Raw genomic sequence first — 56,788 nt, forward strand, 5'->3', positions numbered from 1 at the left:
GGTTTTTTACTGGGGGCCCCCGGGGGGGGGTCAAACTTTAAACCGCACACGGGCCTTGGGCCGCCGACCCATGGGCCCCCCCCCTTGCCCGCCGCGCTCCTATGAACCCATTCAGTCAGGGACACGTCAAGGCATCGAGCAGGGTTGGTCCGACCCCCGGACGGTGGTCAGGGAACGAGGACCAGCCGTCCGCGCAGTCCGCCCTCGGCCAGCCGGCGGTGGGCCCGCGCCGCCTCGTGCAGGGGCATGGTGTCCGCGACGCGCAGGGTCAGCCGGCCGGCGTCGGCGAGGGCGGCGAGCCGGGTGAGGGCTGCGCTGTCCGCGGCCACCCACTGTTCGTACACCCTGATTCCCCGCAGCGGGACGGGCGCGGTGCCGCCGACGACGGAGACGAGGGCGCCTCGGTTGCGTACGGCCCCCAGCGCCGGCAACCCCGTAACGGCTGCGTCCAGGGCGGCGTCCACGCCGCCGGGAACCACTGCGCGGACGGCCTCGGGGAGATCGGCCGACCGTGGAACGAACCACCGCGCGCCCGCCGTTCGGACGAACGCCTCGTCCGCCTCCGCGGCACATGCAACCACCCGCACCCCGCGCAGGGCGGCCAGTTCCACCGCGTATCCGCCGACGGCCCCGGCCGCTCCCGTCACCAGGAGCGTCGTATCCGGCTCCGGGGCGAGCAGGTCCAGGGCCTGGAGGGCGGTGAGCCCGTTGAGCGGCAGGGTCGCGGCCTCGACGGCGGTGAGATGGGAGGGGGCGGCGACGACCGCGGCGGAGTCCAGCACGACGAACTCGGCGTAGGTGCCCAGCGGGAGATCCAGCCTGTCCCGCACCCCCGATCACTCGGTCACCCGGCGCGAACTCTCCCGCACCCGCTCCGACTTCGTCGACCCGGCCGGCGACGTCCCACCCCACACCGATGACTTCCCGGGGTGCCATCAGCCCGGCGGAGACGAGATCCCCCGAGCGGGTCGCGAGATCGACGGGGTTCACGGCGGCTGCCTCGACACGTATGCGCACCTGTCCGGTGCCGGGCACCGGCACCGGAACGTCCACCACTTCCAGGGCGTCCGGCCCGCCCACCGCTCGCACCACGACCGCGCGCATGCCCGGCACCTTCCGTTCGGTTCGCTGATGTTCACGACCTTATGGAGAGCTACTCTCCATAAGGAAGAGGGCACTTCAAGGTGCCTACCGCACGGGAAGGTGAGCCATGACGACCACGCGACCGGAGGCCCGCGCCGCCTACGACGCCTACCTCGCCCAGTGCCCCGCAAGGCATCTGCTGGACCGGATCAGCGACAAGTGGGTCAGCCTGATCATCAACGCACTCGCCGACGGACCGCAGCGCTACACGGATCTGTCCCGGACCCTCGTGAGTGTCAGTCAGAAGATGCTCACGCAGAGCCTGCGCGCCCTCGAACGCGACGGCCTCGTCACACGGACCGTCACCCCGTCGGTCCCGGTCCGCGTGGACTACGACCTGACACCCCTCGGCGAGAGCCTGGTCCCGGTGATGCGGACGATCAAGGCATGGGCGGAACAGAACATGGACGAGGTCCTGGCGGCCCGGTCCGCGTACGACGCGAAGCCCGGGGTGTGACGAGGCCCGCTCCGGCGAGTCCCCACCGCCACGGCTGCCCGCACCGGGACGATCCCCCTCCCGCCCAGCGGACGGGCCCTCTCCTCGCTTCCCCGGAACACTCCCGTCACCGCACCGAATGCGTTCTCACCTGGCGATTTCGACGACTTCATCGAGGCGTGTCAGCTTCCGCGGGTTCCGTACCACGTAGATCCGGGTGATCCTTCCGTCCTCCACCACGAGGCTCACCGCGGCGGGATCTCCGTCGAACTCGATCCGGCCCGCAGGTGCGCCATTGAGCCAGACGGTCGCCGTCTCCAGCGTGGCCACCTTCCGGTTCGCGCCCGCGAGCACCCGTGCCACCACATCCGCCCCGTGGACCGGAGCGGGCGCGGCTGCCACGACCCCGCCGCCATCGGCGACCATGACCACGTCCGGCGCCATCACCTTCAGCAGCTCCTGCAACTGCCCCGTGCGCAGCGCGAGCAGGAAACGCTCCACCACGGCCTGCTGCTCCGCCCGGCCCACCTGTACGCGCGGCCGCCGGGTCGCCACGTGCTCGCGGGCCCGGCGCGCGATCTGGCGCACCGTGGCCGCGGACTTCCCGATGGCCTCGGCGATCTCCCCGTACGGCATCTCGAAGACCTCGCGGAGCACGAACACCGCCCGCTCGGTCGGTCCGAGCGTTTCGAGGACGGTCAGCATCGCGATCGAGACGCTCTCGGCGAGTTCGACGTCCTCGGCGACGTCGGGGCTGGTCAGCAGCGGTTCCGGGAGCCACTCGCCCACGTAGTCCTCCCGGCTGCGCGACAGGGACCGCAGACGGTTGAGAGCCTGCCTGGTGACGGTTCTGACGAGGTACGCCCGCGGCTCGCGCACCTGCGACCGGTCGACATCGGCCCACCGCAGCCAGGACTCCTGGAGCACGTCCTCCGCGTCGGCCGCCGACCCGAGCATCTCGTACGCGACGGTGAACAGCAGACCGCGATGGGCGACGAACGGGTCCTCGGCCGTCATGATGTCGATGCCACGCCGGAGTCCTGGGGGCGCGCGGCCAGGGGGATCTCACAGGCGTCGGAGAACCCCTGGGACGAGACGCCGTTCGCGTTGTTGTTCCTGGTCGCCATGTTCACGAAGGCGATGTACGCGGTGAGCTCGACCATCGCCGCAGCACCGAGCCGGTCCAGCAGGCCCGCGTACAGCTCGTCCGTGACGGTCGGCGGCGTGTTCGTCATGGCTTCGGCGTACCCCAGGACGTCCCGCTCCAACGGCGTGAACACCTCCGATTCCCGCCAGCGGGGCACCTGGCTCGCCTTGGACAGGTCCAGCTTCTGGTTCTGAGCCTGGAAGTAGCCGACGTCGAGGCACCAGCCGCAGCCGACCTGGGAGGCGACGGCCATGTGCGCGAACGACTTGAGGCTCGCGTCGGCCGCGTCCCACTCGGCCAGCCTGGCCGAGAACTCCAGGTTGGCGGTGGCGACTTCGGGGTTGTGCCACACCACCTCGACGGGCTCGGCGACGGCACCGAGCTGCCTGATCATGCTCTCGCTCATCTCGGTGCTGAGCTCGGCCTTCGGAATGCGGAGTGCCATCGTCTTCTCCTCAGTGGGTTCGTGCGCCTGGCTGTTCGGCATGAAGACACCGGCGGGCCCGCGAACGTGACACTTTCCGCAGGTGTCCGGGCACGGCCGGCCCGTACGTCTTGCTGGTCGCTGGTCGCTGGTCGCGGGCGCGGGTCGCGGGGTCGCAGGGTGCAGGTCCCGTGCAGCTCGTACGTCGCCTGCGACCCGGCTGGTCCGGCTCCGCAGGGGCGCCCATGCAAAAGCGCCCTGCCCCCGTGGTTCCGGGGACAGGACGCTTCGGTTCGAGAGGGCGGCTCCGAGCCGGTGGCGCGGAGCCGATCGTGCCGGTCGCGTGGCCGGAGGGTCAGTAGTGCCACCGGTTCGCGTTCGACTTGAAGCCGCACGTGATCGCACGCCCGGCCGCGTCCGTGGTCGTCGCGCCCACGTCGGCGTTGCGGCAGAACTGCCCTGCGCGGTAGCAGTTGCCGGCGTTGGACCGGATACTGCACACCTTCGTCTTGGTGGAGCTGCCACCGGTCGACGTACTCCCACCCGAGGTGGAGCCGGAGCTGCCGGCCGAGGACGATCCGCCACCGCCGGACGTACTTGACGTACTGCCGGACGAGGCGCGCGGCGGGTTCGCGCATGACTCGTCGGCCTCGACTATTTTGAGCGCGAGTTCGGTGCTGGTGCTGTAGGTGCCGGCGGACGGCCTCTGCGAGCACACCTTCCAGTTGTAGGTGTGCACCACGGAACGCCCCAGCTCGCTCGCGTCCGCGTACGAGACCGTCTTGACGTGGTGACTGCGCGCGTCGGCCACGGCCTTCTGGAGGTTCCAGCCGGTGTAGCTGCTCACCGTCTCCTTGACGACCGGCTTCTTCGAGGGGCTCGCGGAGGGGGATGCCGAGGAGGCGGCGATGACGGCCGGGGATGCCGAGGCCGTGGCGGACGGTGTCTCCGAGGCCGTGACGGAGGCCGAAGCCGATGTGCTCGCCGAAGCCGAAGATGTGGTCTGGTCCCCGTCGGAGCACGCCGAGAGGCTGACGGAGAGGGCGACGAGCCCGACCAACAGCCCCCCGTAGCCCCTGCGGCCCCTCCCTCTGTACTTCGCGCCCTGGACGCCGCTGGACCTTGCAGACCTCAGCGCATACCGAAGAGACATGCCACCCCCTGGTTCTTGTTCTCGACACCTGGGTGTGCGCCACCTCAGGGGTCAGATCAGATCAGGGGAGATCTTATGACTAATGTGAGGATCGTGTGTGGGTTGTCTCGGTCTTTCATGACAACTGGTGCCGGTGCCAATGCTGGTGATTTGGCTTTGGCTTTGGCTCGGCTGTGGTTTCGGCTACTCAAGCCGTTGGGATACGGAGGTGGCCGAGCCTGTCCGTGGACGCGCTGCGATCGACTACTCGCCGGTGACGCCGTCGATGGCCTCGCGGAGCAGATCGGCATGGCCGACGTGGCGGGCGTACTCCTCGATCACGTGCTCCAGGATGAACCGCACATCGGTGTCGCCGAATTCCGGGTTCGGCACGCGGCGCGAGAGGTCGGCGGTCACCGTTTCGAATACCTGCCGTGACTCCTCGCATGCCTTGAGGTAGTCCTCGTAGACGCCCTCGGCCGGTGTGGCGTCCGACTCGTCGTACCACTCGCCACCGTCGGCCGTGACGTAGGTCCGATAGGAGAAGAAGTCAGGTGCCGTACCGGCCAACGCCCCCTGGAACCAGGCACGTTCAACACCCTGTAGATGGCGCATGAGCCCCAGCAGCGTCAACGCCGATGACTGCACGGGACGCAGCCGCAGTTGTGCGTCCGAGAGACCCTCGCACTTCCACAGGAAGGTCGCGCGGTGGTAGTCGAGATTCGACGCGATCACCTCCAGCCATGAGCCCGACAGTGCACGCTCAGGCCGGACGATCTTCTGGACCACGATGTCGCTCACGTTGGCATCTCCTTACGGGGCATCAGGCTCGGTCGAGTGCGTACGTGCCCCGAGTCGGGGCCGGGCGGCGCCACCACCACTGGCACTCCGTGAGCACGTCCCCCAAGGAGACCCTTCTTCCTGCCGGAACTCATCGCTTGGTCCCGCCTCGACCTCGGCGAGGCGGGACCTATGCCGTGCCGGGGCCTATTCCTGTGCCTGGGTTGCCTGGGTGCGGCGGGGCTGCCAGTAGGTCAACCGATGCGCCCCAGGTGCCTTCGTTTCCGGTTGGCGCGGCCGCTCAGGGACATACGACACGCAGGAGAACCTCCTGGGATGAATCGAGGACCTCATGCACGGATGCCGCCGCCGTACCTCGCACTTCACGCACATGAACGTTCCCGCCGGGCCTGCCCCTGTACGCCAGGGGACTGATGCTGCGAGCAGCGCAGGCATCGCCAGGAGGGCGAGCAGGTGAGCGGGGGCATACCACCGCTGCGGGACAGGCGCCTTGCTGCGGGGTTCATCGTCGTCATGTACCTGCTGGTCGGAGCCACCTTGGCCGGCCTGCTCGTCGCGGGTCTCTCGCACAGCGACGTGGGGGGAGGGGTGGCTGCTCTCGTGGGCGGGGTCCTCGGGGCCGCTTTCGCCGCGTGGCGCATACGACGTACCCCTGAGGACGAGCGCGCGGACGACGGCGGCTACTAGGTGTCTTGACCCGCAGCGTTGCCGCGGGCAGGCGGGCAGGCCTGGAGGCGAGCGGCGGTCGGGCGGGCGGCGGCCGGGCCTGAGGGTCCCGACCGCGTGCACGCCGGAACGGTGTGTCAGACCACGGCGAGCCGGTCCACCAGCAGTTCCACCCTCACCCCGGCGTCCTCGGGCAGCAGGCGGCCCGCTCGCGTCAGGGTCGCGAGGCCGTGCAGGGATGCCCAGAACACCTCGGTGAACAGCGCCGGGTGGACGCCGTCGCCGGCGGCATCGGTGAGGCTTTCGAGCAGCGCGGCGAAGGCGTCCTTCAGCGGCTCGGGGGTGTCCTCCTGTGCGTACGCCAGGCCACCGTCGAGCTGGAACAAGGCGTCGTAGACGGCCGGGTTGTGCTCGGCGAAGTGGAGGTACGCGCGGGCGAGGGCGGCGACCCGCTCACGCGGCCCGTTCGCTCCGGAGGCCGCGGCACGCACCTCCGCGGCCAGCTCGGCGGCGCCCTCCAGGGCGACGGCGCCGATGATCTCGCGCTTGCCGCGGAAGTGGCTGTAGAGGACGGGCTGGCTGTATTCGATGCGCTCGGCGAGCCGACGGGTGGTGACCGCGTCCCAGCCCTGCTGCTCGGCGAGTTCGCGGGCTGTCGACACGATGAGGCGCTCGCGCTCCGCCCGTTCGCGCTCCTTGCGTTCCTTTACCGACATGCATCGATCCTAGCACCGCTAGACAATCGAGCGAAAGTAGTACTAGCGTTGCCTCATCACCTGTCAGCGCTAGATGTCGGGGGGCATCATGTTCAACGCACTCGAGGTAGTCACCACCGTGATCGTCGGCGTGATGGTGGGGGTGGAGTTCTCCGTCCTCTTCGTCGTGAACCGGATCCTCAACGCACTCCCCGAAGACAGCGGTCAACTCGGCCATGCCCACGGGGGACGGATGCTCGGCGCCGTGATGCCGTTCTGGTACATCGGCTCGCTCGTCCTCGTCGTGCTCTGGGCCATCGCCGGATGGCACCACCGCGGCAACGGGCTCACCGTCACCGCCGGCGTGCTGCTGATGCTCAGCGTGGTCATGTCGATCCTGCTGCTCGTCCCGATCAACAACCTGAACAAGACGTGGACCCCTGAGAACCGGCCCGCCGACTGGAAGCAGCAGTTGCGCCGTTGGGAACGCTTCCACTACGTCCGCGTCGCCGTCATCATCGCCGCCTTCACCTTGCTCGTAGCCGCCCTCGTCTGAGCCCGCGGGCCGACCCCGCGGGGCCGACCCCGCGCCGGCGTCCCACGGTCCTAGCTCCCCGGGCGACGTCGGGCCACCGAGCTCCCGACGCCCGGGAATGCGGCTGCCGCCCGGATCCCACGACTGCGATCCCGGCAAGCCGCGTCCCTCGACCGGCCGCGTCCACGCGGCCTGATCGGGCCCCAAACGAATCGGCAAGGCCCACGCGGCCCACAAGCCGACGAAGACTCGCATGGAGAAGAACAATGTCATTGAGGAAGATCAACACAGTCCTGGCCGCCGCCTTCATCCTCTTCATCCTCTGGTTCGGGACGGAGTACATCGTGAGCCCGGAGACGACGGCTCCGGGCTTCGGCCTGCCGACCTGGCCGTCCGGCGACGGCGAGGGCTTCCTGGTCATCAAGGGCATCCGCGACGTCGTCCTGGCCCTGGTTCTGGGCATCCTGCTGGTGACGGGTCACCGCCGGGCGCTGGGCTGGGTGCTGCTGGTGGAAGCACTCGCCGCGTACGGCGACATGACCAACGTGCTGGCCCACCACGGCTCCGTGGCCACCGCGCTCGGCGTCCACGGCCTGACCGCGACGCTGATGGTGGTCAACGGCTTGCTGATCATGCGCGAGACCCGCAACGTCGCGGCCGCCCCGGAAACAGCAGCCCCGGAAACAGCCGCCTCGGAAACAGCCGCCTCGGGACCGTCCGGCCCGGAAACGTCCGCCCCGCAGCCCGCCTAGCGTCCTGCGGACGATCCCGTGATGTGGCGCGGGTCACGGGAACCCCCCGGTCCGGCCGGAGAGGTACGGGGTGTGAGGTGTACTGAACAGGGAGATCGGGAGCGCATGCGTGCACGAATCAGGGCGGGTGACCGCGAGGCGTTCGCCGCGCTCTACGAGGAGTACGCGCGGGCGGTCTACAACCACGCCTACCGGCTGACGGGCAACTGGTCGACGGCCGAGGAGGTTCTCTCCGAGACCTTCCTGGCCGCCTGGCGCACCCGTCGGGCCGTCGAGCCGGAGGGCGACTCGCTGCGGCCATGGCTGCTCGGCATCGCCACGAACAAGGCACGCAACGCAAACCGAGGTACCGGGCGGCGCCTGGCCTTCCTGGCCCGCCGCCCCGACCCGGAACCGGTGGCGGACATCGCGGACGCCACGGCCGGACGCATCGACGACACACGACGGCTCGACGCGGTCCGACAGGCGATGACGGGACTCCGCCGGCAGGAACGCGAGGTGCTGGCCCTCTGCGTCTGGTCCGGGCTGGACTATGCCGAGGCCGCCGAGGCCCTGGGCGTCCCGGTGGGCACCGTACGGTCGCGGCTGTCCCGCGCCCGTAACCGGCTGCGACGGCTCACCGACGAGCAGCTGCGCCGCACACCGGCCGGGTCCGGGCCCGAAGCGCGACCAGAGGAGACGGTCAGGTCCGGGACGGAACCCCGCCCCCGCCGCGGAGAGGTAGAGAGCAGGGCCGCGTTCGTGGCCCTGCCCATCCAGGAGGAAGCCCGATGAACGACCGAACCTCCGGCCCCGAGCAGGCCGAACACGAGGAACTGGCCCGGCTGTTGCCGGCCCCGGCCGAACGGGACCTGCCCCCGGGCCGTCATCTCCACCACAAGGACACCCTGATGCATCTGATCGACCAGGACGGCGACCGCGCAACCGCCCGCCCGCGCCCCCGCCTCCTGCGCCCCGCCGTCCTGTTGCCCGCCGCCGGGCTGGCCCTGGGCGGGGTGCTGCTGACCACGCTCGCGGCGACCGGCCAGGACAGCACTCCGGCACCGTCCGCCGCGAGCACGGCCACCGAGGCCGCGGCCCCGCGTGGCGCCGCCGTGCTGCTCGACCGGATCGCCTCGGTCGCCGAGAAGAGCGACGAACAGACGGTCACCGGCGACCAGTTCGTGTACGTCAGGACACTGCAGGCCGGGAACGAGGGCGAATACGGCGGCCCGGCGAAGCTGGGCAAACCCGGGGAGCGCGAGGTCTGGATGTCGCAGCAGCCGGGGCCGGTGGTCGATGAGGGCCTGATCCACCAGGACGGCAGGTACTACCCGATCACCGTCGGGGTCCCGGACGGTGAGACCCCTGTCGGCTATCCGGAGGGCCTCAACCGGCCGACGTACGCCTGGCTGGCCAAGCTGCCCACCGACCCCGACGTCCTGCTCCGGCGGCTCACCAGCGAGATCACCCGGGACCAGGACGCGCGCGACACCCCTGCCGGGGAGCGTGACCAGGCCCAGGACGCCTTCGACGCCATCGGTGAGCTGCTGATGGAGACGGTGATGCCGCCGAAGACCGCGGCCGCGCTCTACAAGGCTGCGGCGAAGATCCCCGGTGTGAGCGTGGACTCCGACGCGGTGGACGCGGCAGGTCGGCACGGGATCGGCGTGGCCCGGGACGACGCCCGGACCGGTTGGCGCGCCGCCTGGATCTTCGACTCGACCACCCTGGAGTACCAGGGGGCCCGGACCTATCTCTTCAAGGACACCGACATGGGCAAGAAGGGCAGCCTGCTCAGCAAGTCGGCGGTCCTGGAGCGTGCGGTTGTCGATGCCCTCCGCGAAAGGCCCTCGACCGGGAAGAAGCCGAAGAAGTCGACGACGACCTGACCCCGTCAGGAAGCTGCCGGGGCGCCTCTACGCGCCCCGGCACCGGCCGCTCGCCACCCTCGTGGGGCAAGCCGAGCGGCCACGGAAGGTCATCGCGGTGGGTTCCAGCCGAGGAGGGCCATGACCGACCACGGCAGGCACGACGCTCCCACAGTACGTACGGAGAGATGGGCTCCCTCGCACAGGGGACATGGCGGAGGGCGAATCCCCTTTCGCCCTTGACGGCAACCGAGATCACACCTGGTACAACGTCGGGCAGCGACTTCCGTCCATCCGAACGCAACGACTTGTCCTCTTGAAACTACCGGACGGTCAGGCGGATGGCCGAGTCGGCTCGGCAACTGCATCAGCGTCTCGTTCCTCGCGGAGACCCGGTCCGGCAAGTTCACGCAGCAGCACCGTGGTGATTGCCTCGACGGCTCCTGCGTTCAGGATTCCGAGGTAGACGTACGGTCTACCCGTTGAGGTCATCGCCGGTCGGATGCTGCGGTAGTTGTGTTCTGGGATGCCCATCCTTGCGAGCGCTGTCCTTAGCCCTTCACTTGCCACCAGGGCGGCAGCGTAGTTGTCTCGCCACTGGGGGAGGCCGAGGGCGGTCACTGGACCCCTCGGGGCGCGTGAGGGTGCCTGCGGATCCCTACGGAAGCGTCGGTAGCGCGCGAGTAGTCGCCCGTGCTTCTGGCAGCTCGACGTTGCTCGGCCAGGTCGGTGCAGATGCTGCAGTCGCGGGTCGGTGCAGGTGGTGCGGGTGGGATGGCGAGGTCGAAGGTTTGGGCGATTGCCGACGTTGGGGTCTTCATGGTGGCAAGGGTGATCGCCCCTATGGGACGTATCTCTGCGAAGTGCAGCGACAGTTGGGCGCACTGTCGCTACGGTCCAAGAAGGCCCAAACGTCGCAGGGAGAAGTCTTGAACGCCGCACTACGATCGGCTATGTCGGATGCGCGGTTCTCGCCGCGCAGGCTTGCTGCTCGCATCGGAGTAGCGCCGAAGACTGTAGAACGATGGCTGGCTGACGCCGAGTTGGTACCCCACGCAAGGAACCGTACTGACGCCTGTCAGGCACTGAAGGTGGATGAACAGATGATCTGGCCGAAGGCTGTGCAGGAGCGGGTGAAATCGGGCCATGACCGGGAGCTTGTTCAGTCCTATCCTTACCGATCCGCGTGTCCTTCGACCGTGTGGGGTGATTTGGTCGAAGGGGCTACGGAGCAGATCTACCTGGCCGGATACACGAACTACTTCCTCTGGCTTGAGCAGCCTGCCTTCGTTGAGACCCTTCGCAGAAAAATCGACACTGGTTGCCGCGTCCGGTTCCTGCTGGGTGATCCGGACGGTGCGGTAACCCGCCAGCGCGAGATAGTCGAAGACGTCGCCCTGAGCGTCTCCACACGCGTCCGGATCACCCTCGAGCACTTGGGTCGTCTGGGAGCTGTCAGCGGCGTGGAGGCCCGTTTTAGCAGCCATGAGGACGCTGCCAATCACGTGTCTCTGTCGGTCTTCCGCTTCGACCAGCAGGCGATGGTCACTCCGCACCTTGCGCGGCTTGTCGGGCACGATTCACCGTTGCTCCACCTTCGACGACAGGGGGATGGCGGGATGTTTGACCGGTTCTCCGAACATGCGGAGGAGCTATGGAGTCGTGGGGTCCCAGTGTCTGCCTGAAGCCGGTTGGTGCGCGGCCTGCCTAATTTCGCGGCTAACCGTCCACCACCTCGCCAGCGGTCGCCCGGCGGCATGTCCGGGTCCAACTTTGTCGTTTGAGTGTCGGGTGGCAGCACAGAGTTGAGAGTGATCTGTACGCGCGCTCGCGCCCGAAGCAGCGCCCATCGCGTCCACTTCACTCTCAACTTCCTAAGGGCTGTCCCGTAATCCCTGGCGTCCTGCGTCCGCTAGGGATTACGGGACAGCCCTTAGCTCCGCCGCCTTAGCGATGGCGCGGACTGGGGCGATCCGGACAGTCCCAACGTCGTGCCCGACACAGCGAAGTGATCGCTTACACCACGTCACAGGACACGACCAGTTCAAGATTTGCCCAACGCGCTCAAAATCGATGCGTTGCCTAAGTCCAATGTTTTCCACTAGGCCAAATAGGCAATGCGAGGTCCGCTAGATCCCTTTGCCTCTCGGTGATCCCTTCGACTCGCCACCAATCCATTTCGGGGCTCCAAATTCGAGACGTCCCTGTTTCCGCCGTTACGAGCAGGACGGATTCATCGTATATGGAGGATTTTTGAGAATAGGGAAGGTTCGATATTGGCTGGTTTTTTCTTCCGTTCAGGAGGGTCAAATTTCCGATTCGATTTACCCAAGTGTCGTGTTCGTCGATTCGCCATTCCGCACTGGGTTTCTGAGGGTAGATGTGCTCTACGTGCACTATAGATGAATTGGCAACGACTACTTCGTCGACGCCGGCAGCACTTCGCAAAGACGCTTCAATCTTTCCGAGCAGGTACCTTGATTGCGAGGATTTCGGGGTGGAAGCTTCCATGAAGTCGGCATGGAAAGCTTCATCATCTGGAATCCAGTCGCATATTTGACGAGTGGCGGAACTTATCTGCGTGCCAGCGGTTAGGCCTTTGGCTACGCCAAAAATATTCTCTTCGAGGAGGGTGGATTCGCGACGACCCACGACAGTCCAGCGAACGTAGTAGCTTATCGAGGCGTCAATCAGGTCCTGCAATTGCGTGTAACTCGTTTTTTCTGATGCGGCGAGCAGTAGTGGGTAGAGGGCGTCTGCGTTGAGGCTTCTGATTTCAGACAGTGAAACGTCGAAATCGACGTCCCCTGTGTTGCAATTAATGAGGTCTATGTAGCGATTGGAGGCGGATTCAAGTTCAGCGGCGAAAGATCCCACCCCGTATATTTGGGGGATCCTATTAAAATGGTGGCTCAGATTCTGCCTAATGGTCGAATATAGGCTGTGAGATTTCACGTCTCCGTGTCGGGATACCCAAAAATGACGCAAAAATCTTTCGATCTCTTCGCGCTTCTCGAAGCCGTCCAGGATTACCCGCCATGCATCATTTACCCGCTGCTTCTCGATGTCACTATTGCTCTTCTCCATCAAGAAATTGCGTACGAGATCAACAGTAGAGAGATCTTTTCCGCGTGAATTAATGGTCTCGAAAACCTCGTTGGCATCGCTGGAGGTCGGAGTCTGAATCTCCACGAACACTAGGCCATTTATTAGGCATTCTCGAAGGCCATCGAGCCAGTCGAGTTTCTCTTCTTCATCAGAACAGGAAGAGAGCTCTGCTGAGATTTTGCTCGCAAAGTTAGTGTAGGCTTCGCTGATCAATTTATGTGATGGCCGAGTGGCTCGCTCGATCCCCGCGCACCTTCCTGTCGACTCGTTCCAGTCTTGGATGTAGTCGCGAAAAAAGTCCCGGTCGAACAGCGAAAGAACCAGAAAATATTCCATTGGCTCGCGGCGCCCGGCTTTTCGGGCGATATAGTCGCGATGCAAGTTATTCGCAGTTGAGGGGCCCTCCACTGAACCCATATTCCACAGTGCGTCGCGAATCGCAGCGATAAGAATCGTGGAGGTCGTTAGGCGTTGCTGTCCATCGAGGAGCGATCTTGTGCTGACTTTTTTGTCAGTAATCGTTACGATTGGTCCGATGAAGTACTCTGAGGCGGAGTCTTTTCCGCTATCCCGAGCTGCTTTGAACTTTTTGATATCTGACCAATAGATGTCCACCTCCTTTTTCGTCCACGCGTACTGCCTCTGGCTGTCATCGGGAACGGTTACGGCGGGATTGTTTGCCCCGATGAGTTGTCCGAGAGTCTGCCGAGCTGCTTGCTTGATGATTGCCATGAATGCCCCCTCATGAGCCAACGCCTTCGCCCGACGATAGCTTTGATGCGGAGGTGCGTCGACAGAGGGGCCAATCCGCGGGTGGGCGGCCAGGTGTGACCGTCTGGATTCGTGTACAGACATCCCATTTTGCGGAGAAGTGCTTCGGTGGTAGAGCCCAGATGCTAGGTTTTGGATTGGCTTGGGCCCCAGCCCTCTCCTGACGCGAACGGACAACGGTGGATTCCTATGATCCAGAACACAGCCCCACATCATCTGCACGCCATATTGACCCGAGTTCGTGATTCAGGACAGGGGCAATACGCCGAAGGCTGGGTGGCGGCGCTTGGGGCGGACTGGGAATCTGCGGAGTTTAGTAAAAGGCATGCAGAGGTGGTGAATCTGTTGTCGCTTACGGTTCAGCAACTGCAGGTTCTTCCGGAGCGATCTCGTGATCGATTTATGAGGTACGTGCCGGCGTGGTGGAGTGCTGTGATTCAACCCAAGGTTAATTGGGCTGACAATGGACGCGCCTCAATCCAAATCGTAGGTATCGACCTACTTGATCATCTTGAGTCTGCTGCCGACATCATTTCGGGCAATCTTGCGGGCTCCGAGGGTGCTCCGGTAGGAGCTGACTTGAGTGGAATATCGCAGCAGTGTCAAGAATGGGTGGAGCTCATTCTAGGTTTGGATGATGCGGACCTCAGTGAGTCTGTGAAGGGCCAACTGATTTCGCAACTGAGGCATGTTGTGTGGCTTATTGAGCACGTTGACCTATTTGGTGAGGCGAGGATCTCGGGGGAAGCGAGCCGCGTGATTGGTTCGCTTGCGCAGGCAAGCACGGTTGTCAGGAACCGGAATCCGGAAACGGCGGGAAAGTGGAAGCGTGCCTTTCTTTCCTTGATTGCCTTGTGTGCCGTATTTAATGCGGGTGTTCCGGTTGTGCGAGAGTCGATCGAAGTCGGTAGTGCTCTGGTGGGAGAGATCGCCACGGTCGTGCAGGACATTCAGGACTGAAAGTATGGGTGGGGGCATCCGGGTCAGCCAGCAGCAATCGCTGAGTATGTCAACACGTCAGCTGGCATCTCGTGTCGGAGCGTCCAAGTGATGCCCATGGGCTTGCTCCCCTTGTGCCCGACGTACTCGGCGGGTCCCAGCAGCATCCATGGCTGTGGGCCGCCGATGTCTGTCTTCTTGTAGCGACGCACGAAGAGCAGCACATGAGATCCGCTCTCCTTGTGGGTCTGGTAGCGACGGCCCGTGGGAGACGTCTCCGACGTCTGATTCTGTGACTCCCAGTGGAACAGGGACTCGTTCAAGGCGTAGTCCTTGTAGCGCGTCTCTGGGGAGAAGTCCTTTTCGTCTTTTTCTAGAGTGATGAGGAGAGCATCCGTCTGGATGCTCTCGCACCACTTCACGCCCTCGCGGAAGTGCCCAGGCATGAAGCTGTCCACAGTGGACTGGCCCAGCGCGGGGAGGATTTCTTCGCGGCTGTATGAGGCGTGGACGGACAGTGGCAGGCCGGCGTGCGTGCCGAGGAGCGGGATCGGGAGGTGGTCGGCCTGGTTGAGGGCATGAGCCAGGACCTGGCGGAGCTCGTCCCGGAAGGCGTGCTGGGTTCGCAGGGTGTCGAAGCCCTGCTGATAGCTCGTGAAGTCGCCGCCCAAGGGCCACAGGGAGAAGAAGAACATGTGGGCGTACAGCTGTTCTTGGGCGGTCAATTGGTCGTACGTGGGGGCGTCGTCACTGAGGAGCTTGGTGTACGCCGAGACACGGGTCGGGTCGTCGACGTGGAGGAACGCTGATACTCGTTTCAGTAGCGCTGCCTCACCATCGGGTCCGGTCGGACCGAGGAGGTTGGCGCGGCGGAGAAGGCCCGTCCATGAGTTCCCGCTCCCACGGTAGAGCTCTTTGACCTCTCGACCGCTCTCCTCGAGATAGTTCGCAAGCCTTGGCTCTGCATACGCGGCTACCTCGCGAGCGAGCTGAGTGACGTTGACGCCGATCTGGTTCCGGATGTTGTCGATGATCATCGCCTTCGCCTTGGGCTCAAGGATGATCTGGCAGCCGGAGGGGAGCTGGGGGAAGTCCTGCTCGATGTTTGTCAGCAGTCGGTTCCGCGTCAGGTTGGTGAGGGCGCGGAACTGGTCCTCGAAGCGGAATTCCTTGCGGTGCTGTCCGATGAAGTCGAGGACAGTGAGAACAGCCTTGTCCTCCGTGCGGCGTAGCCCGCGTCCCAGCTGCTGAAGGAAGACCGTGGCGCTTGAGGTCGGCCGGAGCAGGAGCAGAGTGTCGACATCAGGGATGTCGAGGCCTTCGTTGAACAGGTCCACGGAGAAGATGACCTGGAGAGTGCCAGCGCGCAGCTCGTCGAGCGCGGACTTACGCTCGTGCGGTGACGATTCACCGGACAGAGCTACGGCGTTGAGGCCTGCGAGTCGGAAGTAGTCGGCCATGAAGTGGGCGTGCGCCACCGAGACGCAGAAACCCAGAGCGCGCATCGACCCGGGGTCGGTGACCTTGTCCTGCACGGCTTTGACGACGAGCCGGGCTCGGGCGTCGTTGCCCGTGAAGAGGTGGCCGAGAGCGGCCACGTCATACGCCCCCCGCTTCCACGTGATGGCACTCATGTCAGTGCTGTCTGTGACGCCAAAATAATGGAATGGACTCAGCAACTCGTTCTCAAGGGCTTCCCAGAGTCGCATCTCGGCGGCGATCCGACCGTCGAAGAACGCATCTTGAACGTTCAGACCGTCCATCCGCTCGGGGGTGGCGGTGAGGCCGAGCAACTCCTTTGGGGTGAAGTGGTCGATGATCCGTCGATAGGTCGGCGACGTGCCGTGGTGGAACTCATCGATCACGATGACATCGAAGTGGTCTGGGGCCAGGCGCTCCAGAGCGCGTGCGTTGAGTGACTGGACACTCGCGAATACGTGGTCCCAGTCGGCTGGTACTCGACCGCTGTGGAAGAGCTCGCCGAAGTTCGCGTCGACCAACACGTCCTGGTAGACGCGAAGCGACTGCTCCAGGATCTCCTTGCGATGGGCCACGAAAAGCAGGCGAGGGTCGCGTCCGAGCTTCTGCCGAAGGTGCTTATAGTCCAGTGCTGCCATCACCGTCTTGCCCGTGCCAGTGGCGGCGACGAGGAGATTCCGCTTCCGCCCGTGGACAGCCCGCTCGACTTCGAGGCGTTCCAGCATGTCGCGTTGGTGTGGGTAGGGGTGGACTTCTAGCCCAGAGAGCGTGATGACATTGCGCCCCTGCGGACCGGAGGTTCCACTTGCGTGAGAGAGGGCTTCATCCAGTCGCTGGGCGTCACTATCGGGGCTGTACGTCTCGAAGGAGCGCTCGCTCCAGTAGGCGTCGAAGGTTGCCTCGAACTTGCGAAGGACCGAGGGTGTGGCGATCGACGAAAGACGCACGTTCCATTCGAGGCCGTCGAGGAGCGCAGCCTTGGACAGGTTGGAGCTGCCGACGTACGCGGTGTCAAAGCCGCTTTCGCGGCGGAAGAGCCATGCCTTGGCGTGCAGGCGGGTCGAGCGGAGCTCGTAATTGACCTTCACTTCAGCGCCAAACTCGCGAACCAGCCGGTCGAGCGCCCGGCGTTCGGTGGCTCCGATGTACGTCGTCGTGAGGACCCTGATGGGGACGCCGCGGGCGCGAGCGGAAGTTAGTGATTGTTCGAGTACGCGGAGGCCGTGCCACTTTACGAAGGCGCACAGCAGGTCCACACGGTCAGCTGTCGCCAGTTCAGCTCGTAGCTCGAAGCCCAGGCTGGGGTCTTCGGGCGAGTTAGTGATGAGCGCAGTCTCGGAGAGTGGGGTGGCAGGGCGGATGGCGTAGACACCCGGTGCTTCCTGCTCCGCAACCGCAAGAAGCTGCCGCGGTCCCTCGACTACCAAGTCGACCCATTCGGTGGCGCCTTCAAGGGTATTGAGGGATTCCAGGATGTGGTTGGCGGCAAGCACCTGCTCTGGCGGTGTCAGCCCCTGAAGCACTCGGCGCACGGTGGCCGCGATATGGCGGGTCAGGACGTGGGGCGTTGAGTTGTCTCCCACAACTTGATCGATTGCGCGCCAGCCCGCAGCGTCGAGCTGCTTCATACGCTCTTCGAGGCGTCGGGTGATCAACGTTTCGTACAGACCGGCAGCTGGTGCCGCTACCTCTGAAGCGTGGCTGGGCATGGCCGAGTCCCCCTCATTGCGATACCTATGTACGCAGTTGTATCAAGGAGGACTGACACGTCCTACCCGCGGCTGAGACCAGCCCACCCCGAGCCAGGCCCGGCACTCCGGTTGATTCGGCCGGACCGTGAGAAGGATGAGCACGGTCACGCCGAGGGGCGGGCTGCTTGGAAGGCGGCTAGGGCGAGGGCGAGCCTGCCCAGCAATACGGCACGACGCAATTGCGTGGTTTGGGCTTGCGGGTGAGGAACTTGACGGCCACCGGGGAGAACTCGGATGCGGTCGCAACCTGTGTCTGCGAGCATGCGTAGCTGTGGAGATCAACAACCTTGTCATCCGCCGCGCGGTCGACTCCGATGCCGGCGCGGTGGCCGAGGTGTGGCTGCGCTCCTTCGCGGCGGCGCTTCCGGGCGTGCGCCGGGCCCATACGGACGACCAGGTCCGCTCCTGGTTCCGGGAAGTGGTCGTGCCCGGCGAGGAGACGTGGGTGGCCACGGTCGATGGTTCGGTGGTCGCCTTGATGGTGCTGGACGACGAAGAGCTGGACCAGCTCTATATCGATCCGGTGTGGCAGGGCCAGGGCATCGGGGGCCGCCTCGTGGACCTGGCGAAGCAGCGGCGTCCGGGCGGGTTGGCACTGTGGACGTTCCAGGTCAACAAGCCGGCGCGTCGTTTCTACCAACGGCACGGCTTTGTCGCTGCGGAGAGCACCGACGGTGAACGCAACGAGGAACGTGAGCCGGATGTTCGGTACGAGTGGCGCCCTGAGCGGCAGGAACGCTGAAGACGCTCACGCCGCCCGGATGAGTTGTCGCCCCTCGAAGCGGATGGCTGCGGCGCCGGGGCTGCCGTTCGCACCCCGTGCGTTGGGCCCGGTGTGTCCGTCCGCGCGCAGGCCGGTCGCCGGCTAGCCGCCCGCGCTGTCATCCGTCCGGTCAGGCAGTTCCCGTACGTACTCGAGCCCCGGCTTTCCACTCAGTGTCACTTCCCTGCCCGTCGGGACGAAGCCCGTACGGGTCAGGACCGCGCGGGAGGCGGTGTTCGTGACGGCGGCCGACGCGTGGAGTGTGGTCACGGTGTACGTCGTCTCGCACAGCCGGAAGATCTGGCGCACCGCCGCCGTCGCCAGGCCGCGGCCCGTCGCCTTCTCGGCCAGGCGGAAGCCCAGTTCGGCCGTGCCGTTCTCCGCGTCCATCAGGTTGAAGCGGCCCAGGATCTCGCCGTCCTCCGCCACCAGGAGGTGGAAGTGGCAGATGCCGGCCGCCTGCTCGGTGAGCAGGGCCTCGTGGCGGGCGGCGAAGCGGGCGAAGTACTCGTCCCCGCGGTCCGGCACCGAGGCCGCGAAGAACGCGCGGTTCTCCTGCTCGAACGCGAGGAGCGCCGGGGCGTGGTCGGCGCGCAGGCGCTGGAGGCGGGGCGAGTCAGGTGAGTTGGGCGGGTTGGGCGAGTTGGGCGGTTCAGGCCGTTTCGGTACTCCAGGCAGTCCAGGCAGTCCAGGCATGGCGGAACCGTACACAGGGCGCCCGCGCCCCGGCATCCGGATATCTGCGCGGTCCCGCCGGGCCTTCCCTACAGTGCGCCTCCGTGGCAGTCGCGGTACGGGCGGCCCGTGCCGCACCAGCAGGCCGCGCTCCTCGCCGGGGGCCACGGGACGGCGCGGCCCCGGGCGGCGAGGGTCGTGGCGTACTGGGGGAGCAGGTCCGGGTCGGACGGGGAGGCGGCCTCCGAGGCGGCGAACGCCTCGTACGACGGGACCGTGCCCGTGACGATGCCGAGGTTCGGGGTGCCCGTCGCATGGAGATCGCGCAGGGCCGTCTCCAGACGGGCCAGGTGGTCCGGGTGGGAGGTGTACTCGCTGCCGAGGCCCGGATAGGCGGTGAGGAGCTCGTCCAGCTCGGTCTGCGGCCAGTGCAGCACCGCGACCGGGAACGGGCGGGACAGGGCCGTGCGGTACGTGCCCAGTTCCGCGCGGAGGCGGGTGATCTCGGCGCGCAGCTCGCCCGGGTCGGAGGAGCCCAGTGCCCACAGCCGCTTCGGGTCGTGGAGTTCGTCCAGCGGGACGGCCGCCGTGTGCAGGGTGTCGGCCAGTTCGTCCCACGCGTCGTGCCGGACGCCCATCAAGCGGCGTACCCGGTGCCGGCCGGTCAGCAACGACTGGGTGGCGTACGGCACTTCCTCGCCCGGCGCGATGAGCAGTGTGAGGGCGGTGGAGAAGTAGTCGTGGGCCGCTTCGAGCTCGTCGTGGGCCTCCAGGGTCTCCGCCGCGATCTCCCAGGGGGCCGCGTCCAGCGGGCCCGCCGCGCGGATTCCGTCGATGATCGCGCGGGCCTCGGCCTCGTGGCCGTACTCCCACAGGTTGGCGGCGTTCAGCGCCTTCACCAGGTGGGGGTGCTCGGTGCCGGGGTCGCTGAGCAGCTCGCCGTAGAGCGTCGTGGCGCGGGCGCGGTCACCGGCGAGTTCCAGATGGGCGGCGGCCTGGAGGAGCAGCGGCTCGTGGTCCTCGGGGTACTGCACCGCGGTGCGCAGCAGGCGCTCGGCTTCGGTGGTGTGGTCGGCAGGCGTGTCGGGGCGCATGAACCACACCGTACTGCTGTACGGCGGTTGCACGGAGAGTTGTTCCGGGTCTGGAGAGTTACGGGGCGCGGCCCTATCGTGCGGGCCGTGCGTGAGCGGATACCGGTGGTGGTGCAGCGTGACCCGCGTGGACGGCTGCTGGCCGCGCGCGGCCTCTGGACGGGTGCCGAGCTGGTGGTGACCCTCGGCGTCGTCCTGCTGCTGCTCGTCGCCCATCAGTTGTGGTGGACCAACCGGCAGGCCCGTGCCGAAGCCACCCATACCGTGCAGGCCCTCCAGCGGGACTGGGGGCGGCCGGAGCCCGAGCCGTCGCGGTCGGTGGCGCCGGAGAAGCCTGCGGACGACGGTCCCGCCGTGGCGGGGGAGGAGGGCGACACGGAGGGCCGGGGTGCGGCCCCGGCCACCACCGCGTCCTCGCCCCGCCGCTCCCAGGCGTACGCCGTCATCCGGATCCCGCGCATCGGGCTCACCGCGCCCGTGGCCCAGGGCATCAGCCGGAGCGGTGTCCTCGACAAGGGATACGTGGGCCACTACCCCGGCACCGCGCAGCCCGGCGGCGCCGGGAACTTCGCGCTCGCCGCCCACCGCAACACCCACGGCGAACCCTTCCGCTACGTCAACCGGCTGCGCCGCGGCGACCGGATCACCGTCGAGACCCGGAACGCCGTCTACACGTACGCCGTCGACAAGACCCTGCCGCAGACCGGCGCGGGGGACGGCGGAGTCGTGGCCGCCGTTCCGCGCAGCAATGTGAAGCCGTACGTCGGGTACCGGGCGGCCGGGTCCTATGTGACGTTGACGACGTGCACGCCCGAGTTCACCTCCCGCTACCGGCTGGTGGTGTGGGGGAAGCTGACCGATGTGCGGGGGAAGTAGGGGGAATACGGGGAGTGCCGCCGGGCGATGGTGTCCGGGCGGGGGCGGGTCACTAGGGTCGCTGACGTGCTCAGACGACGTCCGCAGTTGTTGTGGTTGCTGGTTCCCTATGTGCTCTACCTGGGGGCGCTGCCGCTGGTGAACCGGGTCCGGCCCGTGGTTCTCGGGCTGCCGTTCCTCTTCCTGTGGCTGCTCGGGGCGACGGTGCTGACCCCGGTCGCCGTGTGGCTGACCCGGCGGGGTGACCGCCGGTGAACGCCGCCGTCGCGACCTCCGTCTTCGGGGTCTTCATGGTCGCCACCGTGGCCCTCGGGCTGTTCGCCGTGCGCGGGCGGCGCGGCAGGGGCGGGGGAGAGGGCGGCGGGCTCGCCGAGTGGTCGGTGGGCGGACGCAGCCTGGGGACCGTCTTCATCTGGGTGCTGATGGCAGGGGAGGGCTACACCAGCTTCAGCTATCTCGGGGCCGCGGGCTGGGGTTACAACTACGGGGCCCCGGTGCTCTACGTGGTGGCGTACATGTCCTGCGGTTACGCCGCCGGCTATGTCGTCGGACCGATGCTCTGGGGGTACGCGCGCAGGCACGGCCTCGTCGGGATCACCGACATGGTGGCGCACCGCTTCGCCCGGCCGTGGCTCGGGGCGCTCGTCGCCGTACTCGCGACCGTCTTCCTGCTCCCGTACATCCAGCTCCAGATCACCGGCATGGGTGTGGTCGTGTCGACCATCTCCTACGGCGCCATCAGCCTGAACTGGGCCTACTTCATCGCGTTCGCCGTCACCACCGGCTTCGTCGTGGTGAGCGGGCTGCGCGGCAGCGCGTGGGTGTCGGTGCTGAAGGACGTGATGGTGATCGCCACCCTCGGCTTCCTCGCCGTCTACGTACCGACGCACTACTTCGACGGTTACGGGCCCTTCCTCGACCGGCTCGTCACCGAGAAGAGCGAGTGGCTGACCTTCCCCGGGCACGGGGACAGCGGGCTCGGGCAGGCCTGGTTCATCACCACCTCGTTCCTCAACTCCCTCACCGTCGTGATCTTCCCGACGACCGTCGCCGGGTACCTCGGCGCGAAGAACGCGGACGTGCTGCGGCGCAACGCGATGTGGCTGCCCGCCTACAACGTGCTGCTGTTCGTGCCGATGCTGCTCGGGATGGCGGCCCTGTTCGTCGTGCCGGGGCTGGTCGGGGCCGAGTCCAACCTCGCCCTCTTCAAGCTCGTCGTGGACTCGCTGCCCGCCTGGTCGGTCGGGGTCATCGGGGTCGCCGCCGCACTGTCCTCGATCGTGCCCATGGCCGTCTTCATGCTCGTTATCGGCACCATGTGGGGGCGCAGCGTGCTCTCGCTCGTGCCGCGCTGGGAGCGGCGGCAGAAGGGCGCGGCCCAGGTGGTCGTCGTGGTCGCGGGGAGCCTGGCCCTCCTGCTCACGTACATCGCGCCCAACACCCTCGTGCGGCTCTCGCTGATCTCGTACGAAGGGATGGCGCAGCTGCTGCCCATGGTGCTGCTGGGTCTGATGTGGCGGCGGCTGACGCTGCTCGGGGCGATGAGCGGGCTGGTCGTCGGCGTGGCCGTGGTGTGCGGGTTCGTCTTCACGGAGAACGATCCGGTGTGGGGCGTGAACGCGGGCATCATCGCGCTCGGCGCCAATCTCGCCGTCGCGCTCGCTGTGACGTACGCGGGGCCGCGCGAGCGCGACGAACGGCCGGACGAGGAGGTCCTGGCGCGGGACGAGATCGAGGGCGTCCAGGGCATCGAAGGCATCGACGACGAGGAGCCGGTGGCGCCTGGACGGGCGGGGTGAGGGGGCGGTGCGGAACCGCGGACCTCAGCGGCGATGCGCCCGGTGGCGGGTGGGTCGGGCTCCGGCTCCGGCTGCGGCCCGGCTCGCAAGGACCCGGTCGGCCGGGCGCCGCTTCCGTCCCGCCGGTGCCTCCGGCCGATCGTGTATAACGGTTAACGGTTGAAGTGCCGCTTCACGACGCGGCCACCGACAGCGTGGAAGGGGGAGGACCCATGGACGCAGGCGCGATGAACCGCATGCGCGGCGCCCTCGCCCGGCTGCTCCGCCCCGCCGGTCTGCTGCTCTTCTTCCTCACCGAGGTCCTGCTCGCCGAAGGCGGCAGCCTCTCCGCCGCGGTCGCGCTCGCCGCCACCGCCGCCGCCGGTACCGCACTCGTCGCCTGCTCGGTCATCAGCGCCCGCTGCGCCGTCCCGGTGCCCCGCACCCGGGTCCGTACCGCCATGCGTGACCGGGAGAAACGCACCGCGTTCCTTCCGCAACGAGACCCCGACGCCAAGGGGCGCCGACGCCCCCGAGCCCCCGGCCGTGTCCTCCTGACGGCCGCGTAGGGGCCCCCTCCTTCCTCCTTCGTCCGGATACGTACGACGCGCTGCGCGTACGTGGGCTGGGCGTCCCGCGCGGATCGTCATGCCGAAGCTGATCCACTTCCCGGCACGACGAGACCCACGGAGGGCTCATCCATGTCCGCCTTCATGTCCGCTTTCGCCAGCCTGGTCGGCGCTTTCGCCGATCTGCTCCACCCGTTCTTCCAGACCGCGTCCACCGCCGCCGCGATCGTCCTGTTCACCGCGCTCGTGCGGCTCGCCGTGCACCCCCTGTCCCGGGCCGCGGCGCGTGGGCAGAAGGCGCAGCGCCGCCTCCAGCCGCAGATCGCCGAGCTCCGCAAGAAGCACGGCAAGAACCCCGAGCGGATGCAGAAGGCGCTCATGGAGCTGCACAAGGCGGAGAAGGTCTCGCCGCTCTCCGGCTGCCTGCCCAGCCTGCTCCAGATGCCGGCCTTCTTCCTGCTCTACCACCTCTTCTCCAGCCAGAAGATCGGCAGCCACCCCAACGAACTCCTCGGCCATGAGCTCTTCGGCGCCCCGCTGGGCGAGCGCTGGCACGACGCACTCGCGCACGGCGGGATGTTCGGGGCGCAGGGCCTCGTGTACGTGGGGCTGTTCGTGATCGTCGCCGCGGTCGCCACGTTCAACTACGGGCGTACGAAGCGCCAGATGGCCGCCAACCCGGTGACCCCGGCCACCGGTCCCGACGGACAGCCGGTCCCGGGCATGGGCGCGATGACGAAGGTGATGCCGCTGATGTCCTTCTTCACGCTCTTCACCGTGGGCTTCGTGCCGCTGGCCGCCGCGCTGTACGTCGTCACCAGCACCACCTGGACCGCGATCGAGCGGGCCTACCTGTACCGCGACATGCCGGCCCCGGGTGGAGCCGTGGCCACCGTCGCGTAATCGCTGAGACGAGTGCGTGACGGTCCAGTGTGTGAACAGGGTCTTGCGGAGTGATCGGATGTCTTGGAGGATCGGACAAGCCTGCGATGGCCGCAACCCATTCGACGGGCCCGATCTCGACCAAGGGGAGAAAGACCGTTGAAGCTGCTTCGTGTGGGTACGGCAGGCGCGGAACGACCGGCACTGCTGGATGAGGACGGGACCCTGCGTGACCTGTCGGGAGTCGTCGCCGACATCGACGGCGCGCTGCTCGCCGACGAGGACGCGCTCGCCCGGGTCCGGGCTGCCGCGGCCGCGCCCGGCGAGCTGCCGGTGCTCGATGCCGAGGGGCTGCGGGTGGGGTCGCCGCTCGGCCGGATCGGCAAGATCGTGTGCATCGGGCTGAACTACCACGACCATGCCGTGGAGACCGGCGCCCGGATACCGAGTGAGCCGATCCTGTTCTTCAAGGCGCCGGACACGGTCGTCGGGCCCGAGGACGCGGTGCTCGTGCCGCGCGGCAGTGTGAAGACCGACTGGGAGGTCGAGCTCGCCGTCGTCATCGGGCGCACCGCCCGGTACCTGGAATCGGCGGAGGACGCTCTCGCGCACGTCGCCGGGTACGCGGTCGCGCACGACGTCTCGGAGCGCGAGTTCCAGATCGAGCGCGGCGGCACGTGGGACAAGGGCAAGAACTGCGAGACGTTCAACCCGCTGGGGCCGTGGCTCGTGACGGCCGACGAGGTCGCCGACCCGCAGGCGCTGCCGCTGAAGCTCTGGGTCAACGGCGAGCTGAAGCAGGACGGTACGACGGCCGACCAGATCTTCCCGGTCGGCGAGGTCGTGCGGTACCTGAGTCACTTCATGACGCTGTATCCGGGTGATGTGATCAACACCGGGACGCCGGCGGGGGTGGCTATGGGGCAGCCGGAGCCCAAGCCGTACCTTCGCGCCGGGGATGTCGTGGAGCTGGAGATCGAGGGGCTGGGGCGGCAGCGGCAGGAGCTCAAGGGGGCTTAGGGGGCGGGTGGGGGCCCGGGTGCGCCCGGGGCCGCTCTGTCGTCAGGCCGCCGGACGGGCTTGGAGACGCCCGGTCAGTGCCGGACGGGCTTGGAGGCGCCTCGGTCAGGCGCCGGACGGGCTTGGTTCGGCGGCCCGGCTTTATCCCGGCGCGCTCGGGCTGCGACCTCGGGCTGCGGTCTCGGGCTGCGATGAGGGTGCGCTCGTGCAGAAACGTCGGAGGGGTGGGTGTGCCTGGATGTGGCGCCCACCCCCCCGGGTGCGTCAGCTGCTGATCTTCGTCGCGAACTGTTCCAGAGCCTCGACCACCAAGGCGTGGTCCTCCGCCTGGGGCAGGCCCGAGACCGTGACCGAGCCGATGACGCCCGCGCCCTCGACCGCGATCGGGAACGAGCCGCCATGGGCGGCGTAGGTGTCCGGGTTCAGCCGCGAGGAGTCGTCGAACGTCGTTCCCTTGGCCCGGAACCTGGTTCCGACCAGGTACGAGCTCTCGCCGTAACGTTCGACGACCTTGCGCTTGCGTTCGATCCAGGCGTCGTTGTCCGCGCTCGATCCCGGCAGCGCGGCGTGGAACAGCTGCTGCGCTCCGCGGTGGATGTCGATCGCGACCGGCGCGTGCCGTTCCCGGGCCAGGGAGACCAGCAGGCCGCCGAGCGCGTACGCGTCGTCGTAGCCGAAATGCGGCAGCGTCAGCCTGCGCTCCTGCGCGATCAGCTCGGAGATGGTCGGAGCGGTGGGGTTCATACGGGCTGCTCCTCGTTCGTGTGCAGGGTTACGGTGACGCCTTCGCGGGCCGAGCGGCGGGCGGCCTCCAGGACGTCCAGGGTCGCGGCGGCCTGGAGGGCGGTCACCGGATTGTCGCCCTTTCCGCGCAGTGCTTCGGTGACCGCCGCGTAGTACGCGGGGTAGTCGCCCGGCCGTGTGGGGACCGGGGTGCCGCCGCCCGTGAGCGGGGACTCGCCCGAGCCGAGCCGGCCCCACAGCTCCTCGGCCTCCTCGCCCCACGGCCCGTCCTGCGAGGGGCGGGCGCCCTCGCGCAGCGCGGCCTCCTGGGGGTCGAGGCCGTACTTCACATAGCCGGCGGTCGAGCCGAGCGCCCGGAAACGGGGGCCGAGCTGGGCCGTCGTCGCGCTGACGTACAGGTGCGAGCGGACGCCGTTCGCATGGGTGATCGCCAGGAACGTGTCGTCGTCGGCCGCCGCGCCCGGCCGGCGTACGTCGGACTCCGCGTACACCTGGACCGCCGGCCCGAACAGGACCAGCGCCTGGTCGACGACGTGGCTGCCCAGGTCGAACAGGAGCCCGCCGATCTCCTGCGGGTCGCCCGACTCGCGCCAGCCGCCCTTCGGCTGCGGGCGCCACCGCTCGAAACGCGATTCGAAACGCTGTACCTCGCCCAGCTCACCCTCCGCGATCAGCGCGCGCAGAGTAAGGAAGTCGTTGTCCCAGCGGCGGTTCTGGAAGACCGAGAGCAGCACCCCGCGCTCCTCGGCCAGGGCCGCCAGCTCCCGGGCCTCGGCCGCCGTACCGGCGATCGGCTTGTCCACGACCACCGGCAGGCCGGCCTTGATCGCGGCGGTGGCGACCGGGACATGGGTCTTGTTCGGCGACGCGATCACGATCAGGTCGAGCTCGTCCGCCCGCTGCCACAGCTCGTCGGGGGAGGCGGCGAACCGTACGTCGGGGAATTCGGCGCGGGCCTGCTCCCGCCGCTCCTCGTTCGACGTGACGACCGTGTCCAGGACGAGGCCGTCGGTCGCGGCGATCAGCGGGGCGTGGAAGACGGAACCCGCCAGGCCGTAGCCGACGAGTCCGACGCGCAGGGGGGTCGGGGCCGTTCCGGAGGTCGCGTGAGTCGCGTGGGCAGTCATGCGTTCCACTTTGGCAACGCTGTTGCCAAAGTGCAAGCGGCAGCGACAATGGGTCCGTGAACAGGAGTAATAGCGGCGCCAACCTGCCGACGCTGCGCAGCCACAACGCGGCGCTCGTGCTGGATCTGCTGCGGGTGGCGGGCGAGCGCGGGATCAGCCGGCTCGAACTCGCCGCGCGTACGGGGCTCACCCCGCAGGCCGTCAGCAAGATCACCGCCCGGCTGCGGGCCGAGGGGCTGGCGGCCGAGGCGGGCCACCGCGCATCCACCGGAGGCAAGCCCCGGACCGTCCTGCGGCTGGTGCCGGACGCCGGCCACGCGGTGGGGCTGCATCTGGACCGCGACGGGCTGACTGTGGTGCTCGTCGACCTCGCGGGCGCGGTGGCCGCCGCCCGTACGGCTCCACTGAATTTCGGGGCCCCGGCCGACGACGTCCTCGGGGCCGCGGCCGAGGCGGTCGCCGCCGTGCGCGGCGACGACTCACTGCCGGTGCTCGGCGTGGGCGCCGCCGTGCCGGGGCCGCTCGACCACCGCAGCGGGGTGCTGCACCGCGTCACCGGGTTCCCGCAGTGGGACGGGTACCCGCTCGGGGACGCCCTCGCCGCGCGGACCGGGCTGCCCGTCGTGATCGACAAGGACACCAACGCCGCGGCCCTCGGGCTCGCCCTCCAGGCCGCGGGCCCCGGTGACTTCGCCTATCTTCACCTCGGTACGGGACTCGGCGCGGGCCTTGTGCTCGGCGGGGAGGTGCACCGCGGGGCCCGTACCGGAGCCGGTGAATTCGGCCACCAGACCGTTCAGTTGGACGGGGTGCGGTGCGGCTGCGGTGGGCGTGGCTGCATCGAGGCGCTCTGCCTGGCCGCCGTCGCCCGCGGCGATGCGGCCGAGGCCGCGCGGGTACTCGGCACCGGCGCTGCCAACCTGGTGGGCCTGCTCGACATCGACCGGGTGGTCCTGGGTGGGCGCACCGTCGCCGCCGACCCCGAGGCGTATGTACGAGGAGTGCGCGCCGTGCTCGACGCGCGGGCCCGGCGCGACGGGATCGGCGGGGTGCCGGTCCCGGTCGTAGCGTCCCGCGGGGGCGACCGCCCGGTCGCCGAAGGCGCGGCCCAACTCGTCCTCGCCCCCCTGTTCGGCCGCGTCGGCGGCAACACCCCTGAGCGGGACGCTTGAGCGCATGGGCCCTGGGAAGGGGCGCCTTCGCAGCGGGTGCTGTGCCGGGTGCCGGGTGCCGGGTGCCGGGTGCCGGACGACGGGTGGCGAGTGCCGGTTGCCGGTTGCCGGCTGGCGGACGGCGGACGGCGGACGACGGGCGGTCGGCGACGGGCGCAGGGTGGCGGACGGCGGGTGGCGGACGACGGGTGCCGGACGGCGGGTGGTGACGTGTCGTCGGTCGGCTGATGCACTCGGCTGATCGAGGGGTTCACCGCCGCCGGTCGGGCGGACCCGCGGCGGGTCTGCGCTGAGCGGGCGGCGGGGGCGTGGCAGCGTCGCCGGTCCATACCGGTGAACTCCGGGTCCGGGGCGAGCCGACCGTTTCCGCGAGCAGCGAAGGCCGTCCCCCATGCCCCCCACACCGCCCCCGCCCGCCACACCCCCGGAACACCCCGCGCCACCGTTGCCCGGGCGGACCAGGCACGGGCTCGTGCTCGGGCTGGCCGCCGCGAGTGTCGTCCCCGCCGTCGTGCTCGGCGGTGCGGCGACCGCGTCCGCCGCACCGCAGCGCAACCAGGCCGCCACCCCGGCGGCCCGGCCGGCTTCGGCGTCGCAGGCCTCCGTGCCGGGTTCCGCCCCGGCGGCCGTCGACGCCGACCAGCAGCCCGCCTGCGGTGATCCGGAGGCGGCGGACTTCCCCATCGACACCCGGATCCACGGCGGGCCCGACACCTACGCCTCCGGCGGCGGCTACGGCACCTGGTTCCTGGACCTGACCAACACCACCTCGCGGGCCTGCCGTTCCATCCACCCGGTCCTGGTCCTCACCGACGACGACCACAGGCTGACCTCGGGCCAGATCCAGCTGAAGTTCTCCGAGCGCGCCCACCCCGACGTCGAGCACCGCGTCACCTGGGAGACGACCGACCGGGACGAGCACATCGGCGTCTTCGGCGGCGAGGGCGACGAATCCTTCGGCGGCTTCACCGTGCCCGCGGGACGTACCGTCACCGTCCAGGTCAGGCTCGCGTTCACCTCCGACACCAGCCCCGGCCGCATCACCGCCAACGCCGCGATCGTGCAGCGGAAGCACGGGGTGAGCGGCGACAGCGACGGCGGCGGTACCGCGCCGAAGGGGAGTGACGGGGAATGGGTGGGCGAGTCCGAGGACTACCGGTTCACCGTGGTCGATGACGGCGAGGGCGAGGGCATGGACAGCAGCGGGACCGGCAAGGAGAACGACGGCACCGGCGGGACCGGTGACAGCGACCGCGACAACGACGGTACGGGCGACGAGCAGGGCCGCATCCCCGACGGTGCCCGGCCCGGCACCGGCATCACCGGTAACCGGCGCCCCGTCGCACCGGGTCGGGACCCTGCCGGGGTCCCGGAGCTGGCCAGGACCGGCATCCCCGTACCCGTGCCGCGCGCCGTTCTCACCGTCTCCGGCTTCCTGATCGGCGGCGGGGCCGTGGTGGTCCGGTCCCGCCGGACGCGCCGCGCCCGCCGCTGACCCGGAGCCGTCCCGGGCCGTGCCACTCCCTCCCCCGTGAGTAGGTCGCTTCGATTCGTTCCGGGCCGTGCCACTCCCTCCCCCGTGAGTAGGTCGCTTCGATTCGTTCCGGGCCGTGCCGCCCCCCGTCCCCCCTCCCCCCTTCCCCCCGTGAACAGGTCGCTTCGATTCGTTCCGGGTCGGCCCGTCCACCGGTGTTCATGTCCGTCTGTCACCATCGGGCCGTGGACTACCCGTACGACCAGGTACCTGGCGCACCGATCCGTTCCGGCATCCCGGAGCACGGCCGTATTCCGAAGTACTACGCCGTGAAGGCCCATGTCTCCGCTCTCATCGAGGAGCTCGGCGAGGGCGGCATGCTGCCACCGGAACGCGACCTCGCCCTGCGCTACGAGGTCTCGCGCGAGACCGTGCGCCAGGCCCTGCGCGAACTGCTCCTGGAAGGACGGCTCGCCCGGCAGGGCCGCGGCACGGTGGTCGCGGGACCCAAGCTGGAGCAGCCGCTCTCGCTCGCCAGCTACACGGAGGGCGTACGCAGGCAGGGGCGTGCCCCGGGCCGCCATCTCATCGGGCTGGAACGCTTCCCCTGCCCCGACGCGCTCGCCGCCGAGGTCGGGGTGGAGCGCGGGGAGCCGGTCTGGCACCTGGAGCGGGTGCTGCTCGCCGACGACGACCGGGTCGGGCTGGAGAGCACGTACGTCAGCGTTGCCCGACTGCCGGACCTGGCAGGCGATTTCGACCCCGACTCGTCGTTCTACGCCTATCTGCACGACCGGCTCGGGATCTCCTTCGGCGACGCGGACGAGCGGATCGAAACCGTGCTCGCCACCCCGCGCGAGGCGCTGCTCATCGGCACGCCGCCCGCGCTGCCCATGCTGCTGATCCACCGCGTCTCACGGGACGCGGACGGGCTGCCGCTGGAGCGCGTGCGGACACTGTTCCGTGGCGACCGGTTCTCCTTCACCACTCACCTGAGCGGACGCGGCTGAGCCCGTAGCCGAGCCGAACGGGCCGACCGTCGACCCGTTTTAATAACGAGAAGGTAACGGGTCTAGGCCAAGTTTGGGGTTCGGTTCACCGTCCCGTTGCCGTCCCGATCCGTACGGGCCACCCGCCCCGAGGAGCGTTGCCGCCGTGAGAGTCATCGTCGTAGGAGCCGGCGTGGTGGGAACCATGCACGCCTGGCACGCAGTGAACCGCGGCCACGAGGTCGTACAGATCGAGCGCGAGAGTGAGGCGCGCGGGGCATCGCTCCGCAATTTCGGACAGATATGGGTCAGCGGCCGGGCCGGCGGCGAGGAGCTGGAGACCGCGCTGCGCGCCCGTGAGCTGTGGGAGTCCATCGGCGAGCGGGTGCCGGAGCTGGGGTTCCGGGCCTGCGGCTCGCTCACCCCGCTGCGCACCGAACGGGAGACCGCCGTCGCCGAGGCGGCCGTCGCCCGTCCCGACGCGGCGGCCCGCGGCTACAAGCTGCTCACCGCGGACGAGGCCCGCGCCCTCAACCCGGCCCTGCGCGGCGGTTTCGGCGCAGCCCTGTGGTGCGGGCGGGACGCGGCCGTCGAACCGCGCACCGCGCAACTCGCCCTGAAACGGGAGCTGCTGGCCTCGGGCCGCTACACCTTCCTCGGCGGCCGAGAGGTGCGTGAGGTGGTCGGCACCGCATCCGTCCGCGACGACCACGGCGACGTGCACACCGGTGACACCGTCGTCCTGGCGACCGGTGCCTGGCTCGGTGGCCTCGTCCGCGAACTGGCCGGGCCACAACTGCCCGTGCGGCGGGTCCGGCTCCAGATGATGCAGACCGACCCGCTCGGCGAACCGCTCACCACCTCCGTCGCCGACGCCGACAGCTTCCGCTACTACCCGGCCTACCGCGGCGAGGCGCTCGACGCCCTCAACTCCGGTCAGGCACAGACCCCGACCGCAGCCGAGCACCGCATGCAACTCCTGATGGTGCAGCGCCGCGACGGCGGACTGACCATCGGTGACACCCACGAGTACGAGCACCCCTTCTCCTTCGACACCGTCGAGGAGCCGTACGAGCACCTCACGGGCGTCGTGGAGTCCTTCCTCGGCCGCCCGCTGCCGCGCGTCCGCCGCCGCTGGGCCGGCGTCTACGCCCAGTGCACCGACACCGGCCGCGTCGTCCACCGCCAGCAGGTGCGCGACGGCGTCTGGCTGGTGACCGGACCGGGCGGACGCGGCATGACCTGCTCGCCCGCCATCGCCGAAACGACCGCCAACGAACTGGGCTGGTGAAGAAATTGACCACGAGCAACCCCCTCGACCTGATCGTCCTCGACATGGCGGGCACCACCGTCGCCGACGGAGGCCTCGTCGAGCAGGCCTTCGCCGCAGCCGCCGCACGCCTCGGCGTGGAGCCAGGCTCCGCCGACCACACCGAGAAGCTCGACTACGTACGCGCCACCATGGGCGAATCCAAGATCACCGTGTTCCGCCACCTGTTCGGCGGGGAGACCCTCGCCCAGCGGGCCAACGCCGCCTTCGAGGAGGCGTACGGGGAACTGGTCGACGGCGGTCGCATCGCACCCGTACCCGGCGCCCGCGAGGCCGTCGAAAGGCTCAGGTCCGAGGGTCGGACCGTGGTCCTGTCCACCGGATTCGCCCGCACCACCCAGGACGCGATCCTCGCCGCACTCGGCTGGCAGGACCTGGTCGAACTGACCCTCTGCCCGGCCGACGCGGGCGGCCGGGGCCGCCCGTACCCGGACATGGTCCTCGCCGCGCTGCTGCGCACCGGTGCGGTGGACGACGTCCGCCGGATCGTCGTCGCGGGGGACACCTCGTACGACATGCTCAGCGGCGCGCGCTCCGGGGCGGGGATCGTCGCGGGCGTCCTCACCGGCGCCCACGACAGGGATCTGCTGACCCGCAGCGGCGCCACCCACGTACTCGGCTCCGTCGCCGAACTGCCCGGCCTGATCGCGCGGGCCGAGGCGTGACGGGCGTGGCAGCGGCCGCCCGCAGCGGCATCCGGTTCGACCGGGTCAGCGTCGCGTACGGCGGGAACGTCGTCCTCGACGGGCTCGATCTCACCGTCGAACCCGGCGAGGTCATGGCGCTGCTGGGGCCCTCCGGCTCCGGTAAGACGACCGCCCTGCGCGCCGTCGCCGGATTCGTCCGGCCGGCCTCCGGGCGGGTGTACATCGGCGACCGCGACATCACCGCCCTGCCGCCGCACAAGCGAGGCATCGGCATGGTCGTCCAGCAGTACGCCCTCTTCCCCCACCTGCGGGTCCGGGACAACGTCGCCTTCGGCCTCAAGGCGCAGAAGGCCGACCGCTCCGAGATCCCCGGACGGGTCGCCGAAGCCCTCGAACTCGTCGGCATGGCCGCGTACGCCCGGCGCTACCCGCGCGAACTCTCCGGCGGTCAGCAGCAGCGCGTCGCCATCGCCCGCGCACTCGCCATCCGTCCCGGCGTGCTGCTGCTCGACGAACCGCTCTCCGCGCTGGACGCCCAGCTGCGCTCCGGGATGCTCGCCGAACTGGCCCGACTGCACCGGGAGCTGCCGGACGTCTCCATCCTGTACGTCACCCACGACCAGGTCGAGGCGCTGACCCTCGCCGACCGGATCGCCGTCATGGACAGGGCCAGGCTCCAGGACTGCGGCACCCCGCAGGAGCTGTACAGGCGCCCGCGTACGGAGTTCACCGCGTCGTTCGTCGGCAACGCGAACCTGCTGCCGGTCACCGTCGCGGAGTCCGCCGACACCGTGGACTTCGCGGGGCACGCACTCGCCGTGCCCACCGGTCCGGTGGCCGGCGGCGTCACCGCCACGCTCTGCGTCCGGCCGCACCTGGTCGGGCTCGGCGACGGGCCCAACGCGCTGACCGGCACGATCGCCGAGGTCCAGTGGCGGGGGGCCACGCACCGGCTGTACGTCGACATCGACGGGCACCGGGTGAAGGCGGACGTCCGGGAGCTGCGGGAGACGCCGGTACCGGGGGAGAGGACGACCGTGCACTTCGCGGCGGACGACGCCGTGTTGCTGCCGGCGGGCGCCCATCCGGCCCGCGTGGCGGCCGAGGGCGAGACGGTGAGCGGAGGGGCCCGTGGCTAGCGCGGTGACCGGAGACGTGCGGCCGGCCGCGTCCGGCCCCGGCTCCGTCCTCGAACGCCGGACGGGCCGGAGCCTCTGGGCCCTGCCCCCCGTCGTCGTGCTCGGCGTCGTGTTCCTCTACCCCCTCCTCCTCGTCGTCCAGCAGTCCTTCAGCCCCGACGAGGGCGGCACATCGACCGCTCCGTACAGCGAGGTACTCGCTTCGGCCTCCTTCCGTTCGGCGCTCACCACCACCGTGTGGCTCGCGGCCGGTTCGACGGCCGGGTGCCTCGTCCTCGGCTTCGTACTCGCCGTGGTCATCGCCTTCGTGCCGTTCCCCGGCGGAAAGGCCGTCGCCCGGTTCGTGGACGTCTTCCTCTCCTTCCCGTCCTTCCTGATCACGCTCGCCCTGCTGTTCATCTACGGCAACACCGGTGTGGCCAACGGGGTGTGGACGGGTGTCACCGGCGCGGCCGACGGGCCGTTCCACTTCCTCACCACGCCGTGGGGCGTACTCCTCGCCGAGATCACCTACTTCACCCCGTTCGTGATGCGCCCCCTGCTCGCGGCCTTCTCCCAGCTCGACACCGCACAGCTGGAGGTGGCGTCCTCACTGGGCGCGGGCCCGGCCCGGATCGTGCGGCGGGTGATCCTCCCCGAGGCGCTTCCGGCACTCGCCGCGGGCGGCAGCCTCGTCCTGGTGATGTGCCTCAACGAATTCGGCATCGTCCTGTTCACGGGGGCGAAGGGCGTCACCACCCTGCCGACGCTCGTCTACAGCAAGGCGATCCTGGAGTCCGACTACCCGGCCGCCTGTGTCGTCGCCGTCGTCAACATCGTGATCTCCGTCGGCCTCTACAGCCTGTACCGGGTGGTGAGCCGCCGTGCTGGTGCATAGCCGTACCGGGAAGTGGGCCACCTGGGCCGTCTTCCTGCTGCTCTTCGTCCCGCTGTTCGCGGTGCCGCTTGTGGTCGTCCTCGCGGCCTCGTTCGCCACGAACTGGTCCGGTGCGCTCCCTTCGGGGCCGACCCTGAAGCACTACGACACGGCCACCGCGGGCGACGCCCTCCAGGCGCTCACCACCAGCCTGGTCACCGCCGTCACCGCGAGTCTGCTGGCCCTGGTCGTCGGAGCCTGGGCCGCGCTCGCCGCCGCATCGCTGGGCCGGCGCGGCAAGCGGTTCATCGACGCGCTGTTCATGCTGCCGGTCGCCGTGCCGTCCGTCGTCGTCGGGCTCGCCGTCCTCGTCGCCTTCAGCCGTCCGCCGGTGCTGCTCAACGGGACGCGCTGGATCGTGATCCTCGCGCACGCCGTTCTTGTCACGGCGTTCGCCTACGCGTCGGTTTCGGCCGCGACAGTACGTCTCGACCCCATGTACGAACAGGCCGCCGCCGGCCTCGGCGCCCGGCCCTCGTACGTGCTGTGGCGCATCAAGCTGCCACTCCTGCTGCCGTCCCTCACGGCTGCCGCCGGGCTCTGCTTCGCCCTGTCCATGGGTGAGCTGAGCGCCACGATGATGCTCTACCCGCCGGACTGGACACCCCTTCCGGTGCAGATCTTCGCGGCCACCGATCGCGGCTCGCTCTTCACCGGAGCCGCCGTCGCCATGGTCCTGATGGCCACGACGCTGCTCGTGCTGTTCGGGGTCTCCCGCATCCGCACCAGGGCCTCCTACCGCTGATCCCCGTAACGCACCCGTACCGGAACGACTTCCAGCTTCCAGGAGATACGACCACCATGCGCAAGAACCACCTCGGGCCCATAGCCGCCGTCACCGGTTCGCTCGCCCTCTCCGCCTCCCTCTCCGCCTGCGGCGGCTCCTCGGCCGCCTCCGACGAGAAGGTCGTCACCGTCTACAGCGCCGACGGCCTCAAGGGCGAGAACGGCGACGGCTGGTACGACAAGGTCTTCGAGGACTTCGAGAAGAAGACCGGCATCAAGGTCAAGTACGTGGAGGGCGGCTCCGGCGAGATGGTGCAGCGCACCGTCCGCGAGAGGACCAACACCCAGGCCGACGTACTGGTCACCCTCCCGCCGTTCATCCAGCAGGCCGATTCCAAGGGCCTCCTCCAGGCGTACGCACCGGCCGGTTCCGACCAGGTGGCCGGCACCGACAAGGCGGCCGACGCCAAGTGGACCTCGGTCGTCAACAACTACTTCGGCTTCGTCCACAACACGAAGGAGCTGAAGACCCCGCCCGCCACCTGGGAGGAGCTGCTCGACGGCAAGTACAAGGACAGGATCCAGTACTCCACCCCCGGGGTGGCCGGTGACGGCACGGCCGTACTCATCAAGGCCATGCACGACTTCGGCGGCGAGAAGCCGGCGATGGCGTACCTCAAGAAGCTCCAGTCCAACAACGTCGGCCCGTCCGCCTCCACCGGCAAGCTCGCGCCCAAGGTCGACAAGGGTGAACTCCTCGCCGCCAACGGGGACGTCCAGATGAACCACGCCCAGTCCAAGGACATGCCGAACCTCGGCATCTGGTTCCCCGCGAAGGCCGGCGGCAAGCCCACCACCTTTGCCCTGCCGTACGCGGCCGGCCTGGTCACCAAGGCACCGCACAGCGCCAACGGCAAGAAGCTGCTCGACTTCATGCTCGCCGAGCGGGCCCAGAAGGACGTCAGCGCGATCGGCGGCGGCTTCCCGGCCCGCAAGGACATCGAGGCGACCGACACCAACGCCGTCGCACTGACGGAACTGATGGACGGGGTCGAGGTCTTCCAGCCGGACTGGCCGGACATCGCGGCCCACCTCGACTCGTACGTGGACGCCTGGAAGTCGGCCACCGGAAGCTGACCGTTGCCGGACGACCCACCGCAGGGGTCTGGACCTCCGGCAGATCATCGCGAAAAGATAACGGGTCTGGACCCATCGTCAACTTCTCTTCTCTCCATGAGGAGTTGCACTGATTCCAACGCACCGGCTGCGCACCCCCACCACTCCCACGGAGGACCCCGTGACCTCAGCCATGTCCCGCCGCACCCTCCTCATGAGCGCGGCAGCACTCGCCGCCGCGGCACCGCTCGCCGCCACCACGGCCGCCCGCGCCGCCGCCCGTACGCCCAAGGTCCTGGTCATCGGCCTGGACGGCGCCCTGCTCAACAGGATCAAGGACGCGGACGCACCCCAACTCGACGCGTTGATGGCCGCCGGACTCACCTCCGTCAGCCCGCTCTACGCCGATCCGATGGCCCCGACCCTGTCCGGCCCCGGCTGGTCCACGATCATCACGGGCGTCTGGCCCGACAAGCACCACGTCAGGAACAACGAGTTCACCGGCAACGACTTCGCGCGGTACCCCGACTTCCTGACCCGGATCGAGACGGCGAAGCCCTCGCTCTCCACGTACGCCGTGGCCTCCTGGAGCCCGGTCACGGACACGATCTTCTCGGCGAAGGTCGACAGCCGGGTCTCCACCCCGGAGGCCGAGTACGACACGGGCACCACGAGCAGGGCCGCCGCCGAACTGGCCGAAGGCAACCGCGACGCGGTCTTCGTCCACCTCGACAACGTCGACCACGCGGGCCACAGCTACGGCGCCGCGAGCAGCCAGTACCTGGACGCGATCCACGGTGTCGACACCCAGGTGGGCCGACTGGTGTCGGCGGTACGGGGCCGGGCCACGTACGGCTCCGAGGACTGGCTCATCATGATCACCGCCGACCACGGGCACACCGACGCCGGCGGCCACGGCGGCGCCAGTGCGGCCGAGCGGCAGACCTTCCTCATCGCGAGCGGCGGCGGCATCACCCCGGGCTCGACCCGCCACGACATCAAGATGCCGGACGTCGCGGTCTCCGCCCTCGCCCACCTGGGCATAGCCGTCGACCCGGCCTGGGACCTCGACGGCCGTCCGCTCCAGCAGCCCGCCCCCGACGACTTCGACGCGCTGCGCCCGCAGCTGCGGGCCCGGGTGGACGAGACCGGTACCGGCGCGGCGGTCCTCGGCTTCACCCACACCCCGCCCGCCGGGTGGAGCGTCGACAACAGCGCGATGGGCACCGGTGGCGTCACCGAGTGGCGCGGCTGGAGCTTCACCACCGACGAGTTCTGGACCTCCGCCGAGCGCGGCCAGTGGCGCGAGAACAACGTCCGGGCCCGGAACGTCTTCGCGGTCGCCGACGGCGACGAATGGGCCGACAAGACCTTCACCGGCACCTTCGAATCGACCCTGATCAGCCCCGCCCGCCCCGTCACCGGCGGCCGGACCGCCACCCTCGCCTACACCACCCACTACCGCCAGGAGGCCCCGCAGAAGGGCGAGGTCCTCGTGTCCTACGACGGCGGCGCACCCGTGACGGTGAAGACGTACACCGCGGACACCGTCTCGAAGGCCGAATCGCTCGCCCTGCGAGTCCCGGCCGGTGCCACCACCGCACAGGTCCGATTCCGGTACACGGGTGGCAACAACTGGTTCTGGGCGGTCGACGGTGTGAGGATCACGTCCGGCTGAACACCCGGTCGGACGGGCAGCCTAAAATCGGGGATGTCGGCGCTGCACAACGCGGTGCCGCCGGCGTCCCCGCACCCGGCGTACGGCAAATCAGGAGTTCCGCATGGCAGAGCGCAAGCCGATCTCGTCCTGGCTCACCGACATGGACGGAGTCCTCATCCACGAGGGGACACCGATCCCCGGCGCCGATGCCTTCATCAAGCGGCTGCGGGAATCGGGGCTGCCCTTCCTGGTCCTCACGAACAACTCGATCTACACCGCGCGCGACCTGCACGCCCGGCTCAGCCGGATGGGTCTCGACGTGCCCGTCGAGAACATCTGGACCTCCGCGCTCGCCACCGCCCAGTTCCTGGACGACCAGCGGCCCGGCGGCACGGCGTATGTCATCGGCGAGGCCGGGCTGACCACCGCGCTGCACGACATCGGATACGTCCTCACCGACCACGAGCCCGACTACGTGGTGCTCGGGGAGACCCGTACGTACTCGTTCGAGGCGCTCACCAAGGCGATCCGGCTGATCAACGGCGGCGCCCGCTTCATCTGCACCAACCCGGACGAGACCGGCCCGTCCGCCGAGGGCCCGCTGCCCGCGACCGGGTCCGTCGCCGCGCTCATCACCAAGGCCACCGGCAAGGCCCCGTACTTCGCGGGCAAGCCGAATCCGCTGATGATGCGCACCGGGCTCAACGCGATCGGTGCCCACTCCGAGTCCAGCGCCATGATCGGTGACCGGATGGACACCGATGTGCTGGCCGGTCTGGAGGCGGGCATGCAGACGTTCCTGGTGCTCACCGGGCTCACCTCGGTGCCGGACATCGACAGGTACCCGTTCCGGCCGTCCACCGTCGTCGACTCCATCGCCGACCTCGTGGACCTCGTCGACCTGGGCGGAGACGGCCACTAGCACCGCCGGAGGCGGCGGGAGCGGCCCTCGGGCGCCGCTCCCGCCGCACTCCACCGGCCCAACGCCGCGGCCCCTGCGGATGCGGAAAGCCGTCGCACGCGTGAACCTTCCATAAGGAGGTTCACGATGCGTTCAATACCCCTCACGTTCTGTGCCGCCGCGGTGGCCGCGGCGACCCTGATGCCCGCTTCCGTCGCACTGGCCAATTCGGATTCCGACCACGGGCAGGACTCGCGGTCCCGGGCCACGCTCTCGGTCTCCCCGTCGTCCGTCGCCCCGGGCGGTGAGGTCGACCTGGAGGTCGACGGATGCAGGGGCAAGGAGGCCAAGGGGAACTCCGATGCCTTCGTCTCCGAGGCGCGCTTCTCGCCCGGTGACGGCAAGAAGCTCTTCGCCGAGGCCCGGATCCGTTCCGACGCCGAGCCCGGCGACTACGACGTCCAGGTCGTCTGCAAGGACGACAAGCGCACCAAGGTGTCCGCCGTCGTCACCGTCGTCCACCGCAGCCGGCCCATGCCCGTCGCCCCGGTCCGTGCGGGCGGTGGCGGCACCGCCGTGCTCGCCGACCAGGCCGCCCAGCAGGAGGGCCCCGGCACCGCGCACGCGGTGATCGGCCTCGCCCTGGCCGCCGTCGCCGCCGTCGCGGTCGCCTTCCGCAGCGTGCGCCGCCGCCGCCCGGCCATCGACTGACATGTCCTCCTCGGATCACTCGGCGGGGCACGGCAGGCTGCTCACCGGAGTGGCCTGGGCCGTACTCCTGCTGGGGCTGTGGCTCTGGGGCCGCGGCATCACCGACGGCTCCGGCATCGGCTCGGCCCCGACCACCGGGGACGTCGCCGCGGTCGGGCGTCCCCTCGGCGTACCGCTGCCCCCGGCGCACGACCCGATCAAGGGTGTGGCGCCGCGACGCGTCGACATCCCGTCGATCGGCATCCGGGCGCCCGTCGTCTCCCGGGGCCTGGACGAGGACGGGGCGATCGTGCCGCCGTCCTTCGACACGCCCCAGACGGTCGGCTGGTACGGCAGTGGCACCGAGCCCGGTGCCAAGGGGCCGGCGCTGTTCGTCGGCCATGTCGACACCGAGACCAAGCCGGCCGTCTTCTACGGGCTCAGCGCGGCCCGCCCCGGCGCCAAGGTCGAAGTGACCCGGACCGACGGCACGGTCGCCGAGTTCACCATCGACGACGTCCAGGTCTTCACCCGCGCGCGCTTCGACGCCCAGAAGGCGTACGGCCCCCGCAAGGACGGCCGCGCGGAACTCCGGCTGATCACCTGCGGCGGTACGTACGACCGTGCCTCGCACTCGTACACCGCGAACGTGGTCGTCTCGGCCTATCTGACCGGCGAGAAGCCGGCCGAGGAGGCGGGCAAGGCCGGTAAGGCCGACGGGGCGGGCGAGGCCGGTGAGGTGGCCAAGGCGGCCGGGCCGGCGAACGGGAGGGCGGGCGTCGCGAGCGGCGTCTGATCCGCACTACACGGCCCGGCCGGCCGCCCGGTGTTCCGGGCGCCGGCCGGGCCGGTCCTCGACCGCGGGGCGCGGGCCGCGGGAGTGGCCCGGCGCGGACACGGGAGGTCGGTGGCGTCCGGTCCGCCGCACGCACACTGTAGGACGCCGAACTCACCCCGAACAGTTCATTCCTGACGGTAAGTCGATAACCGGTCACCCTCCGCACCCGGTCGGGCCGGGCGGAGCGTGGTGTACCCGCCGTAACGGGTCGTCGACGAAGTCGTGAGGGCCCGGGCCGTTCCAGGAGCCTGTGCCAGGATGGGCGGCGATGCGACGGTGCACCGCGGTCGCACCCGAGGGGGAGTGGATGTACGGCAGCCACAACGGCCGGTTCGGTATGCGGGGAGCGGGTGTGGCCGCCATCGGCGCGGTGCTGCTCCTCGCCGGATGTTCCTCTTCCGGTGACGGTAACGGCGACGGTGACAAGGGATCGGCCGGCGCCGGGAAGAACCCCGCGGCCATCGGACAGCAGCCCAAGGCCTCCGACCCGTACTGGGTCAACCCGGACGGGAACGCCGCCCGGCAGGTCGCCCGCTACACCGAGGGCGGTGACACCGGGAACGCCGCGCTGGTCCGCCGGATCGCGCGGCAGCCCGTCGGCGAATGGATCGGCCCGGACAGCCCGGAGGCCGAGGCGAAGGGCTTCACCGAGGCCGCCGACAAGGCGGACCGGGAGGCGCTGCTGGTCCTCTACAACATCCCGCACCGCGACTGCGGACAGTTCTCCAAGGGCGGCGCCGCCGACGGCGACGCGTACCGCGCCTGGGTGGAGAGCGTCGCCAAGGGCATCGGCGACCGCGGCGCCACGGTGATCCTGGAGCCGGACGCGGTGCTGCACCTGGTCGACGGATGCACACCGCAGGAGTTCCACGAGGAGCGCTACGACCTGCTCAAGGGTGCGGTGGAGCGGCTGAAGAAGCTGCCGGGCACCAAGGTCTACCTGGACGCCGGCAACGCCGGCTGGCACACCCCCGACGCGCTCTTCCAGCCCCTGGAGCAGGCGGGCATCGGTGCGGCCGACGGGTTCGCGGTGAACGTCTCCAACTTCCAGACCACCGCGGTCAGCAAGGACTTCGGCAAGCGGCTGTCGGCGAAGGTGGGCAACAAGCCCTTCGTCATCGACACCAGCCGCAACGGCAACGGCCCCTACACCGGCGGCGACCCCGCGGAGACCTGGTGCAACCCGCCGGGACGCGCCCTCGGCGAGACGCCCACGTCGTCCACGGGTGACGACCTGGTCGACGCGTACCTCTGGATCAAGCGCCCGGGGGAGTCCGACGGCGACTGCCGGGGCGGCCCGAAGGCGGGCGACTGGTGGCCCGATTACGCCCTGGGGCTGGCCCGCGGCACCGGATAGGACGTGGCCCGTCCGGTGCCGCGGCCGGGCAGGCGCTACGGCACCTCCACCCACGTCCCCTCGGACGGCGTGCCCTTGTCGTCGGTGACGAAGAGCATGTACCAGCCCGAGGGCACCAGGGCCTGGTTCTTCGGTACCGTCACCGAGATCCCGCCGTCGGTCTTCTTCAGGTCCAGCGCCACCGACCGCTGGTCGGTGTCCGTCACATGGGTGACCGCGCTCGGCCGCATCAGCTTCGCCGACTTGATCGTCGAGGCCTGGTCGGTGGTGAAGACCGCCGTGCCGCCGCGCTCGATCTTCTTCGGTCCGGCGGTCAGCTCGGGCCGCGCGTCGCGGTACAGGTACGGCGGGGTGTAGATCTCGATGCGCTGCTCGAAGACGCCGGGCCGGGTGTTGGCCTTGTCGGAGTAGAGCGAGTCGGAGCCGAAGATCATGACCCGGCCGTCCGGGAGGAGCACGGACCCCGAGTGGTAGTTGCGGCCCACCTCCGGGTCGGCGACCCGCTTGTAGGTGTCCGACGCGGCGTCGTACAGCCGGGCCTGCAGCACGTTGGACCCGCCGCGGCCCCGGTAGTCGTCGGAGCCGCCGGTGACCAGCAGGGAGTCGTCGGGGAGCAGGGACGCGCTCGGGTAGCGGGTGCCCTCGTCGAGGGAGGCGCCGTCCTCGAACTTCGGGTCGGCGTCCTGGAGATCGACCAGCCGGGACTTCTCGCTGGACTTGTCGGACTCGCCGACACCGCCGCCGCCGATCACCATGAACTTCTCGTCCTGGGCCGGGGGGAGCCGTACGGTCGCCGAGGTCTCCATCCTGTCCGGGTCGCTCAGCCCGGGGATCTTGGTGAACCTGTTCGTCGCCAGGTCCCAGACGCCGGGGTCGCGGCCGACGTCGGCGGGGCCGTAGCCCGCGTTCGAGCCCGAGTAGAAGAGCTTGCCGTCGTTGAGGAGGAAGACCGCCGGGTAGGTGGGGAACTTCCGGACGATGCCGGTGTACTTCCACTTCTTGGTCTTCGGGTCGTAGACCTCGTCCTTGCCGGGCACGATCTGCCCGATCTCGTCCAGACCGGAGAGCGCGAGGACCTTGCCGTCCTTCAGCGTGGTCAGCGTCGGGTACCAGCGGGCCTCGTTCATCGGGTCGACGGTGATGTACTTCTCCGCCACCGGATCGAACTCGAAGGCCTCCCGGATGCCCTGGAAGTCCTTCTTGTCCAGGGCGAGCTTCTGGGCGATCCCGTACACGTTGCGGGTGTCGGAGCCGGACAGGCCCGCTATCCGGTAGTTGTCCTCGGCGCCCGTCTCGTACTTCGTCCCGGACTTCTGCGCCTCGACGTAGATCCGGCCGAGCCCGGGATCGTTGCGCAGGAACGCGCCGGTGTTCTTGTCGAAGACCTTCCTGGCCTTCTCCACCAGCACGGGGTCCTTGGTGACGAAGGTCTTGCCGTTGCCCTTGCCGGTGAATCTGGTGCCCGCCGGAAGCGTGATCGGCTTGTCCGGGTCCTCGTTGTGGACGATCATCAGGCCGCCGGCCTTGGTGACGTCACCCTTCAGCTTCTCGTACTGCTTCGTGCCGCCGGCTATGAGCAGCTTGCCGTCGGGCAGCTGGGTGTGACCGGCGCAGAACATGTCCTTGGGCGTCGGTATGTTCTTGAACCCGTTGGTCTTCGGGTCCCACAGCACCGACCGGAAGCTCTTCGCGTCGAAGTTCTTCTGGTTGTTGCCCGAGCCCGCGACGAGCAGCACCTTGCCGGTGTGCAGCAGTGCCGCGTGGATCGTGTTGATCTTGAACTCGGACGGGATGTCCAGGAAGTCCCAGTGGCCGTTGGCCGCCTTGTAGCCGGCCTGGTTGATCTTGTAATCGTGGTAGCGCTCGGTGCTGAAGCGGTACAGCCACGGCCCGTTCGCTCCCGCGAGCGCGAGAACCACCGCCGTACTGATCGCCATGCGGCGGGTACGGCGGCTCGGACGGTACTTCATCGTTTACGTCCCCCAAGGGCGATCTGCATGGTCTGTTCGTTGCCGCCCCAGTGGGGCTGCTGCTCCTGCTGGGCCGGGGCGGTCGGGCCGCTCGGTGGCGGCGGGCCCGCGCGTCGCTTCTTCTTCTCCGCGCGCACGGTGTACTGCCAGCCGAAGACCGGTGCCGCGGTGATCAGCAGTGCGAGCGCGGCCCAGGTGAGCATCGCCGGGTGGCTGTGGCCCAGGACGAACGACGCCACGATCGAGCCGCCGAAGACCAGGATGAAGAAGAGGTGGATGCGGAAGGTCCCGAAGAGGGTGTCCGGGCTGGAGGAGTCGCCCTTGGGCGTGACCACGAACGAGCTCTTGCGGCGCAGCACGGCGTCCATCAGCGAGCGGGCGTAGACCGGTGCGGAGAGCGCGGACATCACCATGCCGGCCAGGCCGCCGGAGCCCTCGGGTTCGTGCGGCGAGACGTTGTGCCGGCGGTTCCAGACGTACAGGCCGATCTGGAGCGCGGAGGCGTTGCCGTACAGCATCATCCAGACCGTCGGGTCGATCTGCACACCCGAGGCGCCCATGCCCAGGAACAGCGCGCAACTCAGCGCGGCGAGGATCCAGTTCATGGCGGACATCGGGTAGAAGATGATCATCATGGTGTAGTTGAAGAGCTTGCCCACGGGCAGTGAGAAGAAGCCCTTCCAGTACTGCTTGAGGATCGTCTCGTACGTTCCGCGCGACCAGCGCAGCTGCTGGGTGAAGAAGTCGGTCCACGCGGTCGGTCCCTCGCCCACGGCCAGGACGTCCGGGGTGTACACGGAGCGCCACTTGCGGCCGGTGTGCGGATTGCGGGCCCGGTGCATCTCGAAGCCGGTCGCCATGTCCTCGGTGATCGAGTCGTACAGACCGCCGATCTGCTTGAGGGCCGAGATCCTTACCGCGTTGCTGGTGCCGACGAACATGGGGGCGCCGTAGCGGTTGCCCGCGCGCTGGATCAGCGCGTGGAAGAGGAACTGCTGCGATTCGGCGGCCTTGGTGACGAAGGTGTCGTAGTTGCCGTACACCTGTGGGCCGATGACGAAGCCGACGTCCGGGTCGCGGAAGTAGCCGAGCATCCGCTCCAGGTAGTTGGGCATGGGGACGTGGTCGGTGTCGACCGAGGCGAAGAAGTCGTAGGCGTCACCGTGCGCGTCGAGCCAGGCGTTGTAGTTGCCGTGCTTGGTCTTCGCGCGGTGCGGGCCCTTGGCCTGGTTCCAGTGCGCCACGCCCTTGCGGGAGAAGTGGTGCACGTTCAGCCGTCGGCAGACCTCCTTGACCGCGGGGTCGTCGCCCTCGTCGAGGAGCCAGACGTGCATCAGTCCGCGGTGGCGGATGCGGACGGCGGCCTCCAGGGTCTTCGTCACCATCTCCAGGGGCTCCTTGCCCGGGACGAAGGAGGTGAGGAAGGCGACCCTGGTGCCGTTCTCCGGTACGACGGGGACGGGGTCGCGGGCGACCAGCGTGGCGTGCGCGTTGGAGAGGACGTTCATGGTGCGGAAGAGCTCGATCAGTCCGATCGAGACCAGCATCACGATGTCGAGGATCAGCAGCGTGTCGTTCTTGAGGTTCGGATCGCGCTGTGTCCAGTGCTCGGGCTGCATCAGCCAGGCGAACAGGCCGAGCGAGACGAGCGGGGCGGCGCCCAGCAGGAGCGCCGCGCGTATCCGGTGCGGCTCCTGGGAGAGTAGTGAGCGGTACTGGACGGTGTACGGCTTGGCCGGATCGGGCTGGGTCAGTGGCCCGGCGAGCCGGCTGTAGTGCTCGTAGTCGTAGCGTGGCAGCGCCTTCTGCGGACGCCGGCGACGGCCCCCGGTCCGGAGCTGCGGGGGTATCCGAAGCTGTGTGGTCCGGGAAGGGTCGTTGTTCTGCCGGGCGCCCGGCGGCGTCGACGTCATGGGTCATCCCCCTGCACGCAGTCGGGCTGCGCGGTCGGTCGGTCCTTTCGCCCGCCGCGTGCCCCCCTGGAACGCGACCGACGGCTCAGTGGCAGGTCACCCTTCCTGAGACATGGAATGGCGCCCTTCCGGTTGCATGATGCCTGCTCGGCGTTTGCTCCTGCACGAGGCCCCCACCCCGCATCCGACACAACCGGAATATCCCCCTCTAATACCCTCAACTACTCAAGTCCGCAGCGTGGTTGGCGCCGAAGACCCCCAGACAGGTTGGCCGACACCGGCCGCGACCGCAAGGGTGAAACGGACTAATAACCGGTCATACGCACGATTTGAGAGGCTCTTGCGACGGGGGTCACGGAGGCGTATGAGGGGGTATGGGGGTGTGGGTGAAGCCCCCTCGCGCCGCCCTGTGGGCGACTGATGGCTGCCCGTCGGATGTGAGTCGGCTGTGCGCCAGCAAAGAGTCCGCTGTGTGATGCCCGCCGTGCGGGGTGCCGGGAAACGGTCAAGGCCCCCTCACGCACGGTGAGGGGGCCTTGACTTTGCGTGCGCCGCCAGGGACTCGAACCCCGGACCCGCTGATTAAGAGTCAGCTGCTCTAACCAACTGAGCTAGCGGCGCCTGCTGACCTGGACAACTCTACCCGATCCACGACCGTGCTCCCGACCATTTCCCTGCCGCAGCGGCCTGTCGAATAGTAATCTTTGCCTTCTATCCGTCAAAATGCGATATGTCAGGACAGTTGAGACACTGACGCCCGTGCAGATGCGCCCAAAGATCTTGACGACTGCGGAGGGAATCGCATGACTGTGCCGGCCTTCGAGGAGTACGTACCCGCCATCGACTGCACCTGCGCGGGGTGCGCCGTACAACGGCGGACCGCCGCCCTGCCCATGCGGCACGGAGGACATCCCGCCGCGCACGGTGCGCGGCGCGCCCTGGTGCTGGCCACCGCCGCCGGGGTGGTGCTGAGCGCCGGTCTGGCGGAGGCGGTGACCGCTGCGGCCGACCCCGCGCCGCTCACCGATCCGGCCCCGCCGGCCGGCGTGGTGACGGCGGACCTGGTCACGCCCGCCGCCCCGGGGGACGCGGCCGATCCGGCCGCTCCCGGTCCGGAGAGCCCACAGGGCGGCCGGGGCCCGTTGCAGGGCGCGGGCGCCTCCGGCCCACCGGCCTCGCAGGCGAGTACGCCCACACTGCGCAAGACCACCCGGGCCGACATCATCAACCGCGCGAAGAAGTGGATCACCGCGCAGGTCCCGTACAGCATGAGCAAGTACTGGTCGGACGGGTACCGCCAGGACTGCTCCGGCTATGTGTCGATGGCCTGGGGCCTGGCGGGCAACGAGTGGACCGGCAGCCTCGCCTCGTACGGGACACGGATCGCCCGGGAGGGCCTCCAGCCCGGCGACATCCTGCTCTTCCACAACCCGGCCGACCCCACGAAGGGCTCGCACGTCACGATCTTCGGCGGCTGGACCGACTACACGCACACCCACTACACGGCGTACGAGCAGACCACGCCGCACACCCGCAAGCAGACGACGCCCATGGCGTACTGGACCAACTCGGGCAGTTACGTCCCCTACCGCTACAACGGGCTGACCACCGGAGCCAGTGGCAGCGGCAGCGACTCGACGACGGGTTTCCCCGGGGCCGGGAAGTTCGGCCCGGGTGCGAACAACGACTACGTCACCCAACTCGGCAAGCTGCTCGTCGAGCGGGGCGGCAAGCGCTTCTACAAGGTCGGCCCCGGACCCGTCTGGACCAGCGCCGACCAGCAGGCGACCGCGGCGTTCCAGAAGGCCCAGGGCTGGAAGGGCTCGGAGGCCGACGGCATCCCGGGCCCCGACACCTGGCGCCTGCTGACCACCGCGACGGGCCACGACATCCCGGCGGCCGGCGGAACCGGCCAGGGCGGCTCGACCGGGGTGCCCGCATTCCCCGGACGGAGCTATTTCCGGCCGGGTCAGTCCAACAGCCATGTCGACAGGCTCGGAAAACAGTTGGTGAAGAAGGGTTACGGCAAGCACTACCTGGCCGGCCCCGGACCCCGGTGGACCGAGGCGGACCGGCGCAATGTCGAGGCCTTCCAGAAGGCCCAGGGCTGGCGGGGCACGGAGGCCGACGGCTATCCGGGCCCGGAGACCTGGCGGCGACTCTTCGCGTGATTCGCGTGACACGACGCACATGAACGGAGGCGGGAATGCGATCCACGGTGTCGGACAGCTCCGGAATCCCGGAGAACGGGGCGAACCCCGAGGTCGGAGCGGAGCGGTACGGGCAACTCCCGGTACGGGAGTGGGCCGCACCGGAACACGGCCGCGAGGCGGTGGCGCGGGCGGATGCGCCGCCTTCGGCCACCGGCGCGGAAGTGCCGGATCCGGGTGAGCCGGTGGGTGCGGGCGCGGGTACGGGTGCGGCGGCCGGGGGGTACGACTGGTCCGTCTCCGGCGCGGCTCGCGGTGGCGGTCCGGTGGCGTCTTCCGCCCCGGACTCCGTGGTCGATCTGGTGCTCGACCTGATGCCGGGCGAGGGAGACCGAGGCGCCGCCTTCGGCGCGACCTCGGCCTCGGTGTCGGTTTCCGGCACGGCACCGCAGCCGGCGCGACCCGCCGCCGAAGCGGTCGCCGAAGCCGCCGTGCGGACGGGCGGTGTCGATCTGCTGCCCGCTCCCACGGCGGAGAGGCACGCGGTCGAATCCGCGCCGGAGGATGAGGACGGGGTGCCGGACCGCGCGTCGGATGCGCAGGCCGGTGCGGCGGACGTCGCGCCGCAAGCGGAGGCGGACGTGACGACTGCCGCCGCCCCGACCGCCTACGCCACGACCGCCTACGCCACGACCGCCGCGGCGCCCGAGGTGCTTGCGGCGTCCGCGGCACTCGACGTCGAACCCGCCGCGCGCGAGGCCGAGCCCGCGCCCGGGCCCGCACCGGAGATCGCACACGCCTCCGTACCCGGGCCCCCGCCCGAGTCGGCGCGCGAAGCCCTCGCCGAAGAACCGGAGGACGGTCTGTTCCTCCCCGGCCCGGACGACGACGCACCGGGCACCGGCCACGGATTCGTCCCGGGCCCCGGCCCCGGCGGCGCGCTCGCCCCGGTCCGCCGGGAGGCCGGGCCCTCCCTCTCGCTGTCCTTCGGCGGCGCCGACACCGGGGAACCGCGCACCGAGGTACGGGTGGACACCGGCCGGCACCACTCGGTCATCGCCAACGAGCGCACCGCCTCCATCCCCGTACACCTGCTCTTCCGTGACGATCCCGAGGACGCCACGGACGCCGCCGCACTCCCGGCCGCGGTCGTACGAAGGGATGCCGATGACGAGCGGACAGCCGGGTTCCGGCGGCCGCCGGTGCCACGCTCTCCGCAGGTGCGGCCCTCGACCCGGCCCGCGCCGGTCGGCGACCCGCGGCTCCACGAGAGGCCGGGCCCCGCACTGCCCGGCTGGGCCGCGCTGCTCGCCGGCCTCGGCGGGATCGCCGCCGCGGGCGGGGTCCTGTGGTGGGCCGGCGCGCTGCCCGCCGGGGCGCTGTCCCGGATCGGGCTCGGCCCGCGTCCGTACGACGGCATCGGCCTCGGGGTCTGGGCGGCGCTCGCGCTGCTGCTGACCGTGGTGCTCTTCGCGCTCGGCGGTCTGACCCGTGGCAGGGTCGGGTACGCCTGGGTGCTCACGCTCTTCGGCAGGTACCGCGGCAGTGTGCGGCGGACCGGGCTGATGTGGGTGAGCCCGCTGCTGCTGCGCCGCAGGGTCGACGTACGGCTGCGGCACTGGCGCAGTGAACCGCTGCCGGCGATGGACGCGAACGGTACGGCGCTGCGGGTCGTCGTCCTCGTCGTGTGGCGGGTCAAGGACACCGTGCGCGCCGCGCTGGGGGTCGCCGATCACGAGGAGTACCTGCGGGAACAGGTCGAGGCGGCGATGGCGAGGGTCCTCTCGCAACTGCCCGCCGACGCCTTCCACGAGGACGCCCACACCCTGCGCAACGCGGAGGCGGTCGGCGACGCGCTGACCCGGATGCTGATGGCGGACTGCGAGCCGGTCGGCATCGAGGTGTACTCCGCGCAGCCGACCGGGATCGAGTACGCGCCCGAGGTCGCCGCGGCCATGCAGCGGCGCCGGATCGCGGCCATCGACGCCAAGCACCGCGACAGCGTGCTGACTTCGGTGGTGGACGCGGTGGACGACACCGTCAACCGGCTCACCGCCCGAGGGCTCGTGGAGCTCGACGACTACGAACGGAAGTCTCTGGTAAAGGACTTGACCGTTGCCTTCTACACCGGACGCGGTGGCGGGGACAGCGCCTGAGGCGGCTCGGGAGGGGTTTCGCGGGGGACCGGATTCCGACTCACATTGGTCTGGACATGTTCATGATCCGTCAATAATCTAGGACTTGGTCTAGACCGCACGGAACGCGCGCAGCAGTGCTCATGGAACCTCCCCCACGTATCCGAGGAGCTACAGCCATGCGTAAGAGGACGAGTGCGGCCCTGGTCGGCCTTGCGGTAGCGGGCGTCTCGATGTTCGCCACCAGCAGTGCCGGCAGCCACGGCTACACGGACAACCCCATCAGCCGCCAGAAGCTCTGCGCCAACGGCACCGTGACCGGCTGCGGCAACATCCAGTGGGAGCCGCAGAGCGTCGAGGGTCCCAAGGGATTCCCGGCGGCCGGTCCCGCCGACGGGGCGATCTGCTCCGGCGGTCACGGTGAGTTCGCCCAGCTCGACGACCCGCGTGGCGGCAACTGGCCCGCCACCAACGTCACCGCGGGTCAGGGCTTCAGCTTCCGCTGGCAGTTCACCGCGAGACACGCCACGACGGACTTCCGCTACTACATCACCAAGAACGGCTGGGACCCCACCAAGCCGCTCAAGCGGTCCGACCTGGAGGCGCAGCCCTTCATGACGGTGCCGTACAACAACCAGCAGCCCCCGGCCACGCTGACCCAGCAGGGCACCATCCCCACCCAGAAGACCGGGAAGCACATCATCCTGAGCGTCTGGAACATCGCGGACACGGCCAACGCGTTCTACGCGTGCTCCGATGTTCAGTTCTGACGCTTAGTCAGTTACCGTGCGGCGCCATGAGGAGCGCAGGCACCGTCGCGGAGCTCGTACAGCGCCAATGGGGCGACCACCGGCCCGGGCTGAGGCACGAGAACACCGTCCTCAGCCACCACCAGGTCGCCTCGGGCGCTGCCGCACGGGCCGCGCTCCTGGCGGATCTGCTGCCGGCGGGCAGCGAACCGCACCTCGGGGTGCTGCTCGACAACACCCCCGAATTCCCTCTGTGGTTGAGCGCGGCGGCCCTGGCGGGGGCCGCCGTCGCAGGTATCAACCCCACCCGGCGCGGCGCCGAACTGGCCCGCGACATCCTGCACACCGAATGCCGGGTACTGATCACCGAGCGCGCCCATCTCCCGCTGCTCGACGGCCTGGAGCTGCCGGGCGTACGGGTGCTGGTCACCGGCACCGAGGAGTACGCCGAACTGCTCGCCCCCTATGCCGGTGCCGAACCGGGCGACACGGTCCTCGCCGTCCCCGGGCCCGGGACCCGGATGCTGCTCTACTTCACCTCGGGCTCCACCGGCGCCCCCAAGGCCGCCGTCTGCACCCAGGGCCGGCTCGCCGCGGCCGGCCGGTCGCTCGTCGACCACTTCGGCGTCCGGCGCGAGGACGTCCACTACATCTGCATGCCGATGTTCCACGGCAACGCGGTGATCGCCGACTGGGCGCCCGCGCTGGCCGGGGGCGCCGCCGTGGCCCTGCGCCGCCGTTTCTCGGCCTCCGGCTTCCTCGACGACGTACGCGCGCACGGGGCCACGTACTTCACCTATGTCGGCCGGGCCGTTCAGTATCTGCTGGCCACCCCCGAGCGCCCCGACGACCGGGAACACCCGCTGCGCATCGGCTTCGGCACGGAGGCGGGCGCGGTGGACGCGGCGCGCTTCCGGGAGCGGTTCGGGGTGCGGCTGGTGGAGGGATACGGCTCCTCGGAGGGCGGCGCCGCGATCCAGCGGACCCCGGACACCCCACCCGGCGCCATCGGCCGGGCGGCGGACCGCGACGACCTCGCAGTCGTCGACCCGTCGAGCGGCCGCGAGCGGGTCGCCGCGGTCTTCGACGAGGGCGGAAGACTGCTGAACGGCGCCGCCGCGATAGGGGAGTTGGTCAACCGGGGCCGCACCCCCTTCGAGGGCTACTGGCGCAACGAGGAGGCGGAGGCGGCCCGGGTGCGCGGCGGCTGGTACTGGACCGGCGACCTCTTCTTCCGCGACCCCGACGGCTTCCTCTACTTCGCGGGCCGTACGGAGGACCGGCTGCGGGTCGACAGCGAGAACCTGGCCGCCGCGATGATCGAGAACATCCTCGCCCGGTGGGCCGACGCGGCGGCCGTGGCGGTCTACGCGGTGCCCGACCCCGTCGCCGGGGACCAGGTCATGGCGGCACTGGCGCTGCGCGAAGGGGCCCGGTTCGATCCGGCCGCCTTCGCCGCGTTCCTCCGGGACCAGCCCGACCTGGGGACGAAGATGGCACCCCGGTTCGTGCGGATCGTCTCCTCGATGCCGGTGACGGCGACGAACAAGGTGCACCGGGCCGGGCTGCGCCTGGCGGGGTTCTGGTCCGGGACCGCTGTGTGGCGGCGGGGCCAGGAGGGTGTGTACGTACCGTTCGGGGAACCACAACTTACGGCCCTCACAGCGGAGTTCGAGGAGCACGGCCGGGCCGGACTGCTGTCATCGGACAGCGGAGGGGCCTGAGAGGACCACCCGCCGCAGGTGCGTCGCCGCCAGTACCGCCCCCGTCAGCAGGAGCAGCGCTCCCGCCACCGACGCGTACTGCATGCTGTGCACGAAGGCCTCCCGGCCGACCGCGATCAGCGAACCGTCTCCGGTGGAGAGCGCCCCCGGCAAGGTCTTGCGGGCCACGTCGGGCGCCGAGGACGGCATGTCCGCCGTGTAGACCGCGGTCGCCACCGCACCGAGCAGTGCCATCCCCATCGCGCCGCCGAACTCCTGCCCGGTCTCCAGCAGGGAGGCGGCCGAACTGGCCTTCTCCGGAGGGCTGGTGGACAGGGCCAGGTCCGAGACGAGCGCCATCACGGTCACGATGCCGCTGCTCATCACGGCCGAGCCGACGAGCAGCACCCACAGGGAGTCCGTACCGGACAGGGCGAGGACTCCGAATCCGGCCGCCGCGATGACGAAGCCGGCGCAGATGACGTGGCTGCGTTGGGTCCGCTGGGCGACGGCCGTGGCCGCGGGGGCCGCGGCGCCGACCGCCAGTGACGGCGCCAGACTCCACAGCGAGGCCTCCATCGTGCTCATGCCGAGCACCGACTGCAGGTACTGGGTGGTGAAGAAGGCGGAGCCCATCATGGCGAACGCGGCGAGGGCGTTGAGCCCGATCCCGGCGGCGAAACCGCGGCCGCGGAACAGATCCCGGCTGATCATCGCGTCCGTGCGGCTGCGCTGCCGGCGGACGAAGATCCATCCGATGACGAGCCCGGCGACGATGATGAGCCCGTTGCGCAGGTCCACGCCGTGGGCGGCGGTCTCCTTGACCCCGTAGACGACCGGCAGCACCGAGCCCATGGACAGCGGCACGCTCAGGAAGTCGAAGCGCCCCGGAGCGGGGTCCTTGAACTCCGGCACCAGCACCGGTACCAGGACCAGCAGCAGCACCATCGCCGGCACGTTGATCAGGAAGACCGAACCCCACCAGAAGTGCTCCAGCATGACGCCGCTGAGCACCGAGCCGAGCGCGATCCCGCCCGCCATGGCGCCCGACCAGATGCCGATGGCCCGGCTGCGCTGCGCTTCGTCACGGAACATGTTCCGTACCAGGCCCATCGTGGACGGCATCAGCGTCGCACCGCCGATCCCGAGCAGGGCGCGGGCCGCGATCAGCATCTCGGGGCTGGAGGCGTAGGCGGCGCCGACCGAGGCCGTGCTGAAGGCGAAGGCGCCGATCATCAGCAGCTTGCGCCGCCCGATCCGGTCGCCGAGCGCGCCCATCGTGATGAGCAGACCGGCCAGCGCGAAGGCGTACACATCGAAGATCCAGAGCTGCTGGGTGGCGCTGGGCGCGAGGTCCCGGTCGATGGACGGGATCGCGAAGAAGAGGACGGACACGTCCATGGAGACGAGGAGGAGGGGGAGCAGCAGGACCACGAAGGCGGTCCACTCCCTGCGGCCGGCCATCTCACCGGGTGCGGTGGCGGTGCTCGTAGGCGTTGTCATGACAGGGAATATACGAACGTTTAAAACAGCTGTCTAGTACGACTGTGTAAAACGCCTGTATGGATCTGAGGGCAGCACAAAACACACGAGGCGGTCTCCGTTGAACGGAGACCGCCTCGTGTGCTGTCTGTGCGCCGCCAGGGACTCGAACCCCGGACCCGCTGATTAAGAGTCAGCTGCTCTAACCAACTGAGCTAGCGGCGCCTGCTGACTCGAAAATAATACCTGGTCCCCAGGGGTGCCGATGACATGTGTCCGACCGCCCTCCGGGCCGGTTGCCGACGCCCTGCGCCTCGCCCTCTTTCAGAGAAAGTCATTTTCTTTCGTAAGTGATCTTCATTTTTGCGTTGAGCTTTGTAGGCTGGGGCCGTGACGAAACGACGACTCTCCCAGGTGGCCGAGTTCGCTGGTGTCAGCGAGGCGACGGTCAGCCGCGTCCTCAACGGCAGTCAGGACGTGGCGAGCACGACCCGCGACGCGGTGCTGAGCGCGCTGGACGTGTGCGGCATCGAACGGCCGCTGCGCTACCGCGCGCCGCGCGCCGCACTGATCGGTCTTGTCGTGCCCGACCTCCAGAACCCGATCTTCTCCGCCTTCGCCGAGGCCCTGTGCGGACTGCTCAACAAGCGCGGACTGATACCCGTGCTCTGCACCCGGACGGCCGACGGGGTCTCCGAGGCGCACTACATCGAGATGCTGCTGGACCAGAACATCGGCGGCATCGTCTTCATCGGCGCCAGCTACGCCGACGCCGGCCCCGAGCACGGCCGCGCGCTGCGCGAGCGCAAGGTGCCGATGGTGCTGCTCAATGCGGCGGACGAGAACCTGGGCGTCGCCCAGGTCCGGGTGGATGACGCCCTGGCCGCCGAGCAGGCCCTGAACCACCTCGCCTCCCTGGGGCACGAGCGGATCGGGATGATCCTGGGGCCGGTGGGGCATGTCCCGTCGGCCCGGAAGCTGGCCGGCTACGCGGCGTTCTGCAGCCGCCGCGGCGGCGCCCCGGACGAGTGGCGGAGGCTGGTGGCGCACGCGCTGTTCACCATGGAGGGCGGGGCCACCGCGCTGCCCCGGCTGCTCGCCGAAGGGGTCACCGGCATCGTTTGCGCCAGTGACGCGCTGGCGCTCGGCGCGGTGCGGGGCGCCCGCCGCCACGGGCTCTCGGTGCCGAAGGAGCTCTCGGTTGTGGGCTTCGACGATTCCCCGTTCATGGTGGCCACCGAGCCGCCGCTGACCACGTCCAGGCAGCCCATCCAGGCCATGGCGACGGCCGCCGTCGCGGCGCTGATGGCGCAGATCGACGGCCATGCCAGTGCAAACGAACTGATGATGTTCGACACCGAGCTGATCGTCCGGGGCTCCACGGCGGCCCGTCCGCACTGAGCACCTTCGCGTTACCGTCGAAGGTCAAGAACATTACTTTCTTGCGTAGATGCATTGACTTCTTGCGTAACCGGCTTCTACCTTCAGCGCAGCTTCAAGCGCTCGGGGACCGACAGCCCCGCGGTTCACCCAGGAAGGCACGATTCGCATGGATGGCTTGTCCGGCATCAGCAGGCGTCAGGTTCTCGGTTCGGCGACGGCCGTCGCCCTGTCCCTCGCTCTCACCGCCTGCGGTGGCTCCGCCTCCTCGTCCTCCGGCGTGGACAAGAACGGCGTGGTCACGATCAGCGTCAACGGAATGCCGGCCAAGACCCAGCCGGTCGACCGCAAGAACTTCATGGAGGACGTCAAGGCCTTCGAGAAGAGCCACCCGAAGATCAGGATCGACGCCCGCGAGGGCCAGATGGACCCGAAGACCTTCGCGGCGAAACTCGCGGGCGGCCAGCTGGAGGACGTCTACTACGTCTACTTCACCGACCCCGCGGGGCTGATCGAACGGCGACAGGCCGCCGACATCAGCAAGTACATCGCCGACGTGCCGTTCGCCAAGGACATCGACCCGGCCCTGCTCAAGGTCTTCAAGGACGCCGACGGCAAGACGTACGGCCTGCCCACCGGCAACTACTCGCTCGGGCTGCTCTACAACCGCGCCCTGTTCAAGAAGGCCGGCCTCGACCCCGACAAGCCGCCGGCCGACTGGGACGAGGTCCGCACCGCCGCCAAGAAGATCAGCGCACTCGGCGACGGCACGGTCGGATACGCCGACTACAGCAAGAACAACCAGGGCGGCTGGCACCTCACCTCGTGGATCTACTCCATGGGCGGCGAGGTCGCGACACAGCAGAACGGCAAGTGGAAGGCGGCCTTCGACAGCGAGGCCGGGCACAAGACCCTCCAGGCGCTGCACGACATGCGCTGGACCGACAACAGCATGGGCACCCGCCAGCTGCTGGAGATAGCCGACGTCCAGAAGATGATGGGCTCCGGCAAGCTCGGGATGTACATGGCGGGGCCCGACAACATCCCCACCATCGTCAAGCAGTTCGAACGCGGCTACGACGACTACGGCCTGGCCGCGATGCCGGGTACGGCCACGCTCGGCGGCGGCGACGGGTTCATGTTCAATCCGAAGGCCTCCCCGGAGAAGATCAAGGCCGGTCTCACCTGGGTGCA

50 protein-coding genes, 2 tRNA genes and 1 pseudogene (1 of these 53 cut by a window edge) are annotated in these 56,788 nt (G+C 69.2%); 36 read left to right on the plus strand and 17 right to left on the minus strand.

The genetic code is table 11. From position 1 onward, the window contains the following. Window positions 1-167 precede the first annotated feature (167 nt). A pseudogene (locus tag ACFVJX_RS18205) lies at window positions 168-1,104 on the minus strand (NADP-dependent oxidoreductase). 106 nt (window positions 1,105-1,210) lie between these two features. Here ACFVJX_RS18205 and ACFVJX_RS18210 point away from each other — a divergent pair. After that, on the plus strand, window positions 1,211-1,600 hold the full coding sequence (locus tag ACFVJX_RS18210) for a winged helix-turn-helix transcriptional regulator (RefSeq protein ID WP_384127549.1): 390 nt from the start codon (window positions 1,211-1,213) through the stop codon (window positions 1,598-1,600). Between the two features lie 126 nt (window positions 1,601-1,726). Here the strand turns inward: ACFVJX_RS18210 and ACFVJX_RS18215 are convergent, their stop codons facing one another. The 3 genes from ACFVJX_RS18215 to ACFVJX_RS18225 form a co-directional block, all read right to left on the minus strand. Beyond that, window positions 1,727-2,596 (minus strand): RNA polymerase sigma-70 factor, encoded by an 870-nt coding sequence (locus ACFVJX_RS18215; protein ID WP_384127551.1) that lies wholly within the window; start codon window positions 2,594-2,596, stop codon window positions 1,727-1,729. Beyond that, entirely contained in the window at window positions 2,593-3,171 is a 579-nt protein-coding gene (locus tag ACFVJX_RS18220) for a carboxymuconolactone decarboxylase family protein (RefSeq protein ID WP_384127553.1), read from the minus strand. Before ACFVJX_RS18220 ends, ACFVJX_RS18215 begins: the two co-directional genes overlap by 4 nt. A 334-nt stretch (window positions 3,172-3,505) precedes the next feature. Further along, the gene (locus tag ACFVJX_RS18225) at window positions 3,506-3,997 is read right to left on the minus strand and encodes a hypothetical protein (RefSeq protein ID WP_384127555.1); all 492 of its coding nucleotides are present in this window, start codon (window positions 3,995-3,997) and stop codon (window positions 3,506-3,508) included. Window positions 3,998-4,004: 7 nt separating this feature from the next. Here ACFVJX_RS18225 and ACFVJX_RS18230 point away from each other — a divergent pair, with 7 nt between their 5' ends. Continuing rightward, the gene (locus tag ACFVJX_RS18230) at window positions 4,005-4,223 is read left to right on the plus strand and encodes a hypothetical protein (RefSeq protein WP_384127557.1); all 219 of its coding nucleotides are present in this window, start codon (window positions 4,005-4,007) and stop codon (window positions 4,221-4,223) included. Between the two features lie 323 nt (window positions 4,224-4,546). Here the strand turns inward: ACFVJX_RS18230 and ACFVJX_RS18235 are convergent, their stop codons facing one another. Next, on the minus strand, window positions 4,547-5,083 hold the full coding sequence (locus ACFVJX_RS18235) for a DinB family protein (RefSeq protein ID WP_384127559.1): 537 nt from the start codon (window positions 5,081-5,083) through the stop codon (window positions 4,547-4,549). A gap of 453 nt (window positions 5,084-5,536) precedes the next feature. Between ACFVJX_RS18235 and ACFVJX_RS18240 the strand changes: the two genes are divergently transcribed. Then, window positions 5,537-5,770, plus strand: a complete 234-nt coding sequence (locus tag ACFVJX_RS18240; RefSeq protein ID WP_384127561.1) for a hypothetical protein — start codon at window positions 5,537-5,539, stop codon at window positions 5,768-5,770. Between the two features lie 116 nt (window positions 5,771-5,886). Here ACFVJX_RS18240 and ACFVJX_RS18245 read toward each other — a convergent pair whose 3' ends face one another. Then, a complete protein-coding gene (locus ACFVJX_RS18245; protein ID WP_384127563.1) occupies window positions 5,887-6,465 on the minus strand; it encodes a TetR/AcrR family transcriptional regulator in 579 nt (192 codons plus the stop codon). 88 nt (window positions 6,466-6,553) lie between these two features. Between ACFVJX_RS18245 and ACFVJX_RS18250 the strand changes: the two genes are divergently transcribed. From ACFVJX_RS18250 to ACFVJX_RS18270, 5 genes are all read left to right on the plus strand, one after another. Then, window positions 6,554-7,000, plus strand: a complete 447-nt coding sequence (locus ACFVJX_RS18250) for an anthrone oxygenase family protein (protein ID WP_384127565.1) — start codon at window positions 6,554-6,556, stop codon at window positions 6,998-7,000. A gap of 245 nt (window positions 7,001-7,245) precedes the next feature. Next, window positions 7,246-7,731 (plus strand): DUF4267 domain-containing protein, encoded by a 486-nt coding sequence (locus tag ACFVJX_RS18255; RefSeq protein WP_384127567.1) that lies wholly within the window; start codon window positions 7,246-7,248, stop codon window positions 7,729-7,731. A gap of 105 nt (window positions 7,732-7,836) precedes the next feature. Further along, the gene (locus tag ACFVJX_RS18260; RefSeq protein ID WP_384127569.1) at window positions 7,837-8,505 is read left to right on the plus strand and encodes an RNA polymerase sigma factor; all 669 of its coding nucleotides are present in this window, start codon (window positions 7,837-7,839) and stop codon (window positions 8,503-8,505) included. Next, complete coding sequence (locus tag ACFVJX_RS18265; protein WP_384127571.1) at window positions 8,502-9,602, plus strand: CU044_5270 family protein; 1,101 nt, start codon at window positions 8,502-8,504, stop codon at window positions 9,600-9,602. Before ACFVJX_RS18260 ends, ACFVJX_RS18265 begins: the two co-directional genes overlap by 4 nt. Window positions 9,603-10,510: 908 nt before the next feature. Further along, window positions 10,511-11,266, plus strand: coding sequence for an XRE family transcriptional regulator (locus ACFVJX_RS18270; protein WP_384127572.1), 756 nt, complete (start codon window positions 10,511-10,513; stop codon window positions 11,264-11,266). A gap of 397 nt (window positions 11,267-11,663) precedes the next feature. Here the strand turns inward: ACFVJX_RS18270 and ACFVJX_RS18275 are convergent, their stop codons facing one another. Further along, window positions 11,664-13,421 carry a DUF262 domain-containing protein gene (locus ACFVJX_RS18275; protein ID WP_384127574.1) on the minus strand — a complete coding sequence of 586 codons (1,758 nt, stop codon included), beginning with the start codon at window positions 13,419-13,421 and terminating at the stop codon, window positions 11,664-11,666. A gap of 228 nt (window positions 13,422-13,649) precedes the next feature. On the opposite strand from ACFVJX_RS18275, the gene ACFVJX_RS18280 reads away from it, so the two are divergent. Then, on the plus strand, window positions 13,650-14,420 hold the full coding sequence (locus tag ACFVJX_RS18280) for a hypothetical protein (protein WP_384127576.1): 771 nt from the start codon (window positions 13,650-13,652) through the stop codon (window positions 14,418-14,420). A 23-nt stretch (window positions 14,421-14,443) separates the two neighbouring features. On the opposite strand, the gene ACFVJX_RS18285 is transcribed toward ACFVJX_RS18280, so the two are convergent. Beyond that, on the minus strand, window positions 14,444-17,587 hold the full coding sequence (locus ACFVJX_RS18285; protein ID WP_384127578.1) for a DUF3427 domain-containing protein: 3,144 nt from the start codon (window positions 17,585-17,587) through the stop codon (window positions 14,444-14,446). A 313-nt stretch (window positions 17,588-17,900) separates the two neighbouring features. Between ACFVJX_RS18285 and ACFVJX_RS18290 the strand changes: the two genes are divergently transcribed. After that, window positions 17,901-18,371, plus strand: coding sequence for a GNAT family N-acetyltransferase (locus tag ACFVJX_RS18290; protein WP_384127580.1), 471 nt, complete (start codon window positions 17,901-17,903; stop codon window positions 18,369-18,371). 123 nt (window positions 18,372-18,494) lie between these two features. Here ACFVJX_RS18290 and ACFVJX_RS18295 read toward each other — a convergent pair whose 3' ends face one another. Continuing rightward, complete coding sequence (locus tag ACFVJX_RS18295; RefSeq protein ID WP_384127582.1) at window positions 18,495-19,088, minus strand: GNAT family N-acetyltransferase; 594 nt, start codon at window positions 19,086-19,088, stop codon at window positions 18,495-18,497. Between the two features lie 68 nt (window positions 19,089-19,156). Then, entirely contained in the window at window positions 19,157-20,161 is a 1,005-nt protein-coding gene (locus ACFVJX_RS18300) for an SEC-C metal-binding domain-containing protein (protein WP_384127584.1), read from the minus strand. Between the two features lie 78 nt (window positions 20,162-20,239). Between ACFVJX_RS18300 and ACFVJX_RS18305 the strand changes: the two genes are divergently transcribed. The 6 genes from ACFVJX_RS18305 (at window position 20,240) to ACFVJX_RS18330 (ending at window position 25,286) form a co-directional block, all read left to right on the plus strand. Further along, window positions 20,240-21,037, plus strand: a complete 798-nt coding sequence (locus ACFVJX_RS18305; protein WP_384127586.1) for a class E sortase — start codon at window positions 20,240-20,242, stop codon at window positions 21,035-21,037. A 96-nt stretch (window positions 21,038-21,133) separates the two neighbouring features. Further along, entirely contained in the window at window positions 21,134-21,292 is a 159-nt protein-coding gene (locus ACFVJX_RS18310) for a DUF3311 domain-containing protein (RefSeq protein WP_384127692.1), read from the plus strand. Beyond that, complete coding sequence (locus ACFVJX_RS18315; RefSeq protein WP_384127588.1) at window positions 21,289-22,836, plus strand: sodium:solute symporter; 1,548 nt, start codon at window positions 21,289-21,291, stop codon at window positions 22,834-22,836. The genes ACFVJX_RS18310 and ACFVJX_RS18315 overlap by 4 nt, the downstream gene beginning before the upstream one ends. A gap of 212 nt (window positions 22,837-23,048) precedes the next feature. Beyond that, window positions 23,049-23,384: a DUF6412 domain-containing protein gene (locus ACFVJX_RS18320; protein WP_384127590.1), complete on the plus strand. Its 336-nt coding sequence runs from the start codon at window positions 23,049-23,051 to the stop codon at window positions 23,382-23,384. A 132-nt stretch (window positions 23,385-23,516) separates the two neighbouring features. Next, entirely contained in the window at window positions 23,517-24,287 is a 771-nt protein-coding gene (locus ACFVJX_RS18325; protein WP_384127592.1) for a YidC/Oxa1 family membrane protein insertase, read from the plus strand. Between the two features lie 138 nt (window positions 24,288-24,425). Next, complete coding sequence (locus ACFVJX_RS18330) at window positions 24,426-25,286, plus strand: fumarylacetoacetate hydrolase family protein (protein ID WP_384127594.1); 861 nt, start codon at window positions 24,426-24,428, stop codon at window positions 25,284-25,286. Between the two features lie 264 nt (window positions 25,287-25,550). Here ACFVJX_RS18330 and ACFVJX_RS18335 read toward each other — a convergent pair whose 3' ends face one another. Continuing rightward, on the minus strand, window positions 25,551-26,030 hold the full coding sequence (locus tag ACFVJX_RS18335; protein ID WP_384127595.1) for a heme-degrading domain-containing protein: 480 nt from the start codon (window positions 26,028-26,030) through the stop codon (window positions 25,551-25,553). Continuing rightward, window positions 26,027-27,157, minus strand: a complete 1,131-nt coding sequence (locus ACFVJX_RS18340; RefSeq protein WP_384127596.1) for a Gfo/Idh/MocA family oxidoreductase — start codon at window positions 27,155-27,157, stop codon at window positions 26,027-26,029. The genes ACFVJX_RS18335 and ACFVJX_RS18340 overlap by 4 nt, the downstream gene beginning before the upstream one ends. Before the next feature lie 56 nt (window positions 27,158-27,213). On the opposite strand from ACFVJX_RS18340, the gene ACFVJX_RS18345 reads away from it, so the two are divergent. From ACFVJX_RS18345 to ACFVJX_RS18410, 14 genes are all read left to right on the plus strand, one after another. Continuing rightward, a complete protein-coding gene (locus ACFVJX_RS18345; RefSeq protein ID WP_384127598.1) occupies window positions 27,214-28,329 on the plus strand; it encodes an ROK family protein in 1,116 nt (371 codons plus the stop codon). Between the two features lie 391 nt (window positions 28,330-28,720). Then, the gene (locus tag ACFVJX_RS18350) at window positions 28,721-29,824 is read left to right on the plus strand and encodes a hypothetical protein (protein WP_384127599.1); all 1,104 of its coding nucleotides are present in this window, start codon (window positions 28,721-28,723) and stop codon (window positions 29,822-29,824) included. A gap of 224 nt (window positions 29,825-30,048) precedes the next feature. Further along, on the plus strand, window positions 30,049-30,813 hold the full coding sequence (locus tag ACFVJX_RS18355) for a GntR family transcriptional regulator (RefSeq protein ID WP_384127600.1): 765 nt from the start codon (window positions 30,049-30,051) through the stop codon (window positions 30,811-30,813). A 145-nt stretch (window positions 30,814-30,958) separates the two neighbouring features. Beyond that, entirely contained in the window at window positions 30,959-32,083 is a 1,125-nt protein-coding gene (locus ACFVJX_RS18360; protein ID WP_384127602.1) for a TIGR03364 family FAD-dependent oxidoreductase, read from the plus strand. Continuing rightward, entirely contained in the window at window positions 32,080-32,787 is a 708-nt protein-coding gene (locus ACFVJX_RS18365) for a phosphonatase-like hydrolase (protein WP_385745087.1), read from the plus strand. Before ACFVJX_RS18360 ends, ACFVJX_RS18365 begins: the two co-directional genes overlap by 4 nt. Before the next feature lie 5 nt (window positions 32,788-32,792). After that, window positions 32,793-33,908: an ABC transporter ATP-binding protein gene (locus tag ACFVJX_RS18370; protein WP_384127605.1), complete on the plus strand. Its 1,116-nt coding sequence runs from the start codon at window positions 32,793-32,795 to the stop codon at window positions 33,906-33,908. Between the two features lie 16 nt (window positions 33,909-33,924). Continuing rightward, a complete protein-coding gene (locus ACFVJX_RS18375) occupies window positions 33,925-34,785 on the plus strand; it encodes a 2-aminoethylphosphonate ABC transporter permease subunit (protein ID WP_384127694.1) in 861 nt (286 codons plus the stop codon). Further along, the gene (locus tag ACFVJX_RS18380; RefSeq protein WP_384127606.1) at window positions 34,772-35,569 is read left to right on the plus strand and encodes an ABC transporter permease; all 798 of its coding nucleotides are present in this window, start codon (window positions 34,772-34,774) and stop codon (window positions 35,567-35,569) included. The genes ACFVJX_RS18375 and ACFVJX_RS18380 overlap by 14 nt, the downstream gene beginning before the upstream one ends. A gap of 56 nt (window positions 35,570-35,625) precedes the next feature. Continuing rightward, window positions 35,626-36,687 (plus strand): 2-aminoethylphosphonate ABC transporter substrate-binding protein, encoded by a 1,062-nt coding sequence (locus ACFVJX_RS18385; protein ID WP_384127608.1) that lies wholly within the window; start codon window positions 35,626-35,628, stop codon window positions 36,685-36,687. A gap of 172 nt (window positions 36,688-36,859) precedes the next feature. After that, the gene (locus tag ACFVJX_RS18390) at window positions 36,860-38,344 is read left to right on the plus strand and encodes an alkaline phosphatase family protein (RefSeq protein ID WP_384127696.1); all 1,485 of its coding nucleotides are present in this window, start codon (window positions 36,860-36,862) and stop codon (window positions 38,342-38,344) included. A 103-nt stretch (window positions 38,345-38,447) separates the two neighbouring features. Next, the gene (locus ACFVJX_RS18395; protein WP_384127609.1) at window positions 38,448-39,248 is read left to right on the plus strand and encodes an HAD-IIA family hydrolase; all 801 of its coding nucleotides are present in this window, start codon (window positions 38,448-38,450) and stop codon (window positions 39,246-39,248) included. 126 nt (window positions 39,249-39,374) lie between these two features. Continuing rightward, window positions 39,375-39,938 (plus strand): hypothetical protein, encoded by a 564-nt coding sequence (locus ACFVJX_RS18400; RefSeq protein ID WP_384127610.1) that lies wholly within the window; start codon window positions 39,375-39,377, stop codon window positions 39,936-39,938. 1 nt (window position 39,939) lies between these two features. Then, entirely contained in the window at window positions 39,940-40,713 is a 774-nt protein-coding gene (locus ACFVJX_RS18405; RefSeq protein ID WP_384127613.1) for a class F sortase, read from the plus strand. A 349-nt stretch (window positions 40,714-41,062) separates the two neighbouring features. Next, window positions 41,063-42,112 carry a glycoside hydrolase family 6 protein gene (locus ACFVJX_RS18410; RefSeq protein WP_384127698.1) on the plus strand — a complete coding sequence of 350 codons (1,050 nt, stop codon included), beginning with the start codon at window positions 41,063-41,065 and terminating at the stop codon, window positions 42,110-42,112. Between the two features lie 35 nt (window positions 42,113-42,147). Here ACFVJX_RS18410 and ACFVJX_RS18415 read toward each other — a convergent pair whose 3' ends face one another. From ACFVJX_RS18415 to ACFVJX_RS18425, 3 genes are all read right to left on the minus strand, one after another. Beyond that, window positions 42,148-44,082 carry a galactose oxidase-like domain-containing protein gene (locus ACFVJX_RS18415; RefSeq protein ID WP_384127615.1) on the minus strand — a complete coding sequence of 645 codons (1,935 nt, stop codon included), beginning with the start codon at window positions 44,080-44,082 and terminating at the stop codon, window positions 42,148-42,150. Then, window positions 44,079-45,995, minus strand: coding sequence for a glycosyltransferase (locus ACFVJX_RS18420; protein ID WP_384127616.1), 1,917 nt, complete (start codon window positions 45,993-45,995; stop codon window positions 44,079-44,081). Before ACFVJX_RS18420 ends, ACFVJX_RS18415 begins: the two co-directional genes overlap by 4 nt. 547 nt (window positions 45,996-46,542) lie before the next feature. Further along, window positions 46,543-46,616, minus strand: a tRNA-Lys gene (locus ACFVJX_RS18425). Between the two features lie 182 nt (window positions 46,617-46,798). Here ACFVJX_RS18425 and ACFVJX_RS18430 point away from each other — a divergent pair. The 4 genes from ACFVJX_RS18430 (at window position 46,799) to ACFVJX_RS18445 (ending at window position 52,753) form a co-directional block, all read left to right on the plus strand. Further along, a complete protein-coding gene (locus ACFVJX_RS18430) occupies window positions 46,799-48,166 on the plus strand; it encodes a peptidoglycan-binding protein (protein ID WP_384127618.1) in 1,368 nt (455 codons plus the stop codon). Window positions 48,167-48,201: 35 nt separating this feature from the next. Then, window positions 48,202-50,301: an SPFH domain-containing protein gene (locus ACFVJX_RS18435; RefSeq protein WP_384127619.1), complete on the plus strand. Its 2,100-nt coding sequence runs from the start codon at window positions 48,202-48,204 to the stop codon at window positions 50,299-50,301. Window positions 50,302-50,459: 158 nt separating this feature from the next. Then, complete coding sequence (locus ACFVJX_RS18440) at window positions 50,460-51,050, plus strand: lytic polysaccharide monooxygenase (protein ID WP_384127621.1); 591 nt, start codon at window positions 50,460-50,462, stop codon at window positions 51,048-51,050. 26 nt (window positions 51,051-51,076) lie between these two features. Beyond that, window positions 51,077-52,753 carry an AMP-binding protein gene (locus tag ACFVJX_RS18445; protein WP_384127623.1) on the plus strand — a complete coding sequence of 559 codons (1,677 nt, stop codon included), beginning with the start codon at window positions 51,077-51,079 and terminating at the stop codon, window positions 52,751-52,753. Here ACFVJX_RS18445 and ACFVJX_RS18450 read toward each other — a convergent pair. Both ACFVJX_RS18450 and ACFVJX_RS18455 read right to left on the minus strand, forming a co-directional pair. Next, window positions 52,730-54,235 (minus strand): MFS transporter, encoded by a 1,506-nt coding sequence (locus ACFVJX_RS18450; protein ID WP_384127624.1) that lies wholly within the window; start codon window positions 54,233-54,235, stop codon window positions 52,730-52,732. The genes ACFVJX_RS18445 and ACFVJX_RS18450 overlap by 24 nt on opposite strands. Before the next feature lie 130 nt (window positions 54,236-54,365). Beyond that, window positions 54,366-54,439 (minus strand) — tRNA-Lys (locus tag ACFVJX_RS18455). A gap of 165 nt (window positions 54,440-54,604) precedes the next feature. Here ACFVJX_RS18455 and ACFVJX_RS18460 point away from each other — a divergent pair. Beyond that, on the plus strand, window positions 54,605-55,615 hold the full coding sequence (locus ACFVJX_RS18460) for a LacI family DNA-binding transcriptional regulator (RefSeq protein WP_384127626.1): 1,011 nt from the start codon (window positions 54,605-54,607) through the stop codon (window positions 55,613-55,615). 148 nt (window positions 55,616-55,763) lie between these two features. After that, on the plus strand, window positions 55,764-56,788 hold the 5' portion of the coding sequence (locus ACFVJX_RS18465) for an extracellular solute-binding protein (RefSeq protein WP_384127627.1). Its footprint extends 349 nt past the window's final position; only the first 1,025 of its 1,374 coding nucleotides appear in the window; its start codon is at window positions 55,764-55,766; its stop codon lies off the right edge, out of view.

The sequence above is a fragment of the Streptomyces sp. NPDC127177 genome, assembly GCF_042672475.1.
GTDB lineage: Bacteria > Actinomycetota > Actinomycetes > Streptomycetales > Streptomycetaceae > Streptomyces.

What these genes read in the sequence shown, in the direction of transcription:
- ACFVJX_RS18210 (WP_384127549.1), top strand. Translation starts at nt 1,211, where the DNA reads ATGACGACCACGCGACCGGAGGCCCGCGCCGCCTACGACGCCTACCTC.
- ACFVJX_RS18215 (WP_384127551.1), bottom strand. Translation starts at nt 2,596, where the DNA reads ATGACGGCCGAGGACCCGTTCGTCGCCCATCGCGGTCTGCTGTTCACC.
- ACFVJX_RS18220 (WP_384127553.1), bottom strand. Translation starts at nt 3,171, where the DNA reads ATGGCACTCCGCATTCCGAAGGCCGAGCTCAGCACCGAGATGAGCGAG.
- ACFVJX_RS18245 (WP_384127563.1), bottom strand. Translation starts at nt 6,465, where the DNA reads ATGTCGGTAAAGGAACGCAAGGAGCGCGAACGGGCGGAGCGCGAGCGC.
- ACFVJX_RS18250 (WP_384127565.1), top strand. Translation starts at nt 6,554, where the DNA reads ATGTTCAACGCACTCGAGGTAGTCACCACCGTGATCGTCGGCGTGATG.
- ACFVJX_RS18255 (WP_384127567.1), top strand. Translation starts at nt 7,246, where the DNA reads ATGTCATTGAGGAAGATCAACACAGTCCTGGCCGCCGCCTTCATCCTC.
- ACFVJX_RS18260 (WP_384127569.1), top strand. Translation starts at nt 7,837, where the DNA reads ATGCGTGCACGAATCAGGGCGGGTGACCGCGAGGCGTTCGCCGCGCTC.
- ACFVJX_RS18265 (WP_384127571.1), top strand. Translation starts at nt 8,502, where the DNA reads ATGAACGACCGAACCTCCGGCCCCGAGCAGGCCGAACACGAGGAACTG.
- ACFVJX_RS18275 (WP_384127574.1), bottom strand. Translation starts at nt 13,421, where the DNA reads ATGGCAATCATCAAGCAAGCAGCTCGGCAGACTCTCGGACAACTCATC.
- ACFVJX_RS18280 (WP_384127576.1), top strand. Translation starts at nt 13,650, where the DNA reads ATGATCCAGAACACAGCCCCACATCATCTGCACGCCATATTGACCCGA.
- ACFVJX_RS18285 (WP_384127578.1), bottom strand. Translation starts at nt 17,587, where the DNA reads ATGCCCAGCCACGCTTCAGAGGTAGCGGCACCAGCTGCCGGTCTGTAC.
- ACFVJX_RS18295 (WP_384127582.1), bottom strand. Translation starts at nt 19,088, where the DNA reads ATGCCTGGACTGCCTGGACTGCCTGGAGTACCGAAACGGCCTGAACCG.
- ACFVJX_RS18300 (WP_384127584.1), bottom strand. Translation starts at nt 20,161, where the DNA reads ATGCGCCCCGACACGCCTGCCGACCACACCACCGAAGCCGAGCGCCTG.
- ACFVJX_RS18320 (WP_384127590.1), top strand. Translation starts at nt 23,049, where the DNA reads ATGGACGCAGGCGCGATGAACCGCATGCGCGGCGCCCTCGCCCGGCTG.
- ACFVJX_RS18325 (WP_384127592.1), top strand. Translation starts at nt 23,517, where the DNA reads ATGTCCGCCTTCATGTCCGCTTTCGCCAGCCTGGTCGGCGCTTTCGCC.
- ACFVJX_RS18335 (WP_384127595.1), bottom strand. Translation starts at nt 26,030, where the DNA reads ATGAACCCCACCGCTCCGACCATCTCCGAGCTGATCGCGCAGGAGCGC.
- ACFVJX_RS18340 (WP_384127596.1), bottom strand. Translation starts at nt 27,157, where the DNA reads ATGACTGCCCACGCGACTCACGCGACCTCCGGAACGGCCCCGACCCCC.
- ACFVJX_RS18350 (WP_384127599.1), top strand. Translation starts at nt 28,721, where the DNA reads ATGCCCCCCACACCGCCCCCGCCCGCCACACCCCCGGAACACCCCGCG.
- ACFVJX_RS18385 (WP_384127608.1), top strand. Translation starts at nt 35,626, where the DNA reads ATGCGCAAGAACCACCTCGGGCCCATAGCCGCCGTCACCGGTTCGCTC.
- ACFVJX_RS18390 (WP_384127696.1), top strand. Translation starts at nt 36,860, where the DNA reads ATGTCCCGCCGCACCCTCCTCATGAGCGCGGCAGCACTCGCCGCCGCG.
- ACFVJX_RS18395 (WP_384127609.1), top strand. Translation starts at nt 38,448, where the DNA reads ATGGCAGAGCGCAAGCCGATCTCGTCCTGGCTCACCGACATGGACGGA.
- ACFVJX_RS18400 (WP_384127610.1), top strand. Translation starts at nt 39,375, where the DNA reads ATGCGTTCAATACCCCTCACGTTCTGTGCCGCCGCGGTGGCCGCGGCG.
- ACFVJX_RS18405 (WP_384127613.1), top strand. Translation starts at nt 39,940, where the DNA reads ATGTCCTCCTCGGATCACTCGGCGGGGCACGGCAGGCTGCTCACCGGA.
- ACFVJX_RS18410 (WP_384127698.1), top strand. Translation starts at nt 41,063, where the DNA reads ATGTACGGCAGCCACAACGGCCGGTTCGGTATGCGGGGAGCGGGTGTG.
- ACFVJX_RS18415 (WP_384127615.1), bottom strand. Translation starts at nt 44,082, where the DNA reads ATGAAGTACCGTCCGAGCCGCCGTACCCGCCGCATGGCGATCAGTACG.
- ACFVJX_RS18420 (WP_384127616.1), bottom strand. Translation starts at nt 45,995, where the DNA reads ATGACGTCGACGCCGCCGGGCGCCCGGCAGAACAACGACCCTTCCCGG.
- ACFVJX_RS18430 (WP_384127618.1), top strand. Translation starts at nt 46,799, where the DNA reads ATGACTGTGCCGGCCTTCGAGGAGTACGTACCCGCCATCGACTGCACC.
- ACFVJX_RS18435 (WP_384127619.1), top strand. Translation starts at nt 48,202, where the DNA reads ATGCGATCCACGGTGTCGGACAGCTCCGGAATCCCGGAGAACGGGGCG.
- ACFVJX_RS18440 (WP_384127621.1), top strand. Translation starts at nt 50,460, where the DNA reads ATGCGTAAGAGGACGAGTGCGGCCCTGGTCGGCCTTGCGGTAGCGGGC.
- ACFVJX_RS18445 (WP_384127623.1), top strand. Translation starts at nt 51,077, where the DNA reads ATGAGGAGCGCAGGCACCGTCGCGGAGCTCGTACAGCGCCAATGGGGC.
- ACFVJX_RS18450 (WP_384127624.1), bottom strand. Translation starts at nt 54,235, where the DNA reads ATGACAACGCCTACGAGCACCGCCACCGCACCCGGTGAGATGGCCGGC.